A 57,671-nucleotide genomic window follows, 5' to 3' on the forward strand; every position below is an offset into this window, starting at 1 on the left:
GGATAAAGGCCGCCTGAATTCGAAGCTCTGCGGGAGGAGGTGCATCACTTCGATGATTTGAAGATAACCCAAATCCCCGCAGAATAAAGAGGCATTGCTGCACTGCAGCTATGCAAAAAACGCATTGCCCATTTTCGAAAAATCAAATTCGGGACGCGTGTCGAGCCAGAAGCATGCAGGCGCCTCATGCGATGGGAGTATACCTCTCCGTCCAGACCACACGGAAGCAGAGATCAGCCGCGAAAGCGATCAAAGGCCGTCAGGCGCCTGATCGGCGGATCGGCATCCTGAGAGCGGTAGATTTCGGCCCTGAGGTAGCGCAGTTCTTCGTCAAGGGCTTCCTCCCCCACTTCGATCCACCAGGATTTCGGACGGCCGTCGCTGCCGTCAGACCAGCGATAGCCGCGCGCCTTCAGGTGATCCTTCATGTCAAAGGGGCTGCTCTCCGCGAAGATCCGGACCCGCGATCGCTGGCTTGCCTGGTAAAGCTCGGCAAAGGCGGTGGACGCTGCTCCGTCGTCGTTTCGGGCGAGCACCTCCAACAGGGCAAAACAGTCATCCACGGCGCGGTGACCATCGTGAAAGTACCCGGCCTGGCCGATCAGATAAGCCAGCTTGGTGCCTTCATAGCCACGCGAAACCCAGGCGATCTCGGAATTGGAACACGCCCAGGCCTTGTCCGAGAACAGCGGAGAAAAGGCTTCGCAAAAGGGTCGGTCGAAACCCGCATTATGGGCGATCAGCAGGTCCGCCGGTTCGATCAGCGCCTGCAAGGCTGCAAGGTCAATCGACTGGCCGGACACCATATCATCCGTGATGCCGGTGATGCGCGTGATCTCGGCCGGTATCGCGACGCTCGGCTGCCGAAGGCCGCCGTAAATCCCAGTTATGTCGCCGATGGCACCATGCGCATCGAAGGTGAAGGCAATAGCGCCAATCTCGATAATCTCATCCTTGCGAGCGATCAGTCCCGTGGTTTCAGTGTCGAGGATAACCCCCTTGAGGGGATATTCCGGGCGCGGAACCGATGCGATTGCGCGTGGCTCAAGCTTGCGCAGGATGCGGTATCGACCGGTCCCGGACAGATGGTCGACCATTTCGGCTTCGCTCAAGGGGATAACTTGCGCTTCAGGTTGAGCAACCTTCGGCGCGACAGACCCGACACCCCGCCGACGGGGCGCCTGTTCTGAAAACATGTCAAACTGTTCTGCCATCGAAGCTGCTATCTTCCTGCCATCGCCAGGGCGCGTTCAAAACACGACCGGATCAGCAGATCAACCCTCTTGATCGTCGAGAAACTCCTGCAAGTCCTTGAAATACAACCATAACGCGCACGAATAGTCCCCACGTCGACAGGACGGCGTTTGCAGCAGCGGAGCGGTATCGGCCGGGTCTGCGCTCGACCAGACCAGATCTAGCCCGACCTCCTGCGGCTGCGCAAAGCGGCGGCTCAGGGCATGGTTGAAGGCGTAATCAGCGGTGACGTGATCAAGCCGTGACTGCCCATACCGATCTAAGGCGGATTTCTGTTTACACCGCTGCGGCCCATCAAGCAGCCCTCACAGCAGAGGGACCGAAGGCCAAAACCAGGAAGAAAAACCGAACCAATTCGGTCGAACCGATACCCAAGGCTGAACAAGTTAAAGGCGAATGATATGGGAAACCAGTCTGGAAAGACTGTAGATGGCGGACAGGGTGGGATTCGAACCCACGGTACGCTTTCACGCACACACGCGTTCCAGGCGTGCGCCTTAAACCACTCGGCCACCTGTCCAGGGGGGTCACGGTGCGAAAATGTCACCGTGTTGGTCGGGGCGGATATATACCGAGGAATTCTGAGGGATCAACCCAATTCTATCACAATTTTGACATTCAAGAACAATTCTTAATCGAGCAGTGATAATGCGGAAGCGGGTGCGGCGGCCCTTCTCTCTCTCAGCCGGAGTGTTTCATGGTGCGACTCTTGTTCAGGGTCTTGAGTTTTTCGGCGCTCTGCGTCGGTGTCGTCGCAGCGACCGTCGATTCGATCGCTTCTGTTTCCGCCTCTCGCGTGCTGCTGACACCGCTGGAGGCGGCATGGAGCGATGTTGCGCCCCAGTCCCTTCCAGCCCTGCAGGCGCTGGTGGAGATGCGCATCGGGCCGGCGGCCTGGACCGCATTCCAGAACAGCATCCTGCCGCAGCCGGCCTTTGTGATTTTTCTCGGCCTGTCCCTTGCACTGTGGATGATCGGCTACAAGCGGCCACAGCCGGCCGGGCGCTTTGCGGCCTGAACGGTCTTTTTATATCAGCCGCCTACTTCCGGCATGTCGCCTGGCGCCAAATTCCTGGGGCCGGCGAGGCCGCCACTTGCCGTTCCGGTTCCCGTTGACCACATTAGGGACAAGGAAAACGGGGCTGGCCGCCCCACAAAGAGGAGATTGCCAATGTTCCTCATCGACATGTTCAACAAGAAGACCGTCATGCCGACCGTCGAGAGCGCGCTGCCCGGACGCCCCGAACCGCTGGCTACGGCCGACATCCATTTCGTTTCCGGCCTGCCGCTCAAGGGCCCCTATCCTCCTGGGTTCAGGACCATCTATCTCGGCATGGGCTGCTTCTGGGGTGCCGAACGCCTGCTCTGGCAGACGCCTGGCGTCTATGTAACGGCTGCAGGCTATCAGGGCGGGATCACCCCCAATCCAACCTATCAGGAGACCGTAACGGGCCTGACCGGCCACACCGAAGTCGTCAAGGTGATCTACGATCCTTCAAAGATCACGCTTGAAGCCCTCCTGAAGATCTTTTTCGAGGCGCATGACCCGACACAGGGCATGCGACAGGGCAACGATATCGGCACGACCTATCGCTCGGCGATTTATGTGGAGAACGAGGAGGACATGGCACTTGCCCTGTCTGTCCGGGACCGCTTCCAGGCGGCTCTCGAAAAGGCCGGGCGAAGCAGCAGGATCACGACAGAAATCGCTCAGGCGGGGCCCTTCTACTTTGCCGAGGACTATCACCAGCAGTATCTGGCGAAAAATCCGAACGGTTATTGCGGTCTGCGCGGAACGGGGGTCTCCTGCCCGATCGAACCCGCAGCCTGAGAGCATCTGCTCAAACCGACGGCATAAATCCTATTGATCTGACTAGATTTTCGGCGTTTGGCACCGAAGATTTGGCCAGCTTGTGAATCTTTACCAGATGAAAAAAATCTGGTGAATTTTCGTACGAGCCATGCAAGGATGCAACCAGCCTGGACCTCCGGATAAGGAGGCGGCGGTTCCGCAGACATGCTCTTCGTCAGGGAGGGCTTGCGGGAGGACCCAACAAGATCAATAGCAACAACAGGGCTGCACCATGAAGAAAACCCTCCTCAGTCTCTTTGCCTTGGCTGCGATGTCGGCAACCGCGCTTGCGGCCGACGTCAAGCCGGCTCTGGTCTATGGCACTGGCGGCAAGTTCGACAAGTCGTTCAACGAAGCAGCCTATGCCGGCGCCGAGAAGTTCAAGACCGAAACCGGCATCGACTATCGCGATTTCGAGCCGACCAGCGACACCCAGGGCGAACAGGCGATCCGCAACTTCGCCTCGCGCGGCTTTAACCCGGTCGTCGCCGTCTCCTTCGCCTGGACATCGGCCGTTGAAAAGGTCGCCGGCGAATTCCCGGACACACAGTTCGTGATCGTTGACTCGGTTGTCGACAAGCCGAATGTCCGTTCGGTCGTCTACAAGGAGCATGAGGGTTCCTACCTCGTTGGCCTGCTCGCCGGTCTCGCATCGAAGAGCGGCAAGGTCGGCTTCGTCGGCGGCATGGACATCCCGCTCATTCGCAAGTTCGCCTGCGGCTACGAGCAGGGCGCACGGGCAGCCAATGCCAAGATCGAAGTGTTCCAGAACATGACCGGCACCACGGGTGCTGCCTGGAACGACCCGGTTCGCGGCGGTGAACTGACCAAGAACCAGATCGACCAGGGTGCCGACGTAATTTACGCGGCAGCTGGCGCCACCGGTCTCGGCGTTCTCCAGACCGCAACCGACAACGGCAAGCTCTCGATCGGCGTCGACTCCAACCAGAACCATCTGCATCCGGGTTCTATCCTCACCTCGATGGTCAAGCGCGTCGACCTCGCCGTGTATAACGCCTATGCCGATTCCAAGGCTGACAAGTTCACCCCTGGTCTGCAGGCTCTCGGCGTTGCGGAAGACGGCGTCTCCTACGCACTCGACGACAATAACGCCAAGCTGGTGACCGAAGACATGAAGGCCGCCGTCGAAAAGGCAAAGGCCGACATCATCTCCGGCACCGTGAAGGTGCATGATTACATGTCGGACAATTCCTGCCCGAAGTGATCTGAATTCCGGGCGCAGGGCGGCAAGTCTGCCGTCCTGCGCCTTTTTTATGTCCGGGGAAATGGAATGAACGCTCAGAGCCAGGCGCCGGCGATCGAACTGATCGGCATCGATAAGAAGTTCGGTGCGGTGCACGCCAACAAGAATATCAACCTGACGGTTGCCAAGGGCTCGATCCACGGCATCATCGGCGAAAACGGTGCGGGAAAATCGACGCTGATGTCGATCCTCTACGGCTTTTATCAGGCCGACAGCGGATCCATCCAGATTGCCGGCCGACCGATTACCATCAAGGACAGCCAGACCGCCATTCATGCCGGCATTGGCATGGTCCATCAGCACTTCATGCTGGTCGAGAATTTTACCGTGCTGGAGAACCTGATGCTCGGCGCCGAAGGTGGCGCTTTGCTCGGCAAAGGCACGGATGCCGTCCGCAACGGGCTGAAGAAGCTTGAAGAGGACTATGAACTCGAGGTCGATCCCGACGCGGTGGTCGAAGAGCTTCCGGTCGGTCTACAGCAGCGCGTGGAAATCCTCAAAGCTCTCTATCGTGGCGCCGAGATCCTGATCCTCGACGAGCCGACAGGCGTGCTGACACCAGCCGAGGCCGATCATCTTTTCAAGATCCTTGGCGTGCTGCGCGACCAGGGCAAGACTGTCATCCTGATCACCCACAAGCTCCGCGAAATCATGGCGATCACCGATACGGTCTCCGTCATGCGTCGTGGCGAGATCGTTGCGACACGCAAAACGACCGAAACAACCGTCGAGGAACTGGCTGAGCTGATGGTCGGCCGCCGGGTTCTCCTGCATGTCGAGAAGAAGCCGGCCAATCCGGGCGAGGTTTTCCTCTCCGTGCGCAACCTCACGGTCAAAGACAGTCGTGGCGTCGTGATGGTCGACAATGTCTCCTTTGACGTAAAGGCAGGCGAGATCGTCGGCATCGCGGGCGTCGCCGGCAACGGCCAGAGCGAGTTGCTGGAAGCCATTACCGGGATCCGCAAACCGACATCGGGCGAGATCTGGATCAACGGGCAGAATGTGGCAGGTCTGGACCCTGCGGAACTGCGCGGTATCGGCGTCGCACACATTCCCGAAGACCGTCATCACATGGGCCTCGTGCTGCCATTTGAAGAGAGCCAGAACGCCATTCTCGGCTATCACCGCGACGAGCGCTATGGACGTGGCCCGTTCCTCGATCCCGATCTTATTCGCAAGGCGGCCGAAGACGAGATTGCGAAATACGATATCCGCCCGCCGAACCCACGGCTGAAAACGGCCAATTTCTCGGGTGGCAACCAGCAGAAGATCGTCGTTGCGCGCGAGATCGAGCGTGATCCGAAACTTCTGGTCGTCGGTCAGCCGACGCGCGGCGTCGATATCGGCGCCATCGAATTCATTCACAAGCGGATCGTGGAGACGCGGGATGCCGGCAAGGCCGTGCTGCTCGTGTCGGTCGAACTCGACGAGATCCGCTCGCTCTCAGACCGAATCCTGGTGATGTTCGCCGGCAAGGTCGTCGGCGAGAAGACGCCGGACACTGGCGAACAGACACTCGGCCTGATGATGGCCGGCATTGCCGCTTGAGGTTTTGATGAGCACTGCATCCGTACCCCTTCCGAACTGGATCAACTACGCACTGCTGCCGCTGATCAACCTGACGCTTGCCTTTCTTGTGTCGGGCCTCGTGGTCTGGATCATCGGAGAAAATCCCTGGGAAGCCCTGAAGCTGATGCTGGAGGGCGCGCTTGGGAGCGGTGAAGGCATAGGCTTCACGCTGTTTTACGCCACCAGCTTCATTTTCACCGGCCTTTCGGTGGCCGTTGCCTATCATGCCGGCCTGTTCAACATCGGCTCGGAAGGTCAGGCCTATCTCGGCGGCCTCGGGGCCGCACTTGCTGCCCTGTCGCTCGATCAGTATGTGCCGTGGTATGTGACCATGCCATTCGCGATCATCGCGGCGGCTTTCTTCGGGGCCGCCTGGGCCCTCATCCCGGCCTGGCTGCAGGCCAAGCGCGGCAGCCATATCGTCATCACGACGATCATGTTCAATTTCATCGGCGCGGCGCTGATGGTGTATCTCCTGGTTAACGTTCTCATTGTTCCTGGCAAGATGGCGCCGGAAACCCGGACATTCCTCGAGGGCGGTCAGCTGCCGAAGCTTGATTGGCTGATTGCGATGTTTGGCGGCAAGCTGGGACCTGCGCCATTCAACGTGTCCTTCATCATTGCGCTCGTGATGTGTGTGGTCGTGTGGGTCCTGATCTGGCGCACCAAACTCGGTTTTGAGATGCGCACATTGGGTATCAGCCGGTCGGCGGCGGCCTATGCCGGGATTCCCTATGTCAAGATCGTTCTGATCACGATGCTGATTTCCGGCGGCCTTGCCGGGATGATGGCGCTGAACCCCGTTCTCGGTGCCTCAGCGCGCCTGCAGGTGGAATTTGTCGGCGGCGCCGGTTTTGTCGGGATCGCTGTGTCGCTGATGGGTCGAAATCATCCGCTAGGCATCCTGCTCGCGGCCATCCTGTTCGGCGTACTCTATCAGGGTGGAGCCTGGCTCTCCTTCGACATGCCAAACATTACCCGCGAGATGATCGTGGTCATCCAGGGCCTCGTCATCCTGTTCGCCGGGGGACTGGAATTCATGTTCCGCCCGATGATCGTGCGTGTTTACCAGAAACTGACGAAAGCCTGAGGACGCGACCATGGATTCTTTCGACATGCTCATCAGCATCCTCGGCTCGACGATCCGCCTGTCGATCCCGTTGATCCTCGCGGCACTGGCTGGGCTTTACTCAGAGCGCGCCGGCGTCTTCGACATCGGCCTTGAAGGCAAGATGCTGGCCGCCGCTTTCGCTGCGGCCTGTGTTGCCTATTTGACCGGCTCCGCATGGCTCGGGCTGTTCGCCGGTATCGCCGTGTCGCTGGCGTTCTCGCTGATCCACGGCTTCGCCTCGATCACCACCCGAGGCAACCAGATCATTTCCGGGGTTGCCCTCAACTTCGTGGCGGCAGGCTTGACCGTTGTTCTTGGTCAAGCCTGGTTCGGCCAAGGGGGACGGACGCCGCAAGTGTCGGGTGAGGCCCGCTTCTCGCCGATCATTCTGCCGGGTGCAGAGACGATGCGCGACGTGCCGTTTATCGGCCCGCTCTATGCGAACGTGATTTCCGGCAACAATATTCTCACCTACATCGCCTTCCTGGCGGTGCCGATTTCCTGGTGGATCCTCTATCGCACCCGTTTCGGTCTGCGGTTGCGAGCCGTTGGCGAGAACCCGGGTGCCGTGGACACGGCTGGAATTTCGGTGGCCTTCCTGCGGTACCGGGCGGTCCTCATGGCTGGCCTGCTCTGCGGCATTGCCGGAACCTATCTCGCGATCGCGCAATCGGCCGCCTTCATCAAGGACATGTCGGCCGGCAAGGGCTTCATCGCGCTTGCAGCACTGATCTTCGCCAAATGGAAGCCGGTGCCTGTCATGTTCGCCTGCCTGCTGTTCGGCTTCCTCGACGCGCTGGCCAACTTCATGCAGGGCAAGTCGATCCCAGGGATCGGCGAAGTGCCGGTGCAGATTTTTCAGGCACTGCCCTATATCCTCACCTGCATCCTGCTCGCAGGCTTCATCGGTGCTGCCAATCCGCCGAAGGCCGGCGGCGTGGCCTATTCCAAGGAGCGTTAATCCATGGCTCATGATCTCTTTGAAGCCGCTCGTGATGCCATGAGTTTTGCGCATGCGCCCTACTCCAAATTTCCGGTCGGCGCTGCGATCCGCGCCGACGACGGCCGAATCTATACCGGGGCGAACATCGAGAACCTCTCGTTTCCGCAAGGATGGTGTGCGGAGCCGACCGCGATCGGCTGCATGATCATGGGCGGTGGTCGACGAATTGTCGAAATGGCCGTCATTGCCGAAAAGCTGGCGCTCTGCCCGCCCTGTGGCGGCTGCCGGCAGAAGATTTCGGAATTTGCTTCGGCCGATACGAAGATCTACCTGTGCGATGAAGTCGGCGTACAAAAGACAATGACGATGGACGAACTTCTGCCGCTTAGCTTCAAGACGGATGTCATCGGATGAAGGCGGCTGTCGATCTCCTTGTCGAGCGCCTCAACGGCTTGATGCCGCGCTACGGTATCGTTCTGGGATCGGGCCTTGGTTCTTTGGTAGAGGAAGTCCGCGATCCAATTCGCATTTCCTATTCGGACCTGCCGGGCTTCCCGCTCAGTGGTGTGTCCGGTCATGCGGGGGAGCTGGTTGCCGGCTATCTCGGACGCACGGCGGTGATCATGCTCGCAGGGCGCATGCATTACTACGAGCACGGCGACCCCAATGCCATGCGCAAGCCTCTTGAGGTTCTGGTAGGGCTCGGGGTCAAATCCCTGATCCTGACCAACGCGGCGGGCTCGCTACGCGAGGATATGCCACCCGGCAGCGTCATGCAGATTACCGACCATATCAATTTCTCCGGCAAGAACCCGCTGATCGGCGAAAGCAGCGACGGCCGCTTCGTCGGCATGACATCAGCCTATGACGCGACCCTCTCCGCTGCCATGCAGCGCGCTGCGATCGCCGAGGGCGTTCCCCTCGCCCAAGGCGTTTACATGTGGTTCTCCGGACCAAGTTTCGAAACGCCAGCGGAAATCCGTATGGCGCGCATTCTGGGGGCCGATGCCGTGGGCATGTCGACTGTGCCGGAGGTTATTCTGGCCCGCTTCTTCGGCCTGAGGGTTGCAGCAGCCTCCGTGATCACCAATTATGGAGCCGGCATGACCGGTGGCGAACTGAGCCACGAGGAAACCAAGGATATGGCCCCGATCGGTGGCAAACGTCTTGCGAGCATCCTCAAACGGATGATCGGCGGAGGAGAAGACATTGGATAATCAGGAACTGCGTGCGGTGGCCACGAAGGCGCTGTCGCTTCTCGATCTCACCAACCTCAAGGACGACTGCACGCCCGAGCAGATCGTGACCCTCTGTGGAAAGGCACAGACCGCATTCGGCCCGACGGCTGCGATCTGCATCTGGCCACGCTTCGTCATGCAGGCTCGCACGCTCCTCGGTCCATCGAGCCCCATTCGCATAGCTACGGTGGTGAATTTCCCATCCGGCGAAATGAAGATCGAAGACGTCCTGGCCGAAACGCGCGATGCCGTTGCCGATGGCGCGGATGACGTGGATCTCGTCATACCCTACCGCGCCCTGATGGCCGGCGACGAGATGGCTGTGAGCGCCATGGTTTCAGCCGTGAAGGCGGCCTCCGGACCGGCCGTCCTGAAGACCATCCTCGAAACCGGCGAGTTGAAGGACAAGAACCTGATCCGGAAGGCGTCCGACCTTGCGATCGCAGCTGGCGCAGATTTCGTCAAGACATCCACGGGCAAGGTGAGCGTCAATGCCACTCTGGAGGCTGCGGACATCATGTTGCAGTCCATTCGGGACAGCCGCAAGAAAGTCGGTTTCAAGCCTGCCGGTGGCATCTCCACGGTTGCCGATGCCGCTCTCTACCTGAGACTTGCGGACACTATCATGGGCGAAGACTGGGTCATGCCGTCGACCTTCCGCTTCGGCGCATCCGGACTGCTGGACGATATTCTTGCCGTTCTTTCCGGTGAGCGCTCCGTCACTGCAGCTTCGGGATACTGAAACATGCTGCCCCAGGAAATCATCCGTCGCAAACGTGACGGCGGTGTGCTCACCGCCGAGGAGATCTCCGGGTTTATTGAGGGCCTGTCGAACGAGACGATCTCGGAAGGCCAGGTGGCGGCCTTCGCCATGGCCGTCTTCTTCCAGGGCATGACACCCGACGAAATCGTAGCGCTGACGCTTGCCATGCGCGATTCCGGCGATGTCCTCTCTTGGGCAGGCGTTGGCAAGCCCGTCGCCGACAAGCACTCCACCGGCGGCGTGGGCGACAATGTCTCGCTGATGCTCGCGCCCATTGTCGCTGCCTGCGGGCTTGCCGTTCCGATGATTTCGGGACGCGGTCTTGGCCATACCGGCGGCACGCTGGACAAGCTGCAATCGATCCCCGGCTATGATGTGATGCCGGACAATGCGACCTTCCGTCGGACCGTCGACCGGGCCGGTTGCGCCATCATTGGCCAGACGGGCGATCTGGCACCCGCCGACAAACGTCTCTATGCGATCCGCGACGTGACGGCGACAGTCGAATCCATTCCCCTGATCACAGCCTCGATCCTGTCGAAGAAATTGGCCGCCGGGCTTGAAAGCTTGGTGCTGGACGTCAAGTTTGGCAATGGTGCCTTCATGGCCAAAACCGAGGATGCTGAGGCGCTGGCGCGCTCGCTGGTGCGGGTGGCGAATGGCGCCGGCGTCAGAACCACGGCGCTACTGACCGACATGAACGAGCCGCTGGCAGATTGTGCGGGCAATGCGATCGAAGTGCAGAACGCCGTGGATTTCCTCAAGGGCATGAAAACCGGCACACGGCTTGAAGAGGTCACCCTGGCCTTTGCAGCCGAAATGCTGGTCAATGCCGGCGTGGAATCAGACAGTGTAAAGGCCCTTGAGCGCTCTGCTGCCGTGCTCGCCTCCGGAGAGGCTGCCGATATCTTCGGCCGCATGGTGCATGAACTGGGCGGACCGGTCGATTTCATGGAGCGGGCGGAGCACTACCTGCCACGCACCAAGATTGACATCCCGGTGCCTGCAGCGGCCGATGGCTATCTCGCCGCATGCGACACCCGCAGTCTGGGACTTGCAGTCGTCACGCTCGGCGGCGGTCGGCAACGTCCGAGCGACGCGATCGATCACGGCGTGGGGCTATCCGGTTTCAAGCCACTGGGGACACGGGTTATGAAGGGCGAGCCGATCGCATTCGTTCAGGCGAATGACGAGGCAAGCGCGGCGCAGGCTGCAACGACAGTGCGCGCATGCTATCAGATTTCCGATGAAAGACCGGCGACAACGCCGGCGATAGGCCTCAGGATCGGCGCGGTTTAAGCGTCTTATTCACTGGATGAGACGCAAGGCACGCTTGTCAGCCGTGTAGGATGTCAGCTTCTTGAGAAAGCTCATCCCGATCAGCGTTGATGACAGCGCATTGTCCGGCAGGACGAAGGCGTCGACATCGCGGACCCGGACATTGCCGATTTCGACTTTGTCCAGCACCACGTGCGCCGCTTCAATCTGGCCATTGGCGGTGTCCACGGCGTGTTCGAAGTCCAGGGTCGAGGGCGGGAAACCGAGACGACGGGCCGTCGACACGTTGATCGCGACCAAGGATGCGCCGGTATCGATCATGGCATCGACGGCCTTCCCGTTCATTCGGAACGTGCCGGAGTAGTGGCCATTCTTACTCATGGTCAGCAATGTCTGGCCCGAGGTTGATGTCGATGCGGGCTCCACGGTTTGTTCCCTGCTCTCGCGCCGATCGAGATAGGCGTGGACATGCGTCGCAATTGTTGGCCATTGCGTGGCCGACATGGCGAGGAGCAGAACAGTGAACAGGGTCCGCGCGAACATCGGCACTCCGCTAGAAACGTTTCGCTGACGTTTGCACCGCTTGATCACCAAGTGGCTAACGCAGGCATGAAAACGGCCCGGAACTCGCGTACCGGGCCGTCAATCCTTGCGATCTGGTTAAGAAATCACTTCGTGCCGTACATCCGGTCACCAGCATCACCGAGACCGGGCATGATGTAACCCTTCTCATTCAGGTGGCTGTCGATCGAGGCGGTGAAGATCGGAACATCCGGGTGCACTTCATGGAAGTTCCGGATGCCTTCCGGGGCAGCAAGCAGGCAGAGGAAGCGGATGTTTTTCGCGCCGCGTTCCTTCAGCTTGTCGATCGCGGCAATCGAGGAATTGCCGGTGGCCAGCATCGGATCGACGACGATGATGAGGCGCTCGGCCAGGGCTTCAGGCGCCTTGAAATAGTATTCAACGGCTTGCAGCGTTTCGTGATCGCGGTAGACACCGACATGGGCGACACGCGCGGCCGGAACCAGTTCCAACATGCCCTCAAGCAAGCCGTTTCCGGCGCGCAGGATAGAGGCGAAAACCAGCTTCTTGCCTTCGAGGATCGGCGACTGCATCTCCGTCAGCGGGGTCTCGATGGTTTCCATCGTCAACTCGAGATCGCGGGTCACCTCATAGCAGAGCAGCGTCGAGATCTCGCGCAGAAGACGCCGGAAACTCGATGTCGAAGTCTCCTTGCGGCGCATGATCGTCAGCTTGTGCTGCACGAGGGGATGATCGATGACTGTCACGCCGTCCATGGTGAAACCTTCTTTTCTTCTTGTCTTCGGGTTACCCCTATTTTCACTTTCTCGCAGGCGGCTGCAAGGGCAGACGAGGAATTTAGCGCGTCGTCAACAGGGCTGCCGTCAAAGTCTCGCCAGGAGTTGCGCGCGAGTGCCCTCATCGACGAAAGCCGCTTCAATGGCCGTTCTGGTCATGGCGTCGATCTCAGCGTCGGAAAAGCCGAACACAGTCGATGCAAGATCATATTCGCGGGCCAGCGATGTATCAAAGAAGGGCGGATCGTCGGAGTTGATACAGACACGCACGCCGGCTTCAACGAAGCGGCGCAGCGGATGGCTTTCGAAGTCCGGATAGACCGAAAGCGCGATGTTCGATCCGGGGCAGACCTCAAGCACGGTTCCCAGATCGACCAGCCGCCGGACGAGATCAGCATCTTCGATTGCGCGGACGCCGTGACCAATGCGGGCCGGACGAACGAGATCCAATGCGTCCGCGACCGAGAACGCGCCGCAGACCTCACCCGCATGAATCGTCAGGCCTAGACCTGCCTCGCGGGCGATGTCGAAGGCGCGCGCATAGTCCGCCACCCGGCCCATGCGCTCCTCGCCCGCCATGTTGAAACCCGTGACAAGCGGATTGTCAGTACGGGCTGCATACTCCGCCGCGGCAATGACGCTTTCCGGGCCGAAATGGCGTTCTCCTGTGACAATGATGCGGGCTTCGATACCGGTCTTCGCCTTTGCAGCATGGATGCCGGCGGTGATGCCAGCGAGATAGGTGTCGGCGCCGAGACCGATGCGATCACCATGATCCGGCGAGACGATCAGTTCGCTGTAGATCGTGCCGACACCGGCGAGTTCCAGAAGATAGCTCTCGGTCAGGAGGGCATAGTCCTCCTCGGTGCGGAAAAGTGCAGCGACCTTGTCATAGGCTGCAATGAACTCGGCAAAATCCGTCCAGGCATAGCGTCCGTCCGTCATGAAGGTGGCGGGGTCGATGCCATATCGCTCGGCTTGCGCCAAAGCGAGTGCCGGTGGCGCTGCACCCTCGATATGGCAGTGCAGTTCGACCTTCTTCAGATGCAAGCTCACAGAAAACTCCGTCCATGGTGACCCGGCGCAATGCCGAGATGGGCAGCAATGGTTTCGCCGATATCGGCATAGGTGGTGCGCACCCCGATATTGCGCGAGCGGATTCCGGGGCCAAAACACATGATCGGCACCCGCTCCCGCGTATGATCGGTACCACGCCAGGTCGGATCGCAACCGTGATCGGCGGTCATCAGCACCATATCACCCGGCCGCATCTTGCGATGGACTTCGGGCAGACGGCGATCAAAGGCCTCCAGAGCAGCGGCGTAGCCGGGCACATCGCGGCGATGGCCAAAAAGCATGTCGAAATCCACGAAGTTGGTGAAAACGAGATCGCCGTCCTCGGCCTCCTCCATGGTCTTCAAGGTAGCGTCCATCAGCGCCATGTTGCCATTGGCCTTGATCATGCGCGACACGCCCTGATGAGCGAAGATATCGGCGATCTTGCCGACGGCATGGACCTTGCGCCCCGCTGCAACCAGGCGGTCCAGCAGCGTCGCCTCCGGCGGCAGGACCGAATAGTCGCGACGGTTGCCGGTCCGTTCGAAGGTCTGTGCTGTCTCGCCGACAAAGGGACGCGCGATAACGCGGCCGATATTCAAGGGATCGACAAGCTTGCGCACGATTTCGCAGAGTTTCAGCAGGCGCTCCAACCCGAAATGCCGCTCGTGGGCCGCAATCTGGAAGACGGAGTCGGTCGACGTGTAGCAGATCGGCTTGCCCGTCCGGATGTGCTCTTCACCAAAGCGGATGAGAACGTCGGTGCCGGATGCATGGCAGTTGCCAAGAATGCCCGGAAGCTCTGCCTCCCGGCAAATCGCCTCGACAAGCTCTGCAGGAAAGGCTTCCTCGCCGTGGGGAAAATACCCCCAGTCGAACATGACCGGCGTGCCGGCGATCTCCCAATGGCCGGAGGGCGTGTCCTTGCCCTTCGACACTTCGCTCGCCGCACCGTGAAGGCCAAATACCCTTTCGGGGATGGGCATACCCTCTGGCGGACGGCCCGTCGCCAAGCGAGCAGCTTCGATCAGGCCGAGCGCCGACATGTTGGGGAGCATCAGTGGGCCGCGCCGCAGCCCCTTCCTGTCACCGGCACCAGCGGCGCAGAATTCCGCGATATGACCAAGCGTGTTGGAACCGTCATCGCTATAGGCGGGGGCATCCGGCGCACCGCCAATGCCGAAGGAATCGAGAACGAAAAGAAACGCGCGTGCCATGCCATTTGACCTCAAGCCGGTGCCTTTATCGGCGCCGGCGGAAGGCATGATCAATAACGTCTGGACGATGTCTTGGCAAATGCCCGAGCGTCAGCAGTCACTGCACTCGATATCCTTGCTCAGACGCTGGCGGAAGAAGAATTCGCGCCCCAGAGTTAGTGTCTTGGTTGACGACCCGGTCAAGCCCGGAAGCCACATGAGCAGTTCGTGCGAGACGCTGAGCTCGGTGCGAACGAGGAAAATGCTGGGCTCGACGAGATCAGAAGGGATCGTCGGTGTGGAACCGACCACATAAGGGGCGACACCCGTCGAAGACCATGACCATGCAACCTTCGCGGCTTCCTTATCGTCGATCTTGATGCCGGTAATCTTGATCAGCAGGTCCTTCGAAGGATACGGGACAAACATCGCCTTGGCGACATCAGAACTGGTTGCAAGGGAAACCTTGGTGACCTTGTCTTCCCGAGAGATCAGATCGCCGATGGTGCTGGCGGCCATCGATGTCTTTTTCGAAATGCTGAGCCCAATCGTCAGTTCGAAGGCCATCAAATAGACAACTAGCAGCATAGGAGCGATCAGGGCAAATTCGACCGCGCCGACACCCTGGCGATCACGCCACAGATCCGTGAGCCGGTCGCAACACGCGCGCCACGAAGAGCTTTTGAATGGGGACATCGCGTTCTTGTATCCTGAAACCTTGGTCACGGATAATTCTCGTTCTTGAACGTGGTGGTGGCGACGATCAGAAAGTCGCTCGGCATCGACCCGTCGTCCGGGCGGATATTGGTGATGTAGGGACGGACCAGGTCCGTGATCACCTGCCAGCGGTAATAGGCGCGCAGCATGTTGATCGTATCGGGACCACCAGGGGTGAATTTGAAGCTGGTTGGATCAATGTCGGCAAATGCCGCTGTCGATTTACGTGGAATCGTCGTCGGGATCGCAGCGAAAGACGTAAACGTGCGGGCGTCGATGTAGAGCTTGCTCGGTGTTGAGACCTCGCCCGCTGAACATTTGATGATGATGCTGACTTCGTCGCAGAAGGCCTGACGGAACTGCGTGGCCGTCATATCGGTCGTACGACCCAGATTATAAGTGATCTCGCCTGTCCGCAGTTGCCGACCGAGATTGTTCACGGCATTCGTGATCAGCTGCTCCGCTGTGAAAGCCACGAAGGTTTCGACGATTGCGAAGATGATAATGAAATACGGTACGGAGAGTATCGCGAATTCGATTGCTGCGGAACCGTCCTGGGAGCGAGCAAGCCGCCTCAAGATTCGAGACCACCGCTGCTTCACACTGCGCCGTGAATCCTTATCGCTCGTGGAACACATCATTACATTTGCCCATATCGTCAGTCACATTGACGATATGGGTCAAGTATTGATTTTCCGTTGCGCGAATATTTAGATTCTTCCATGTGTCCGAAAGTGGACGCTTGGAACAGATCAAGGCGTGCCGCTGCCCTGGGCGTGCTGTTCGCAATTCGGGGTGCAGGACAATACTGTGCGCGCTGTCGACTTGAACACTCTCACAGTGTTCGATTCGTCGATAGACACTACAATACGCTCATCCAGAAGGGCGTTTCCATCGGAGTCCAAGAGAACAATGTTGGTGGAGCCGTAGGAACGACCGGTCACCACAATGGTGCGTGCATCGGCAACCGTTGCATCTGCCACATCGGAATTGCCGATGATGACCTTGCTCACCGGGCGATCCAGCTTCAGGATCCGGGCACTGTTCATATAGACGCGCAGAATATCTCCATCGTCGGCCAGAACGGCCGAACTCGCGAAGACAGAAGCGGCCGCACATACAAGCGTACCGATGACTGCGAGTGTTCGACGATGCATTGCAAACATACCTGTAGGTTCCGCGCGTATGAGAGGATCCCCAACAAGATGCCGCCTTTTGGTGAACGAAGGCTTAATCTCCCAATTGAGCAAACACGATGCAGAAAATGCCCATGGTTAAGCGTGCTCGCAGAGGTGCTCTGAGCAAGGCTCCATCCCCGCTTGGGGTCGATATGTCATGTTCCAGGACAAACCGGCGATGATAGACCCTATTCCGGGTGGATCCTAAACACTGAAGATACAAGGGTTTTTCAGGAGTGATTTTGACTGCCTTGAGAGGAGCCGCGAAACAAATCCAATCAAATCAAAGGCAGCGTCTCGAATTCGAGCGATCTTCCAAAGGCTTCATTTACCACACACAGGTGTTGTAGCTTTTCACGATCCGCTAACCGTCTTTCTTAAGTCGATAGCAATAGGCTGGCGATTAGGTTTTGGTCATCCGAGCAACGGGAACAGTTGCCGGCAGTGCTGATCAACCACGCGAGTAGGAGAATACCATGACCAAGATTTTCGCACGTTTCGTCAAGGACGAGTCCGGTGCAACCGCTATCGAATACGGCCTGATCGCCGCCCTCATCTCCGTTGCCCTGATTGCTGGCGCAACGACCCTCGGCGGCGCTCTGAACAACCAGTTCCAGGAACTGTCCACCAAGATGGGCGACGCGACTGGCAAGTACTAATTGCCGTCACAAACTTAACGGAAAGGCCGCCCTTTGGGCGGCCTTTTTGTTTGGAAGCAAACGCAGTCATATTTCCTGTTTGGAAACGAGTGTTCGGTAGACTGACCAAATTGGAGGTATGCGGATGCTCTCAGCCGTTGTTTTTCTCGTTTTGCCAATTTGTCTGGTGCTTGCAGCACTCACAGACTTTCTCGAGATGAAGATCCCCAATCGCATACCTTTGCTTTTGCTGGGAAGCTTCCTGCTGGTTGCGCCGTTCACTGGGCTTACGCTGACCGAATTCGGCTGGCACCTAGCGGCAGCGGCCATCGTTTTTTCGGTTTGCTTCACCTTGTTCGCAATCAACGTCATGGGCGGCGGAGACGCCAAGCTTCTGACTGCTGCGGCAATATGGTTCGGCCTCAACCATGCCCTCTTAGAATTCCTGATCGTAACCGCATTTTTTGGTGGCGTGCTCACCGTACTCATCATCATGCTGCGCGCGAATTGGGAGAAGTTTGCAGTTATCGGCGTTCCTCTTCCACAAACACTAATGGTGGCGAACAAGATTCCCTACGCCATCGCCATCGGTGCTGCAGGACTGATCAGCTATCCGCAGGCGCCGCTGGTGATTTCCACCATCAAGGGACTTGGACTCTGAGCGACCAAGAAACCGGTCATTAACCACAATTGTAAGCACTGCATTAACCATAAGTACACCAATTCCTGATCAATCTTGAGGGCAGAATTCACTGCGTCGCCCGAGGATCGTTCATGAAACCCGCCCGTCTCATCATACTTGCAGTCGCCGTCGTGGCCGCCGGGACGGCCGGGCTCCTTGCAATGCGTCTCAGCGGGGGCGGTTCCGTGGTGGTGCAGGAGGCCGTCGTCGAAAAAGAACCGACGGTCGACGTGCTCGTGATCGCGAAGAACCTGCCGGTCGGCTCGCGTCTCGATGATAGCTCCATGCGCTGGATGGCATGGCCCCAATCCGGCGTCGTCGATGGCTTCATCACATCGTCAACACGCCCTGAAGCCATGAGCGAGCTCACGGGTGCCGTAGTCCGGCTGCCGCTCTTCGAGGGCGAGCCTCTCCGCCGCGAGAAAGTCGCGGACTCCTCTTCCCGTATTCTGTCCGCACTGCTCCCCTCCGGAAAACGTGCCGTCTCGACCGAGATTTCCGTTGCAACCGGGGCCGGTGGCTTCATTCTGCCGAATGACCGAGTTGACGTGATCATGGTGCGCAAGGGAGAGCAGGAAGGCTTCCTGACAGAGACCGTCTTGTCCAACGTCCGGGTGCTTGCCATCGACCAGCAGATTGAAGAAGCGCCTGATGGTTCGCGCTCCGTTGTCGGCACGACCGCAACGCTGGAGCTGACACCCGACCAGACGAAGGTGATCACCGTTGCGCAGCAGATGGCGGATCGTCTGTCGCTTGCCCTGCGGTCCGTCGCCGATGCCCAGGAAGAAGATACCTCCGCCGCAGATCACCTGCTCAGCGGCGGCGATGGCCAGCCGACGATCCAAGTCATCAAATCCGGCACCGTGGTCAATGCCACTGCCACCGATACCATGCAGTGAGTGGGGACGCATCGTGAGCAAGTTGATCACCAATTTTCGCAGGTCCCTCACCGGAGGCTTGGCCTTTGCGGTTGCATTCTCGGGTGCCGCAAACCCGCTCAAGCAGACATTCCTCGATGTACCGGCCGTTCAGGCCGCACAGGAGAGCGTGCTTCGCATCAACAATTCCGGCCCCGGTACGCGGCGCACCGTCAAGCTCGGTCTGAACAAGGCGCTCGTTGTTGATCTCCCCCAGGATGCGCATGACATTCTCGTTGCCGATCCCGTCATGGCAGACGCGGTGACGCGTTCGTCGCGCCGCATCTATCTTTTCGGCAAGATGGTCGGCCAGACCAACATCTTCATCTTTGGCGCCAATGGCGAGGAGATTGTCAGCCTCGACATCGAGATCGAACGCGATATTGCCGGTCTTGAGACCAATCTGCGGCGCTTCATCCCGCAGTCGGACATCACCGTCGAAATCGTTTCCGACAACATCATCTTGACGGGAACCGTGCGCACGCCGCAAGACGCGGCTCGGGCGGCAAGCCTTGCCGAAGCCTTCCTCAAGGGCGGTGAAGCGACGACCCGCAACACGACCGCGACAAGCGAGAGCAGCGGCGATGGCGCGGTTGCGATCTATGCCGAAGACCGCCAGGAATCGCAGATCGTCAACCTCTTGACGATCGAAGGCGAAGACCAGGTGACGCTGAAGGTCACTGTGGCCGAAGTCAGCCGACAAGTCCTGAAGCAACTCGGCTTCTCCGGCAGCGTGTCTGACGGGTCCACCGGTATCAGCTATGCTAACCCCTCCAATCTCGGCAATGCGATCGACCCCACGGGCACGGCCACCATCAGCGCCGGCCTGGGCGGCGTCGGCGTTAATGCCTATATCAACGCCATGGAACAGGCTGGCGTCATGCGGACGCTCGCAGAGCCGAGCCTGACCGCGATTTCCGGTGAAGCCGCGAAGTTCTATGTCGGTGGTGAATTCCGCCTTGCGGCGCAGCAGGAAGTGACTGACGAAGGCGTCGAACGCACGATCAACAGTGTCGACTACGGAATCGAGCTGAACTTCCGACCCGTGGTTCTGGCTCCTGGCCGCATCAGTCTGAAAATCGAGACGAATGTTTCCGAGCCGACCTGGGAGGGATCGCAGGTCACCGGCAACACCTTCCTTGGAACACAGACAACAAACTTCAGCATTCCAGGCTCGACCTTCATGTCGATCCGTCGCCGTGAAGCGTCCACAACGGTGGAACTGCCATCGGGTGGCTCGATCGTGATCGCCGGTCTCGTGCAGGACAATATCCGCCAGGCCATGTCCGGCCTGCCGGGTCTTTCCAAGGTGCCGGTGCTTGGCACCCTCTTCCGCAGCAAAGACTTCCAGCGCAACGAAACCGAGTTGGTGATCATTGCGACACCTTATCTGGTTCGCCCTGTAGCCCGTGGCTCGCTTGCGCGGCCGGACGACAACTTCAACCCGGAAAACGATGGCGCGACCTTCTTCCTGAACAAGGTGAACAAGGTTTACGGCCGACGCGAAGCCGAAGCTCCGACCGGCCAATATCATGGCGCCGTCGGGTTCATCTACAAATGAGCGGGGTTCTGAAGAGCATGAGACAGACCAGCCCCAACAGCAGAGAAAGCCGCCAGACCATGGCATTCGCACGTCGTCCGATCCACACGCTACTCCTCGCCGCCATCGTTGTCGGCTGCCCGCTGGTGGTGACCGGCTGTGGTACGAACAAAGACAAGATGTCGACCTCAGGCATCCCCGATGATTATCGCACGCGTCATCCGATCATGCTGAGCGAAGTCGAGCATACACTGGACGTGCCCGTTGCCTCCGGCGACCGCGCCTTTACTGTCGGGGTACAGGATTCCATTGCCGGGTTCGCGGCCGACTATCTCGCAGCGTCGACGGGCACAATCCAGATCCAGCTCCCGCATGGCTCCCCGAATGCCGGGGCCGCAGCCGGTATGCGCAAGCAGATCCGCAACGTGCTTACGACCCGTGGGGTCCAGGCCAACCGCATCATCGAAACGTCGTACCCGGCTGGCGCATCCGGAGATGCTGCTCCGGTACGCCTCAGCTACGTGGCGATCACGGCTGTTACCAATCCTTGTGGCGAATGGCCAGAGGACCTTCAGAACAACACCTACAGCAATCGCAACTATCACAATTTCGGCTGCGCGACGCAGAGCAACCTGGCCGCCCAGATTGCCAATCCGATGGATCTCGTTACGCCGCGCGACGCAGCCCCGATCGATGCGGCACGCCGCTCTACGGTGATCGGACTTTATCGAAGCGGCGAAGACACATCGAGCGATTGAGGCAACCGGTGCTGAAGACAGGAACAGAAGCATGAGCGCGATCGACTACGAATTCGACACCGGAACATCCCCTGGCCGCGGTTATTCCGAAACCGTGGCCTCGGGCGATGTTGAGGCCTTGCGCCCCCTCCCCCGTATTTCCGTCCACGCATTCTGCGTATCCGACGCGTTCCACCGCGTGATGGACCAGTGCGCGGTCGATCGCCGGCTCGCACGTGTCAGCCTCCGCATCACGCATGGCAACATTGCCGCTGCTGCCAGCATGTTCGGCTCCACGCCAACACCCAACCTGATCATCCTGGAAACCGAATCCGCGCCGCGTGACCTTTTGAACGAGCTTGCGCCGCTGGCGGAGGTCTGTGACCCGAGCACCCGTGTCATCATTGTTGGACGGCACAACGATATTGCTCTCTACCGCGAACTTATTCGCAACGGGATCTCGGAATACATTGTCGCGCCTTTTTCCATGGCCGATGTCATGGGCGCGATTGCTTCGATCTTCGTCGACCCGGACGCAGAACCTCTTGGGCGGACCATCGCCTTCATCGGGGCAAAGGGGGGCGTCGGCTCTTCCACCATCGCTCACAACTGCGCTTTCGGCATCGCGTCATTGTTTTCCACCGAGACCGTCCTTGCGGATCTCGACCTGCCGTTCGGCACGGCCAATATTGATTTCGACCAGGATCCGACCCAAGGCATGGCAGAGGCCGTGTTTGCGCCTGAGCGGCTAGACGAAGTCTTTCTTGACCGCCTGTTGACCAATTGCGGACAAAATCTCTCCCTGCTCGCCGCACCGTCAATGCTCGATCGGGGTTATGACTACGAGCGCGGCGCCTTCCAGCCGATCCTTGATCTCCTCCAGCGCAGCACACCCATGACCGTGCTCGACCTGCCGCATACATGGGCCGAGTGGACCCGGGCTGTCCTCGGTGACGCGGACGAAATCGTGATTACCTGCGCACCGGATCTCGCCAATCTGCGCAACATGAAGAACATGCTCGACGCGTTGAAGAAACTGCGTCCCAACGACAAGCCGCCGCATCTGATCCTCAATCAGGTTGGCATGCCGAAGCGGCCCGAGATTGCCCCGAACGACTTTTTCGAGCCGCTCGAGATGGAGCCGGTTGCGATCATCCCCTTCGATGCGCAGCTTTTCGGCACTGCGGCAAACAGTGGACGCATGATCTCGGAGCTCGACGGAAAGGCACCGACCGCGGAGACGTTCTCACAGCTCGCGCATCTGGTGACCGGCCGCGCAACGATCAAAAAGCCGAAAAAGGCGGGCCTGGGCTCGCTGATTGAAAAGCTTCGCAAGAAATAACACGTGTAAGAACGGGTAGAGCTCATGTTTGGCAAACGCGGAAACGAGGGTTTCGGCAAGGGTGGATCGGGCGTTGGCACGATACCTCCGCAGGCTGCGCCTGCGGCGCCCGCAGCGCGACCTAGCAGCGCACCGCTTGAGCCCGGCAGTCCGGAGGCGAGCGCACGCCAGCAGGTTACGCCGCCACCGATGCAGACCCCGCAACGGAAAAAACCGCAGCGCACGGACGAGTATTACGACACGAAGAGCCAGGTTTTTTCGGCGCTAATCGATACGATCGACCTCTCGCAGCTCGCCAAGCTGGACGGCGAGAGTGCGCGCGAAGAAATCCGCGATATCGTCAACGACATCATCACGATCAAGAACTTCGCGATGTCGATCTCCGAGCAGGAAGAACTGCTCGAAGATATCTGCAACGACGTGCTGGGCTATGGTCCGCTCGAACCACTGCTGGCGCGCGACGACATCGCCGACATCATGGTCAACGGCTCGGGACAGACCTTCATCGAAGTGGCCGGCAAGACAATCGAATCGGACGTCCGCTTCCGCGACAATGCGCAGCTTTTGTCGATCTGCCAGCGCATCGTCAGCCAGGTTGGCCGTCGCGTCGATGAATCCAGCCCGATTTGCGACGCCCGTCTGCCCGACGGCTCCCGTGTCAACGTCATTGCTCCCCCGCTTGCAATCGATGGGCCGGCGCTGACCATTCGTAAGTTCAAGAAAGACAAGCTGAAGCTTGATCAGCTGGTCAAGTTCGGCGCAATCACGCCCGAGGGCGCCGAGGTCCTGCAGATCATCGGACGTGTTCGCTGCAATGTGGTCATCTCAGGTGGTACGGGCTCGGGCAAGACCACGCTTCTCAACTGCCTCACAGGTTACATCGACCTCGACGAGCGCGTCATCACCTGCGAAGATACGGCCGAACTACAGCTGCAGCAGCCGCATGTCGTGCGCCTCGAAACCCGCCCGCCGAACATCGAAGGCGAAGGCGAGATCACGATGCGTGATCTCGTCAAGAACTGCCTGCGTATGCGCCCTGAACGCATCATCGTCGGTGAAGTGCGCGGACCGGAGGTTTTCGACCTTCTCCAGGCAATGAACACCGGTCATGACGGCTCAATGGGCACCATCCACGCCAACACGCCGCGCGAGTGCCTGAACCGTATGGAATCGATGATCGCCATGGGCGGTTTCTCGCTCCCGGCAAAGACTGTCCGCGAGATTATCTCCGGATCAATCGACGTCATCATCCAGGCCGCCCGTCTGCGCGACGGTTCCCGCCGCATTACGCACATCACGGAAGTGCTCGGCATGGAAGGCGACGTGATCATCACGCAGGACCTCGTTCGCTACGAGATGGAGGGCGAAGATGCCAGCGGCCGCATTATTGGCCGGCATGTCTCGACTGGCATCGGCAAGCCGCATTTCTGGGACCGGGCCCGCTACTACAACGAAGAACGACGCCTCGCAGCGGCACTCGACGCGATGGAACAGAAATCCAAGGGAGTGTGAGGCGATGTTCGGTGTAGATCCGACAATCCTGGCAATCGTCCTGCTCGTTGCATTGTCAACGGGCGCCATTGCCTATGGCGCGCTCTATACCCGGATCGAGACCGATCGCAAGACGACGAACAGGATCAGCCGGGTCAAATCTGCCGAGACCGACACCATCAAGGTGAAGGCGGCGCGGGACCGTGTGCAGGAGATCTCCAAGCGGCGTAAATCCGTGCAGGACTCGCTGAAGGAGCTGGAGAAGAAGCAGGCTGAACGGACCAAGAAGCAGAATGAGCTGAGCCTCAAGGCTCGGCTCGGACAGGCAAATCTCTCCATTACACCCGTTCAATTCTATCTCTTCAGTGCTGCCTTCGGGCTTTTCGCGCTGATTTTCAGCTTCCTCGGCGGATTTTCGCCTCTCGTCATGCTCGGGGTCGTGGTCATTGCCTCGCTGGGTATTCCGCGCTGGTTCATCGGCTTTCTCATTAAACGCCGTCAGAAGCAGTTTCTTGAGGAGTTTCCGAATGCGCTCGACGTCATGGTCCGCTCTATCCGATCTGGCCTGCCGCTCAACGACGCAATCCGGATGATCTCGGCGGACGGCCAGGAGCCGGTGAAGACGGAGTTCCGCCGCGTGGTGGAATCGCAGCAATTGGGCCTTGGCGTGCCGGATGCGGTGGCGCGCATGCATCAATCGATGCCGCTGCCGGAAGTCAGCTTCTTCGCGATCGTTGTTGCCATCCAGGGTCAGGCAGGGGGCAATCTTTCGGAAGCCTTGAGCAACCTGTCACGGGTCCTGCGTGACCGAAAGAAGATGAAGGCCAAGGTTCAGGCCTTGTCCATGGAGGCCAAGGCTTCCGCTGCGATCATCGGGGCTCTGCCATTTATAGTGGCGCTGCTCGTTTACCTGACCTCGCCTGAATACATCATGGTCCTGTTCACGGATCCTCGTGGCCATCTCATCCTCGGCGGCTCAGCCGTCTGGATGAGCATCGGTCTGCTCGTCATGCGCAACATGATCAATTTCGATATCTAGGGAACGGCAGATATGAGCGACCAATGGGCTAAACAGGTCACGGACCCGACCCTGATCATCGCGGTCCTCGTGTCTCTCGCGGTCTTTGCGACATTCTACACGCTGGTCATGCCGCTTTTCGAGAAGGGCGACCTGAACAAGCGCATGCGTGCTGTTTCATCCGAGCGCGACCTGATCCGGTCACGCGAGCGCGCGAAAATGAATTCCGATGCATCACAGGGTCGTGCGTCGCTGCGCGCCACGAACAACCAGTCGGTCCGTCAGATCGTCGAGCGTTTCAATCTGCGCAAAGCGCTTGTCGACGACAAGACCGTCGACAAACTGAAAGCCGCCGGCCTTCGTTCGCAGAATGCGCTCAACATCTTTCTCGTTGCACGCTTTCTCTTGCCATTCGCCACGTTGACCCTGACAGGCATCTGGGTCTTCCTGCTGGGAAACCTCGCCGACAAGGGTATGCCAATGCGGCTGCTCGCCGTCATCGTCGGTGGCTATGTGGGCTTTTATCTGCCCAACATCTATGTCTCGAACAAGATTTCAAAGCGTCAGCAATCGATCAAACGCGCCTGGCCGGATGCTCTCGACCTCATGCTCATCTGCGTTGAATCCGGTATTTCGCTCGAATCTGCCATGCGACGCGTCGCTGATGAAATTGCGGAGCAATCAGCGGAACTCGCAGAGGAGATGGTTCTGACCACGGCCGAACTCTCCTTCTTGCCAGATCGCCGGCAGGCGCTGGAAAATCTCGGTACTCGCACACAGCTTGATAGCGTCAAGAACGTCGTCCAAGCCCTGATCCAGGCCGACCGCTACGGAACACCGGTCGCTCAGGCCCTTCGTGTCCTGGCGCAGGAAGGCCGTGACGAACGCATGAACGAGGCGGAGAAGAAAGCTGCAGCTCTACCACCCAAACTAACGGTTCCGATGATCCTCTTCTTCCTGCCCGTGCTTATCGCAGTTATTCTCGGCCCGGCCGGCATTTCTGTTTCAGATCGGTTCTGACAGAAAAGCTGACCAGGTATTCGGCCGTCAATGAACGGTCGCGAGTTCGTCACGCAGCAACTCAAGTGCGTCCTGCAGAGCTTCCACCAGGATATCGGTCAATTCGTCGGACTTGTTTTCCAGAAGCATGAGCTGGATCGCCATGTCCTGTTGTTCAAAGTACTGGTCCGGTCCTTCGGTCATCATCATGTCCCCTTACCCACCGAATCATTTCGGGTAAGGTCGAGCATCTGATGGTTGCCTTGTGCAAGGCTTTCTGCATTCAACCGGTGACATCGGCATGTCCTTCCACCACTGTGCGAAAACTGGCGAAGAACTCCCCTGCCAGCTTCTTTGAGGTCGATTCGATCAGACGGCTACCGAGCTGAGCGATCTTGCCTCCGACCTCCGCGCGAACGACATAGGTGAGGATGGTGGCATTCTCTCCATCTTCGGCCAGCGACACGTCAGCTCCACCCTTGGCGAAGCCGGCGAGGCCGCCCTTGCCTTCACCGGAAATGGTGTAGGCATGCGGCGGATCAAGGTTCTGCAGTTCAACCAATCCTTCGAACTTTGCCTTGATTGGTCCGATCTTCAGGACAACAAGCGCGGTCATGCTGGTTTCGCTCGTCTTCTCAAGCATTTCACAGCCGGGGATAGCCTGTCGGAGTATGTCCGGATCGTTCAACGCCTGCCACACCGTCTCAATCGGCGCTTCAATCCGTTCGCTTCCCTGCATGTCCATGCGTCTTCCTCCCTGGCAGACGGGCTCCCTCCCGTCCAGCGACAAAAGTGCATGCCTTCAGAGCGAGATGCAAGCGCTGCGGCCGTTAGACGAGGACAGCCTGCTCCACGCGATCTTCTGAACCAAAGAAGCGCAGATAGCGCTCCACCTCGCGCGGATCACCTGTAGCCTTGCGCGGGTTGTCGGAAAGCTTGACGGCGGGGCGCCCATTGGCCTCTGAAACCTTGCAGACGATCGAAATAGGCTTGAGGCCTGCGATCTCGCTCGGCGCGCAGCCAGCAAAGTCATTGGTCAGGTTAGTACCCCAGCCGAAGCTCATCCGCACACGCCCTGCGAAGTGTCGGTAGGTGTCGATGATGGCGTCGACATCGAGCCCATCGGAAAAGATAAGCAATTTCTTGCGGGGGTCGCGTCCCATCTTCTGCCACCACTCGATGATCTTCTCTCCGCCCTCGATCGGCGGGGCGCTGTCGGGTCGAAAGCCTGTCCAGTCTGCAACCCATTCCGGAGCATTGCGGAGAAAGGAGGTCGTTCCATAAGCGTCAGGCAGAACGATCAGGAGGTTGCCGCCGTAGAGCGTGTTCCAGTCCTTCAGCACCCGATAAGGCGCGGTGGCCAATTCCTCGTCTGTCTGCGCGAGGGCCGCGATCACCATGGGCAACTCATGGGCATTGGTGCCCACGGCCTCAAGATCCGAATCCATGGCGAGCAGCACGTTGCTGGTCCCGGTAAAAGCCGGGCCGATACCTTCCTTCAGCGCCTCGACGCACCAGCGTTGCCAAAGGAAACTATGTCGACGACGGGTACCGAAATCGGAAATGCGCAGACCCGGCAGCTCGCGCAGGCGCTCCACCTTGGACCACATCTTGGCCTTGGCCCGGGCATACAGCACGTCGAGAGTGAAATATCCGAGCGACTTCATGGCTGCGCGCGAACGCAGCTCATTGATGATGGCGAGTGCAGGAATTTCCCACAGCGTCGTTTCCATCCAGGATCCGTGAAAGGTGAGCTCGTATTGACCGTCTCGGGTCGTCAGTTCGTATTCCGGGAGCTGCAGGTTGGAGAGCCAGGTCAGAAATTCCGGCTCGAAGATCTGCGAGCGGCCGTAGAAGCTGTTACCGGCGAGCCAAATCAGTTCTTTCTTGGTCAGGCGCAGCGAGCGGACATGGTCCAGTTGGTCTCGCAGTTCCTGCTCGTTGATCTCGTCTGCAAGACGCACCGTCTTTGTGCGATTGATCAGGGTGAAGGTGGCGTTGACGTCCGGATAAAGCTTCCAGATCATCTGCAACATCAGAAGCTTGTAGAAATCGGTGTCGATCAGACTGCGGATGATCGGATCGAGCTTCCAGGCATGATTGTAAACCCTGGTTGCGATATCAGTCTTCGTCATTGGCAGATGCCTTCCCTCCGCGGGCGAACCGCGGCAAACGGCCGAAACGGTTCGGCCGCCTTCCTTGCGAGTTATCGGTAATCAATTGCCGATTGTCCAGCCGGGGATATCAGCTTACTCGCTCGGCGTCGGATTGGATTGTGGTGTGGCGCCAGACTGGTTTTCCGCAGGGGAAGGCGCGGTCTCGACCGAGGGCTGGTTTGCCGGCGTGTCGGGCGCAATCGAATTGCCCCACCACTCGGCAGGGATCCAGACCAGCATGGCAAGGATTAGGCCTGCCAGCAGAACGATCAGAACTGGCTTACCGCGAAAGCCCTGACGTGCGTCCGTTGCGGTCATGGGTTCGGGCTTGAGACCTCTGGTGTTGCGATCCGTCGTATTGGGCAGGTCGATGCGGCTGCTCATGGCTTGCTCCCTTGTTTGTCAGTGCGCGACCTCCGCAGAGGTGGGCTCCATGGACAAACGGGAGCAGCATGGGTTTGTTCCGCCTGGTTTCAGTAACCCACGCTTCTGTCGACGACATGCTGAAGCGGCTGCCCTGCTTCGACCCTCTGAATTTGCTCTTCGACATGTCGAAACAAGGCGCGAACGTCTGACGCGGCAGCCGCATGGGGCGTAATCACGAGATTATCCATCTGCCAGAGAGGGCTTTCGGTGGACAGAGGCTCGCGCTCGAAGATATCCAGAGACGCCGCTTTCAATGTGCCATCGCGAAGGCAGTCGATAATGTCGACCTCCACCTGGCTCCCGCCACGGCCGGCATTGAGAAAGATCGGGCCACCGAGGACGCCATCGCGGCGAAGTTTCGAGAAGAGCGCGCGATCAAACAGTCCATGCGTCTCAGCCGTCAGCGGCAACAGGCCGACCAGTATGTCGGTGCGAGCGAGGAAATCATCGAGTGTCGCGACATCGAAGGTCTCGACCCCCGCAATCTCCTTCTTGCGGCGGGACCAACCGATGACATTAAAGCCCATGGTCTTCAGCTTTTGTGCGGCATCGGACCCCAGAACACCCAACCCCATGACACCGACGGTCACGTCTCTCGCTTCCGGCTGGCCGCCGATCTCGTTCCAGGTTTTCGCCCTCTGCTGCCGGGCATAGGCAAACCCATGGCGCAGATGATGCAGGCACTGCCAGACCACCCATTCGCTCATCCGGTCCGTCAGGCTGCGGTCGACGAAACGCACGACAGGCAGGTTGGGCAGTCCCGGGACGGACAGCACATGGTCGACGCCTGCCCCCCCGGAAAAGATCGCCTTTAAACTTGCCGCCCGGCTGAACAGGGACGGATCGGGCTTCCACACGACGGCATAAGACGCCTGTGAGAGGTCGATGTCTTTCTGGGTCGGATCGCCAAGATCGATCACAGAGCGTCCGGGGAAGGCTGTCTTCAATGCTTTAGCCACGTCGTCGCGGCCGAACTTAAGATCGACGATGATGGAGTTCTGGTCGGACATTAGATCGCTTTCACTACTGGCGCATGCCGCCGGTCTCAACGGCTTCGAGGCTGAAGGCAGCGGCCATCAGCGCTTTGGTATAGTCTGCTTTCGGGGCAGCGAAGACATCTGCCGCCGGCCCCTGCTCGACAACCTTTCCGGCCCGCATCACAATCAGGTCGTTGGCGAGCGCCTTCACCACCTTGAGATCGTGGCTGATGAACAGATATGCGAGATCGTGCCTCGCCTGCAGGTCACGCAGGAGGTCAACGACCTGAGCTTGAACGGTCATATCGAGTGCAGACGTCGGCTCGTCAAGCATCACGAAGCGAGGCTTCAGAACCATGGCCCTGGCAATCGCGATGCGCTGTCTCTGGCCACCGGAGAATTCATGCGGATATCGCCAGCGCGTTGCGGGATCGAGCCCGACTTCCTCAAGCGCCCAGCAGACTCGTGCATCTCGCTCTTCAGCCGACAGGCGTTTCTCGTGCACCTTCAATCCTTCAGCGATGATTTCACCAATCGACATTCGGGGGCTGAGCGAACCGAAGGGATCCTGAAAGACGATCTGCAGCTTGTCTCGCAGAGGCCGCATGTCGCTGTAGGAGAAGGAACCGATATCTTTGCCGATGAAGCTGATGCGCCCACGCGACGAAATTAGACGCGCAAGGGCAAGGCCGAGCGTGGTTTTGCCGGAACCGGATTCGCCGACGACACCCAGGGTCTGCCCGGCGCGGAGCACGAGATCGACACCGTCGACAGCCTTTACATGATCCACGGTCCTGCGGAGAAAGCCTGCCTTGATCGGAAACCAGACGCGAATGTCTTCGCCCTGCATGACAACAGGCTTCGTCGTGTCCGCCACGGGCGGTTCGCCACGGGGCTCAGAGCCGAGGAGCTTCTTGGTATAGTCGTGTTGCGGATTTTCGAAGATGTCCTCAACCCTGCCCGCTTCGACGATCCGCCCCTTGGTCATGACGCAGACCCGATCGGCGAATTTTCGCACAATGCCGAGATCGTGGGTGATGAACAGCATGGACATGCCGTGCTCGGTCTTCAGCCTGCCCAAAAGCTCGAGGATCTGGGCCTGAACAGTAACATCCAGCGCCGTGGTCGGCTCGTCGGCGACCAGCAATTTTGGCCGGTTGGCAAGGGCCATCGCGATCATGACGCGTTGCCGTTGACCGCCTGACAGTTCGTGCGGAAAGGCATTCAGGCGTTTCTCCGGTTCCCGAATACCGACCTGATGGAGCAGTTCGAGAATTCTGGCGCGCGCCGCTGCCCCTGTCATCCCCTGATGCAGGCCCAGGATTTCCCCAATCTGTCGCTCGATCGTGTGGAGCGGATTGAGCGAGGTCATCGGCTCCTGGAAGATCATGGTGATGTCGTTGCCGCGCACATGCCGCAACTCCGGCTCGCTCGCCGTCATCAGGTTCTGCCCGTCGAACAGGATCTCGCCGGACGGGTGGCTGGCGGACGGATAGGGAAGGAGCTTGAGGATCGATGCCGCTGAGACGGATTTTCCAGAGCCGGATTCTCCGACCAAGGCGACGATCTCTCCCCTGCCGATGTCGAAGGAAATGCGATCGACGGCCAGGCTCTCGCGGCCGCCCTGATGGAAGGCGACAGAAAGATTGCGGACGGAGAGGAGCGGATTGCTTGTCATCGAAAGGTCTTTCGCGGGTCAAACGCGTCGCGGACCGCTTCGCCAACGAAGATCAGCAGTGAGAGCATGATCGACATGGTGAAGAAGGCGGTGAGGCCCAACCAGGGCGCCTGGAGGTTACGCTTGCCCTGGGCGATCAGTTCGCCGAGCGAGGGGGAGCCAGGCGGCATCCCGAAGCCGAGGAAGTCGAGAGAGGTCAGTGTTGTGATCGAGCCCGACAGGATGAACGGCAGAAAGGTCAAGGTTGCCACCATGGCATTGGGCAGGAGATGGCGGAACATGATGGTCCAGTTCCCCACGCCAAGCGCGCGTGCGGCATTGACGTATTCGAAATTGCGGGCTCGGAGGAATTCCGCCCGCACGATGCCGACGAAACCGACCCAGGAGAAGAGCAGCATGATGCCAAGCAACACGAAGAAGCCAGGCGGCAGGATCGAGGCGATGATCAGGAGAATGTAGAGAACGGGCAAGGACGACCAGATCTCGATAAAGCGCTGCATGAGCAGGTCCGTCCAGCCGCCGAAATAACCCTGCACGGCTCCGGCCGTGACGCCGATCAGAGCTGAAGTTAGGGTCAGCGCCAATCCGAAGAGAATGGAGATACGAAAGCCGTAGATCATGCGGGCCGTGACATCGCGCGCCTGATCGTCGGTGCCCAGCCAGTTCATGTTGCCGAGCACGCAATTGGGGTCTTCCGCCTTCAGCGGATAGGCCGCGCAGCGGGTGTCCTTGTCCATCAGCCAGAAGGGTGCCGTGGGTGCCGAATGCGGGATTTCGGAGTTCACCGTGCGATAGGAATAGCGGATCGGCGGCCAGACCATCCAGCCATTGGCATTGATTTCGTCGGAGATGAAGGACGAGCGGTAGTCGGTGAGCGCGAGAAAGCCACCGAACTTCTCCTCTGGATAGTCTACCAGGACCGGGAACAGGACTTCGCCCTTGTAGACCGCAATGATCGGCTTGTCGTTGGCAATGAATTCCGCCCCAAGACTGAGCACGAAGAGCAGCATGAAGATCCAGAAGGACCAGAAGCCGCGTCGATTGGCCTTGAAGTTTTCCAACCGCCGCCTGTTCGTGGGCGTAAGGAAGGGGCGCTTGACGGGGGCGGATGCGGTCGAGACTTCGATTGCGGACATTAGACGTCCCTCCGTTCGAAGTCGATGCGGGGATCGATCCAGGTGTAGATGAGGTCTGAAACCAGGCTAATCACGAGGCCCATCAGCGAGAAGATGTAGAGCGTGGCAAAGACGATCGGATAGTCGCGATTGACAATGGCGAGGTAACCGAGGCGGCCGAGACCATCGAGCGAGAAGATGTTCTCGATCAGAAGCGAACCGGTGAAGAAGGCCGAGATGAAAGCGCCCGGCATGCCGGCGATCACGATCAGCATCGCATTGCGGAAGACGTGGCCATAGAGAACCTGGCGCTCGGCCAACCCCTTCGCCCGCGCCGTCACGACGTACTGCTTCTTGATCTCGTCAATGAAGGAATTCTTGGTGAGAAGCGTGGTGGTGGCGAAGGCGGACAGGATCAGGGCGGTCAGCGGCAAGGCCAGATGCCAGAAGTAATCCAGGATCTTCTCCCACCAGGAGAGTGCCGCGAAATTGTCTGAGGTCAGCCCGCGCAGAGGGAACCAGTCGAAGAAGGAGCCACCGGCGAACAGCACGATCAGAAGGATGCCGAACAGGAAGCTTGGCACTGCGTAGCCGATAACGATGATACCCGACGTCCACACATCGAAAGTGGAGCCATCCTTCACGGCTTTGCGGATACCGAGCGGGATGGAGATCGCATAGGATATCAAGAGGACCCAGACCCCGAGCGAGATCGAGACTGGCATTTTTTCAATGATCAGGTCGATGACCGAGGTGTTGCGGAAGAAGCTCTCGCCGAAATCGAAACGGATATAGTTCCACATCATTTCGAGGAAGCGCTCCGCCGGCGGCTTGTCGAAACCGAATTGCTTCTCAAGCTTGGCAATCAGGTCAGGGTCCAACCCCTGAGCGCCGCGATAACGGGAACCGCCCTCGTCCATGCCATTGGGTTGACCGAGCATGTCGCCGCCGCCAGACAGGCGGGCATCGGCGCTGTCGCCCTGGCCACTCAGCTGCGCGATGACCTGTTCGACCGGGCCACCCGGGGCAAACTGCACGACGACGAAGGAGATGCCCATGATGCCGATGATCGTCGGGATCATCAGAAGCAGGCGGCGCAGAATATAGGCGGTCATGCCGGATGCTCCGTCGCGACCCGTGATCTGCGTTGCGGGCACACACCCATTGCGTCAGCCAAGCCGTTCGCCTCCATGCTCGAGCGATTCGTCAATCATCATTCCTAGACCGTCAGCCTCTCGGCGCAAACCCCGGAGCACGCCTCACGGGGTTTTCGCCCACCATATGGCCGGAAAGCCGGTACTGTAGGCCGGCAGCTCCGAGGGGTGCTCGAACTTATCCCAGAAGGCGTATCGAGCCGTTTGGCCATAGTAGAGCGGAATGACATAATCGTTGGCAAGCAGCACACGGTCCATCGCTTTCGTTGCGGCAACTTGCTGATCACGGTCCCGTGGGAAAATGATCTTCTCGATCAGCGCATCGACGGCAGGATCGGCAATGCCCGCATAGTTCTTCGACCCCTCCCGCGCAACGGCAGCCGAACTCCAATAGTCCCTCTGCTCGTTGCCGGGATTCAACGTCTGCGCCCAGACGTTCCAAGTCATGTCGTAGTCAAACGACCGCAGCCTGTTGGTATACTGGGCATCATCGACAGTGCGGATCTGCATGTCGATGCCGATCTTGCGCAGCTGCTGCTGGTAGGGCACCGCGACCACTTCCAACTGGGGGCTCGATAGCAGCAGCTCGAAACGGAATGGCTGCCCCGTTGCAGCATTCACCATGGCATTGCCACGCAACTCGAAGCCGGCCTCCTTGAGCAATCCGACAGCCTTGCGAAGGTTGTCGCGGGAGGCCTGAGGCGAACCGCCGACGGGATTTGCATAGGGCGTATCGAAGACCCCCGCCGGAACCTTGTCCTTCAGTCCGTTCAGAAGTTCGAGTTCCTCGCCCTGCGCGAGCCCTCTTGAGGCCAGTTCAGTACCGAAAAAGAAGCTGTCGACACGTTGATAGGCGCCATAAAACACCGTGCGGTTCAACTCCTCGAAGTCGAGAGCATAGTTCAGGGCGCGGCGAACGCGCTGGTCCTTGAACAGGTCACGGCGCATGTTCGGGACCAGTGCCTGCATGACGCCGGTTGCCCGGAACGGGTTCTCGTATTCTTCCTTGCGGACACGTCCGTCCTTGACTGCGGGGAAGTCGAAGCCGGTCGCCCATCGAGCGGCACGCGTCTCAGTCCAGAAATCAGTATTGCCGGACCGGAAGGCCTCGAACTCGACATCTCGATCTCCGAACATCGTATAGCTGATCGTCTGGAAATTGTTTTGGCCGATGTTGACGTTGATGTCCTTGCCCCAATAGTTATCGCGGAGTTCGTATCGGATCGTTGCCCCCGCACGGAAATCGGCGATCCTGTAGGGACCTGATCCAACAGGCGGCTCGAGCATGGTGCGGGACACATCGCGTCCCTCTTCCCACCAGTGCTTCGGGACGACCGGGAACTGTCCGAGGATCATGGGCAGTTCGCGATTGTTCTTCTGATCGAAGCGGAACGTGACGTCCCGGTCGCCGGTCTTTTCCGCCGACGTCACATGGCCGTAATAGCTCGTATAAAGCGGATTGTGCTCCTTCAACTTCTCGAAGCTGAAGATCACATCCTCCGGCGTGACCGGCTTTCCGTCGGAGAATTTCGCTTCAGCACGCAGTCTGAAGGTCGCAGAAGAGTAATCCGACGGGAAGGAGACGCCTTCGGCGAGAAGACCATATCCCGTCGAAATCTCGTCATCGACATCCTTCAGGAGCGTGTCATAGACCAGAGCCAGCGCAGGCGCCACCTCACCACGGTCGAGGATGATGTTGAAGCTATCGAAGGTGCCGGTCGAAGACATGCGCAGCTCGCCGCCTTTCGGCGCCTGAGGGTTAACGTAGTCAAGATGCGAAAAATCTGCCGGATATTTGGGGTCTCCAATGATCGCCACGGCGTGGCGGAACGGTTCTGTCGGTTCCTGCGCGGATACATCTGCGCCATACAGCGCGAGCCCGCCGACGAGTGCCCAGCAAGTCAAACGTTCTGCGATCGCGGAAAAACCAGCTCTCATGCACCATACCCCTCGTTTTCATAGGGTCAGGATAGGGCAAATGACGGCAAAATACAGACGGCTGACACAGATGTGAGTGTGTCGGCATTCGAAGATTCACCAAATTTTGGTTTCAAGATAAGATCTTCAGATGATTCCTGCGGCTCAGAGGGCCGGGCTATCGAGGACAAACATAACGATGACAGCGGCAAATTGGGCTCGCGGCTTTACCCGGGCCGTCATGCTGACGGCGGCATTTTCGATCGCGACGGGCGATCTGGCGATGGCAGAATCGCCCCCAGCCAAGGAACTCTTCGGGGGCATGCGATTGCCGAGCAAGGCGGCGCCGTCTCCTTACGGATCCTATGCCAAGGGCTGCATCTCCGGTGCTGTTGCCATCCCGACCGATGGCCCGACCTGGCAGGCCATGCGCCTTTCTCGCAACCGGCGCTGGGGCCATCCGGCCATGATCTCCCTGCTCGAAAGGTTCTCAACCGATGCGGCAGCGCTCGGCTGGGGTTCGGGCATCCTGATCGGTGACATTTCGCAGCCGCGCGGCGGGCCGATGTTATCGGGGCATGCCTCGCACCAAATTGGGCTCGATGCCGATATCTGGTTTACCCCAAAGCCAGCCCAGCCGCTCAGCCCGCAACAGCGCGAGGACATGCCGTTCACCTCAATGCTGGACAAGAGCAAGTTCCTGACTGTGGACAAGAAGCGCTGGACCCCAACCCATGCACAGGTCGTCGTTCGGGCCGCGAGTTATCCGCAGGTGGAGCGCGTCTTCGTCAATCCGGCGATCAAGAAGAAGCTCTGCGACACCTGGACAGGCGATCGCGCCGTGCTTGGCAAGATCCGCCCTATCTATGGCCATGACGAGCATTTCCACATCCGGATCAAATGCCCGGAGGGGGCGACCGGCTGCAAGCCGCAGGCTGCCGTTGCCGCCGGTGACGGGTGTGACAAGTCGCTTGCCTGGTGGTTCACACAGGAGCCTTGGGCGGCGCCGAAGAAAGATCCGAAGGCAAAGCCTGCGCCGCCGCCACGCGCCATGGGCCTTTCCGATCTGCCGCGCGCCTGCTCCACCGTGCTGAACCAGCCGGCACCCAGCGATGAAATGGAGGCGACCTACCGCCCGAGCGGCGGTGCGCTTGCAGCACAGGCCTCGGCCTTCGCACCCTCTCAGCCCGTCGATGGCTCCCCTGCCTTCAACGTGCCTGCCTGGGTTCCGGTCCCGCCACCGCGGCCGGCTGGCTTCTAAGCGAGAGGCGCAAACGGATGACCTTTTCAAGCGGCATCGGCTGCGATAAACGGTTGATCAAATCGATTTAAAGAGGCCATCGAACCGCCATGACCCGCGTCCCCTGCATTGCCCTGATCGCTCACGACCAGATGAAGGACGAGATGGCCAGCTTCGCGACGCGGCACATGACGAAGCTTCTTCCCTGGCGGATTGTCGCCACCGGCACAACCGGCGGACGGATCAAGGATGCCTGCCCGGAACTTGATGTAACGCGACTGAAAAGCGGGCCTCTCGGCGGCGATCAACAGATTGGCGCCTTGATATCAACCGGGGAAGTCGACATGCTCGTCTTCTTCGTCGATCCCTTGACGCCCATGCCGCATGATGTGGACGTCAAGGCGTTGATGCGCCTCGCGACTGTTTACGACATCCCGATGGCACTCAACCTCGCAACCGCCGAAATCCTGATCCAGACCCTGACTGCCTGAGGCAGCGGCGCCAAGACCGGACACACCATGGCCCAGACACTCCGCGACCAGCAACTCCCCTTCCCGATTCTCATCGGCGATATCGGCGGCACCAATGCCCGGTTCTCGATCATTGTCGACGAGAGTGGCGAGACCGTCAGCTTTCCCAATGTGGTCAACAAGGACTTTGCAACGATTGACGAGGCTATCCGCGTCAGCGTGCTTCAAGCCGCATCCCATAAACCTCGGTCGCTGATCCTGGCGCTCGCCGGACCGATCAAGGGAGATGAAGTTCCTCTCACCAACTTCCCCTGGATAGTTCGCCCCAAGGTGCTGATGGCGGAGCTTGGCTTCGCCGAGGTGCTGCTGCTGAATGACTTCGAGGCACAGGCCTTGGCGGCCGCAACGCTTGAGCCCTCCGACCGGCATCCTCTGGGCTCGCTCAGCGAGGCACCCCTCGGGTCCCGCGTTGTGCTCGGTCCTGGCACGGGTCTCGGCGTAGCGGGTCTCGTCAGGGCTCGCGACATGTGGTTTCCGGTTCCCGGTGAAGGCGGACATGTGGATGTTGGACCGCGGACGGCGCGCGACCACCAGATCTGGCCGCATCTGACGCCCGTGCGCGACACCCATGCCAAACTCGGCCGGATCTCGGCCGAAGAGCTTCTGTCAGGCCGCGGCCTCATGAATATCTATCGAGCGCTATGCAAGGCAGAAGGGAACCGGACACCGGCCTATGACGACCCGGCAGAGGTCTCTACGTCTGGCATTGCGGGCGCTGATGCACTGGCAGGAGAGGCACTCAGCCTGTTTGCCACCTATCTCGGGCGGGTTGCGGGTGACCTCGCACTGATCTTCATGGCGAAGGGCGGCGTGTTTCTCGCCGGTGGGATCTCGCCGAAGATCCTGCCAGCCCTGCAAAGCGGTGAGTTCCGGGAGGCCTTCGAGGACAAGGCGCCGCATCAGGCTGTGCTGCACGGAATACCGACTTTCGTGGTCACACATCCGCAGGCCGCGCTGCACGGATTGGCGGCCTATGCGCTCGCCCCTTCCGATTTTGGTCTGGCGACTGAGGGCCGTCACTGGCGCTGAAGCGCCCAAAGCTGCCGCTATGGCCAAACCGGCCGCGACTGGCTATAGAGCGGCGGCGCCGAAGGACGGCGCCGCGAGCGCAATCGGCAGGGACGATTTTCTTGACAGCCAAGGCCACTGATCAGCAGACACCCGACAGCGAGAAGGTGACAGACATTCTACGCCGGGTGATCGCCGAAAACGGGCGTGAACATGTACGCGGTTATGCCTTCGCGATCCTGTGTCTCCTGACGGTCGCGATGACGACCGCCTTTACCGCCTGGATCATGGAGTCCGTCGTCAACGAGGCCTTCGCCAATCGTCGCGCCGATCTCGTCTGGATCATCTGCGGCTCGATCTTCGTTGCATTCGTGGTGCGCGGGTTTGCCGGATATGGCCAGGCCGTAACGCTCGCCAAGATCGGCAACAACATCGTGGCGCGGTACCAAACCCGGCTCTTCGCCCATCTGATGACACTGTCGATCGGCTATTTCAACGAAGCCCGCTCCGGTCGGCTCGCTGCCCAGCTGAACCAGAATATCAACGGTGTCCGCGACGTCCTGAACTTGACAGTGACGTCGCTTGCCCGTGATCTGGTGACTCTGATTTCGTTGCTTGCGGTGATGATCTACCAGGACATCGTGCTCTCGCTGATCGTCTTTACCGTCGCGCCCCCGCTGCTGCTCGGCCTGCGCTATATCTCAAAGCGCCTGCGCAGCGTGACCAAAGATGCCGTCATTCTCAATGCACACGTCCTCGGCGCCATGCAGGAAACGGTTCAGGGCATTGCGATCGTCAAGGCGTTCACCATGGAGCCAGTGCTCGCCGGCAAGATCCAGAAGACGATCAATGCCGCGGAACAGCGCTCGAACCGGATTGCGCGGCTGAGCGAACGCAATGGCCCGCTGACTGAATCGCTTGCAGGCCTTTCGATTGCCGGGGTCATGGCCTATGCCGCCTATCAGGCGATCTATGGCGGTGTGTTGCCGGGTGCCTTCTTCTCCTTCGTCACGGCCTTGCTTCTGGCTTATGAGCCGGCAAAGCGTCTTGCCCGCCTTCAGGTTCAGATGGAGCGTGCCGCCGTCAATGCCCGGATGATCTACGAGATCCTGGATACGCAGCCGCATCAGCGCGACAGGGCCGGTGCCGGGCAGATCAAGGTCGGTCCGGCGAGGATCGAGTTCCGCAACGTTACCTTCTCCTATGGTGACACTGGCCCAGTTCTGCGAGACGTGAGTTTTATTGCCGAAGGCGGCAAGACGACGGCACTGGTCGGTCCCTCGGGGGCTGGCAAGTCCACCGTGATTACACTCGTGCCGCGCTTCTATGATCCGGTTGAGGGTCAGATCCTGATCGATGACCAGGATATTGCCGATGTGACAAAGACGTCGCTGCGCCAGCACATCGCTTATGTTTCGCAGCAGCCCTATCTGTTCGAGGGCACGATCCGAGACAATATCCGCTACGGTCGACCTGAAGCGACGGATGCCGAAATCGAAGAAGCCGCAAGGCTTGCCAATGCTCATGACTTTATCCTGCAGCAGCCGCTGGGCTACGAGACGCCGGTTGGTGAAAATGGCGTGACCCTGTCCGGAGGCCAGCGCCAGAGACTGTCGATTGCCCGCGCCCTGGTGCGCAATGCGCCGATTCTTCTGCTCGACGAGGCAACCTCGGCTCTTGACACGGAATCGGAAGCGCTTGTCCAGCAGGCGCTCGATGCGGCCATGGCCGGCCGAACCGTGATCGTGATCGCCCACCGGCTTTCCACCGTGGTCAATGCCGACAAGATCATCGTGATGCAGGCCGGTCAGGTGGTCGAGCAAGGCACGCATGAAAGCCTTGCGAAGCAATCGGGCGGTCTCTACGCTCGGCTCAACAATCTCCAGACCGTCTCGGGCGGCCAGGACCTGATCTAGGAACGACGCATGATGGACAGCCCGATGAAGCTCGTGGTGGTGGGGGCAGCCGGCCGGATGGGCCAGACGCTGATCCGCTTGATCAACGACACGCCTGGAGTTGTTCTGCATGCCGCTGTCGAACGTGCCGGATCGGCAGCGATCGGTCGGGACGCCGGTGATGTCGCCCTGATTGGTCCGCTCGGCGTGACTGTTACCGATGACCCGCTTCAGGCCTTCCTGCATGCTGACGGTGTGATCGACTTCACCTCTCCCGCCTCCAGCGTGGAATTTGCGGCACTCGCCGCACAGGCGCGAATCGTGCACGTCATCGGGACGACGGGCTGCCTGCCAGAGCATGAGGACAAAATCGATGCCGCTGCCCGCCACGCCCGTGTGGTCAAGTCTGGCAATATGAGCCTCGGCGTCAACGTACTCTCGGTTCTCGTCAAGCAGGCGGCTCGCGCGCTCGAAGCCTCCGGCTGGGATATCGAGGTGCTCGAAATGCACCACAAGCACAAGGTGGATGCACCTTCCGGCACAGCCCTTCTGCTCGGTGAAGCGGCCGCTCAGGGGCGCGGAATTGATCTTGCCGACCATTCCGTGCGTGTGCGTGATGGCCATACCGGACCACGCGAGGAAGGCTCGATCGGCTTTGCCACGCTCCGCGGTGGCTCGGTCATCGGCGAGCATTCGGTGCTGTTTGCCGCTGAAGGCGAGATCGTCACCCTGTCACACAGCGCAGGCGACCGATCCCTTTTCGCTCGTGGCGCGTTGAAGGCCGCCACATGGGCCCGGGACAAGAAGCCCGGCCGTTACACCATGCTCGACGTGCTCGGGCTCAACTCCACCCCCTGATCGTCAAGAGAGGAATTGTCGATGACCGGTACACTCGTACTCGTGCGCCATGGCCAGAGCGACTGGAACCTGAAAAACCTGTTTACCGGCTGGCGTGATCCTGATCTCACCGAGCTCGGCGTTCAGGAAGCAAATGCTGGTGGTAAGGCGCTTGCCGATTATGGCATCAAGTTCGATATCGCCTTCACTTCGGTTTTGACCCGCGCGCAGAAGACCTGCAACATCATCCTCGAAAACGTCGGCCAGACCGACCTCGAGACGATCAAGGATGAGGCGCTGAATGAGCGCGACTATGGGGATCTCTCCGGCCTCAACAAGGACGATGCCCGCGCCAAATGGGGCGAGGAGCAGGTGCATATCTGGCGCCGCTCCTATGACGTCCCGCCGCCGGGCGGCGAAAGCCTGCGTGACACGGGTGCCCGCGTCTGGCCGTACTATCTGACCGAGATCCTGCCGCGCGTTCTGCGTGGCGAGAAGGTGCTGGTCGCAGCGCATGGCAATTCGCTGCGTTCGCTGGTCATGGTTCTCGACAAGCTGACCAAGGAACAGATCCTCAGCGTCAACCTCGCGACCGGCGTTCCCATGGTCTACAAGCTGAATGCGGATTCGACTGTCGCTTCGAAGGAAGTCCTCGGCGACATGTCCGGCGCGCATTAAGGCCAAGCCGAAAGCGAAAGTTAAAATGCATGAAGCCGCCTCTTGGGGCGGCTTCTTTCTTTTTTGGGTCTTCAGCGTTGCCTTTTACTGCTTGCGCATGAAGCCCTGAATGAGTTCGGCGAGCGCTTCCGGCTGCTCGACGCAGGGAAGATGGGCGCAATCTTCAATGACCTCGAAACGCGCGCCGGGGATAAGATCGGCACCGGCCTGGACGGTTTCGGGCGGGGTCGAGCCATCCTGGTCCCCAACGACGACGAGCGTGGGGACGGTAATCGTCGGCAAGACATCGGAGAAGTCGGCATCGCGCAGGGCGGCGCAGGTCGACAAATAGCCGGCTACCGACTGGCGTGTCATCATCAAGCGGTAGCCTGCGAGATCATCCGCGCGTTCTTCGTGGAAGACCGGCGTGAACCACCGCTGCATGGCATTGTCGGCAGCACTGTCCAGTCCGCCCTTCTCAATGCCGGCCATGCGCTCGGCCCAGATCTCGGCGGTGCCGATCCGTGGTGCGGTGTCACAGAGGACCAGCTTGCGGAACAGGTCGGGCCGCTCTTTCCAAAGTCCCTGGCAGACGAGGCCGCCGACAGAAAGACCGCAGAACGTGGCCTTGCGAATGCCAAGTGTATCGCAAAGCTCGGCGAGATCCGACACCAGATCGTCCATGCCGAAGGGCTTATCCGCACCGCCCGACAGACCGTGACCGCGGCTGTCGTAGAGGAGCACGGAGACATCCTCGCCCAGTTCATCGAACAAGGGCAGCCAGATGCGAAAATCGGTGCCGAGACCATTCGAGAAAACAATCAGGTTCTTGGCTTTCGCCTCCCCGATCAGTTCATAATGCATGACGTTGCCGTTGATGGTCGCGAAGGCCAAGGCGCAGATCTCCTGTGGTGGTCTGGTTTCGGAGCGCATGCGGCGATCAGCCGATCAACCGTTGCACTCCATCTCTGTTTGTTTCCGCATTCCTCGGCGCTAGGCCGCTCGAAATGCGTCAGTGCGCCTCGTCCCAATTGTGGGCAGCACGCGCATCGACCTTCAGCGGCACCCGCATGTCGACCGCTGGCATCGCGGCATTTTCCATGACGTCGACGATGACCGGCAAGGCGAGATCAACTGCTTCGTCCTCGACCTCGAAGATCAGTTCGTCATGGACCTGCAGCAGCATACGGACGCGTTCGCCCAGACCTGCTATGGACAGAGCCGGCTCGATCTTGATCATCGCCCGGCGAATGACATCGGCGGCGGAGCCCTGGATCGGCGCATTGATCGCGGCGCGCTCGTTAAAGGCACGCATGGACGGGTTTGAGGACCTAATTTCCGGATAGTGCGCGCGGCGGCCGAAAATGGTTTCGACATAGCCGTTTTCGCGGGCGAAGGCCTTGGTGGCTTCCATGTAATCCTTGATGCCGGGGAAACGTTCGAAATACTTCTTGATATAGTCGCCGGCTTCCGATCGCTCGATGCTCAGCTGATTTGCAAGTCCGAAGGCAGAAATGCCGTAGATGATGCCGAAGTTGATCGCCTTGGCACGACGGCGGACTTCCGACGGCATGCCCTCGACCGGCACGCCGAACATTTCGGATGCGGTCATGGCATGAATGTCGACGCCATCGGCAAAGGCCTGGCGCAGTTGCGGGATATCCGCGACATGGGCGAGGACTCGCAGCTCGATCTGGCTATAGTCGGCCGACAGAAGCTTGTGTCCTGGCGTAGAGATGAAGGCCGTACGGATCTTGCGACCTTCTGCCGTGCGAACCGGAATGTTCTGCAGGTTCGGCTCAGATGACGACAGGCGGCCAGTGGTCGTGGAGGCTAGCGAATAGCCCGTGTGGACCCGCTTCGTTTCCGGATGAATATAGCCGGGCAGCGCATCCGTGTAGGTGGATTTAAGTTTGGTCAGCTGACGCCAATCGACAATCTTGCGCGGCAGTGGTGCACCTTCGGCAGCCAGATCTTCGAGGACCTGAGCAGAGGTCGACCATTGACCGGTCTTGGTCTTCGATCCGCCTGGCAGGCCTAGTCTGCCGAAGAGAATGTCACCGAGCTGCTTGGGCGAGCCGATGTTGAAACGCTCGCCGGCCAATTCGTAGACCTCATCCTCGGCAGCGGCCGCCTTCTGGGCCAATTCTCCGGAAAGGCGCGAAAGGATCTGCCTGTCGACGGTGATGCCACGCTCCTCCATATGGGCAAGCACCGGCACCAGTGGGCGCTCCAAGCGCTCATAGATGCGGGTAAGACCCTCAGCCGCGAGGCGCGGCTTCAGAACCAGCCAGAGGCGCAGCGTGACGTCGGCATCTTCCGCTGCATAGGCAGTGGCGCGGTCGATATCGACGAGATCGAAGGTGACTGCAGATTTGCCGGAGCCGGCGACATCCTTGTAGGCGATCGGCGTGTGGCCGAGCCACTTTTCCGACAGGGCGTCCATGCCGTGATTGCCCTTGCCAGCATCCAGCACATAGGACAGAAGCATCGTATCCTCGAAGGACTGCATAACGATGCCGAGGCGCTTCATGACGAGGTAGTCGTATTTGAGGTTCTGCGCGACCTTGAGGACGGACGGATCTTCGAGCAGGTCCTTCAATGCTGCCAGGGCCTCTCCCATCGGGATCTGACCTTCGGCATGCCCCCCGCCAAGAAGGTCACCGACGCCGGTCTTGTGGGCAAGTGGCACATAGGCCGCCCGGATATCGCTCGATCCCGGGGAAGTAGTGTTGTCCTGAATGGCGAGCGAAACTCCAACCAGTTCGGCCTGCATCGGATCGAGGCTGGTGGTTTCTGTATCAAAAGCAACAAGACCGGTTTCACGGGCAGCAGCTATCCAGCTCTCCAGCGTTGGAAGGTCCCGGATCGCAACATAGGACGTCCGGTCGATCGGCTTGCTGGCAAAGGTTTCCGCGCGAGACCGGGAGAGATCTGCCGGGGTCCTACCCTCTGTCGAGTTTACACTCGCTGTCGTGACCGTAGATGTAGCGACCTGGGCTTTCTCTGGCGCAGGTGAGGCGCCGGCTTCGGCCTTATCGAGATCAGGCCCACGCGCGGCGTCGCCCCATTCGACCGGCACGGCCGCCGCCTCGATCGCGGCGGCATCGCAATCGCAGGCTTCCGCCACGCGACGGGTCAGCGTGGTAAACTCCATCGCCTTCAGGAAGCCGATAAGCCTTGGCCCGTCCTGGGGCTCAAGCACGAGCGCGTCGAGATCCATGTCGGTTGGCACATCGGTGCGCAACTCGACCAGTTGCCGCGATACGCGTGCGAGATCGGCGTTTGCGACGATGTTTTCCCGACGCTTGACCTGCTTGATCTCGCCGGCGCGGGCCAGCAGGGTTTCAAGGTCGCCGAATTCCTCAAGCAGTTGGGCCGCCGTTTTCGGGCCAATGCCAGGTATGCCGGGAACGTTGTCCGTCGAGTCGCCGGTCAGCGCCTGCAGATCGATCATCTTTTCCGGCGGCACGCCCCATTTCTCGACGACATCCGGAATGCCGATCTGCTTGTCCTTCATCGCGTCGTACATGTGTACATTGGCAGTGACTAGCTGCATCAGATCCTTGTCGGAAGATACAATCGTGACGTCGGCACCAACGGCTTCCGCCTGGCGGGCATAGGTCGCGATGATATCGTCGGCTTCGAAGCCCTCTGTCTCGATGCAGGGGAGATTAAAGGCGCGGGTCGCATGGCGAATGAGCCCGAATTGCGGGATCAGATCCTCCGGTGGCGCGGACCGGTTCGCCTTGTAGAGAGGATAGATTTCCTTGCGGAAGGTTGTCGACGAATAGTCGAAGATGACGGCGAGATGGGTCGGCGTCACGCCCACATCCGTGTTGCGCGCATCGCGCAGCAGCTTCCACAGCATGTTGCAGAAACCCGATACCGCATTGACGGGAAGACCGTCCGACTTGCGGTTCAGGGCCGGGATGGCGTGGAAGGCGCGGAAGATGAAACCCGAGCCGTCGACAAGGAAAAGATGATCGCCTGTTTTCATGTCGGCATGGATAGCGCGGCGTGGTCAAAACGTCCATGAGGCTTTGACCTGCATCCGGGAAAAGCTTTAGCTGACACGCAGCGAGGGCATACAGTAGTGCTTGCTCACGAAAAGCTTACCGATTTGTAATCCGGCATTCCCTTGAAAAACCGCATTGCCCGCCACAAATCCTTGTCATCGGCGACTGATCACGCCGAAGTCTGAATGAGGCTCGTCCCCCGCCGCTTCAGACTAGGGCAAAGGCCTTATCCCCCTCTCCGGGCCTTTGTCCCCACATTCCGGAGCCGTCGTGGCAGTCCCCCCGCCTATCGCCATGGCGGCTCCGTCAATAACCGACACTCCTCGGTTTGATCAGTTGAAAAGCCCTCCCAAAATAGTCAGTTTCAGGACATGAATCGCATGCGATGATATTCGCACGATTGTCAGCGCGCAGGCTCAACCATGGTTCGGCAACGTCCAGAAACAGCCATATCTCTCGCGACGCAGTTTGCCCGCGGCATGACGCGAGCCGTGCAACTGCGCGCTGCGAGGCTCGGCTTTTCGCCGGGCCAGTTTCCGATCCTGATCGAATTGTGGGCCGAAGAGGGCCTGACCCAGCGACAACTCCTCGACCGCGTCGACGTCGAGCAGGCGACGATTGCCAATACGCTCTCCCGGATGGAACGCGACGGGCTGGTTGAGCGGCGTGTTCACCCCAAGGATAAGCGTGCCCAGCAGATTTTTCTGACCGAGAAGGCGCGCGCGATGCGCGAGGAGGCACAGACAGCCGTGGCGGAGGCAGAAGACGCCGTCTTTGCTGGATTTCGCCGTTTTGAGAAGGAATTGCTGAAAGAATATATTCGCTGGGCGATCGCCAATTCCGGCAAGCCCTAGCGAGCCGGTTTGCGCCGTTCAGAAAAATTGACTGGGCCTACGCCTCGAAACAGCGTCCGGTTTGCTCTATCGTCCCGCCGATTTCAATCCTGCAGGACAATGCCATGACCGATCTCTCCCCCATCCTCGCCAAGGCCGACGAGGCCCTGCCACAGAGCCTCGAGCGGCTATTCGACCTTGTGCGCATCCCGTCGATCTCGACGGATCCGGCTTACAAGGCCGACTGCCGCAAGGCGGGCGAGTGGTTGGTAACAGCGCTGACCGAACTCGGCTTCGACGCCTCGCTGCGCGATACGCCCGGCCATCCGATGGTGGTGGCACATCATCAGGCAGATAACGCCGATGCGCCGCATGCCCTGTTTTACGGGCACTATGACGTGCAGCCGGTCGACCCGCTCGATCTCTGGGAAGACGATCCATTCGCGCCTGCGATCAAGGAGAAGGAGGGGCATAAGGTTATCACCGGCCGCGGCACGTCCGACGACAAGGGCCAGTTGTTGACCTTCGTCGAAGCTTGCCGGGCCTACAAGGCTGTCAAGGGTTCGCTGCCGGTCCGGATTACCATCCTGTTTGAAGGCGAGGAGGAATCCGGTTCGCCGTCGCTGAAACCTTTCCTCGAAGCCAATGCCGATGAACTCAAGGCTGATTTCGCCCTGGTCTGCGACACCAGCATGTGGGATCGCGAGACGCCGGCAATTGCCGCTGCGCTCCGCGGCCTGGTGGGCGAAGAAGTCACCATCACGGCTGCCGACCGCGACCTGCATTCCGGCCTTTTCGGTGGCGCTGCCGCCAACCCCGTTCACATTTTGACGAAGATCCTCGCAGACTTGCATGACGAGACCGGACGCGTGACCCTGCCCGGCTTCTATGACGGTGTCGAAGAGACCCCCTCAAACATCAAGGCCTCGTGGGATAGCCTCGGACGGACAGCTGAAAGCTTCCTCGGCGAAGTCGGTCTATCCATTCCATCCGGCGAAAAGGGCCGCTCGGTGCTGGAACTGACCTGGGCCAGGCCGACGGCCGAAGTGAATGGCATTATCGGCGGCTACACCGGCGAGGGTTTCAAGACGGTGATTGCGGCCAAGGCCTCGGCGAAGATCTCCTTCCGCCTCGTCGGCACACAGGATCCGGCAAAGATCCGCGAGAGCTTCCGCGCCTATGTCCGTGAGCGCATCCCGGCCGACTGCTCGGTTGATTTCCACGAACATGGTGGCTCGCCAGCGATTCAGCTTTCCTATGATTCGCCGGTGCTCACCAAGGCGAAGAACGCCTTGTCCGACGAATGGCCCAAGCCAGCTGTCGTCATCGGCATGGGCGGATCGATCCCGATCGTTGGCGATTTCCAGAAAATGCTCGGCATGGATTCGCTTCTGGTCGGCTTCGGGCTCACCGACGACCGAATCCATTCACCGAACGAAAAATATGACCTGAACTCCTACCACAAGGGTATCCGGTCCTGGATCCGGATCCTAGACGCGCTGGCGAGTCGCTAAGCAGTCGCCCAAAAAGCAAAAAGGCCGGTCAAAAACCGGCCTTTCCTTTACGTTTCGACGCTTTGCCTGCCAGTACATCCGTGGTCAGGGGGCGGAAACGTGCCATGCGGATCGATTGGAAGCTTGACTGCCGAAGCAGCGAGGATCCATGGCTTAAAGATCGCCCTGGATACTTAACAACCGGTTAACCGAAGCAAAGTTTCTGCTGATTTAGCGAAACAAGCGGTCTGTCGCGTGGTGACCTGTAGGTGGGGGACGGGATATCCGGTTTCAAGCCCTGTTAACAATAATGCCTTGAAGGCGCGTTACGTCCTCGTCTAGGCTCTACGCATGAGCCTCGAATCTGTCAGACAGTTTTTCCTCGACCATGCCCCCGACCTCACCGTGATTGTGACTGAGGCAAGCTCAGCGACAGTCGCACTGGCGGCGGAGGCCCATGGGGTTGAGCCGGACCAGATCGCAAAGACAATTTGCGTCAGGATCGGCGAGGAGGTGGCGCTTGTGGTGACGGCCGGCACCAAGCGGCTGGACAATCGAAAATTCAAGGATCGATTCGGCACCAAACCTCGCATGCTGGACGCGGACGCGGTCGTGGAAAGCACGAGCCATCCGGTTGGCGGTGTCTGCCCTTTCGGCCTGCCACTCCCATTGAAAGTGTATTGCGACCAGTCTTTGAGGGCCTTTGAGGAGGTCTTGCCGGCCGGTGGCGCAACGAATGCTGCCATCCGCATTTCTCCGGTTCGGCTTGCCGAGCTGGTGAAGGGCGAATGGGTCGATCTGTGCCAATGACAAGCCGCAACCAAGCATGGTTTACCCAGCTTTAACCACCCCTTAAATCGCCGCATTTATTATGCATTTGCGTTGTGTTCGCCTCGATTGCAGGTGAACTGTCCGACATTGAATGCACCACCTCAAGCGCCATTGCCGCAAGGCAAGCACGCCCATCGACGAGCATCCGGAGCAGAAGCCCCTTGGTGAGCCGAGGCAAAAACCGCGAACGTATCGAACCGACCTTCCAGGACGAATCGGAAGACGAAGACCTGCGTGCCGATCAGGACGATCGAATCGGCAGCAAACGCAAGGGCCGCACCTCGGGCAAGAAGCAAGCGGCCGGATCGCGCAAGGCCAAAGGTTCAAGGACGAGCAACAGGCAGTCCGGCGGCGGGTTCGGCCTCGGAAAGTTCATTTACTGGTGTTTTGTCCTGTCGATCTGGTGCGGGATCGGCCTTGTTGGGCTCGTCGGTTACTACGCATCCCAGATGCCGAGTGCCAGCACCTGGTCTATCCCCGAGCGCCCGCCCAACATGAAGATCGTTTCGGTCGAAGGCACCGTGATTGCCAATCGCGGCGCGACCGGGGGAGAGGCTCTGCCGCTTGAGGAAATGTCACCGTTTATTCCGCAAGCGGTGATGGCGATCGAGGATCGGCGCTTCTATTCGCATTATGGCGTGGATCCGCTCGGCCTTGGGCGGGCGATCTTCACCAACATTACCCGCGGACGGGCCGTGCAGGGTGGCTCGACACTGACACAGCAGCTCGCCAAGAACCTTTTCCTGTCGCCCGAGCGAACGGTGGAGCGAAAGGTTCAGGAAGTACTGCTCGCCTTCTGGCTTGAGCAGAAATACACCAAAGACCAGATCCTCGCGATGTATCTGAACCGCGTTTTCTTCGGCTCGAATGCCTATGGCGTGGAGGCGGCGGCGCGGCGCTACTTCAACAAGTCCGCCCGGGACGTCAATCTCGGCGAAGCGGCCCTTCTGGCCGGCCTGCTGAAAGCCCCCTCGCGGCTGTCGCCGGCGCGCGATCCGGAGGCCGCCGAAGCGCGGGCCCAGGTCGTGCTGCAGGCCATGCGCGAAGAAGGTTACGTCACCGAGGACGACATCAAAACTGCCATGACCCAATCGCCAACCAAGGCGAAGCGCTACTGGAGCGGGGCTGGTCAGTATGTGGCCGATATGGTGCGCGATGACGTCACAGCATTGATCGGCAAAGTCACAGAAGACATCGTGGTCGAGACGACGATCGACCTTAGTCTTGAGGAACAGGCCGAGGCCGTCATCACCGAGACCCTCGATGCGGAGGGCAAGAAATTCAACACCTCGCAGGCCGCACTCGTCTCGATAGATGGTACGGGCGCCATCCGCGCCCTGATCGGCGGTCGCGACTATTCGGAAAGCCAATTCAACCGGGCCGTCAAGGCAAAGCGCCAGCCAGGCTCTGCGTTCAAGCCTTTCGTTTATGCGGCGGCAATGGAAATGGGCGTGCAGCCCAATTCGCTGCGCAATGATGCCCCGATCCGGATCGGCAACTGGACGCCGCAGAACTATGACGAAAAGTATCGTGGACAGGTGACCGTTGCCGGAGCGCTCGCGGATTCGCTGAACACGATCGCAGCGCAACTCGTCATGGAAGCGGGCCCTGACCAGGTGATCAAGGTGGCGCACAGGATGGGAATTGCCTCAGAGTTGCAGAGCAATGCCTCAATCGCCCTTGGCACTTCGGAAGTCTCTCTGCTTGAACTGACGTCCGCCTATGCGCCTTTCATGAACGGCGGCTATAAGGCGACGCCCTATATCGTTCGCCGCATCCTCAAGACTGACGGCACGCTGATCTACGAGAACAATTACCTCGAGCCACCGCGCGTGCTCAATGATGCGGTCGTCGCATCCATGAACACGATGATGAAGGGTGTCATCGACAGGGGCACGGGAAAGCGCGCCAAGCTCAAGGGCTGGGAAGCGGCTGGCAAGACAGGAACGACACAGTCTTTCAGAGACGCCCTGTTTGTTGGCTATACCAGCAATCTGACGACTGGCGTCTGGTTCGGAAACGACAATGGCGACTCGATGAAGAAGGTGACGGGCGGCGGCCTTCCGGCCAAGGCCTGGCATGATTTCATGATGGCAGCACATAAGGGGTTGACGCCCGCGCCGCTTCCAGGAAGCGGTTACGTCGATCCAGCGCCGGCCGAAAACGACGCTACTATCGGCTCAATCCTGTCCGGCGTTCTGCAGGGCGACGAGCAAGAGGCTCAGCCGCCGGCTCAGGATCCAGGACAGGCGCAGTATCCGACCGCAGAGGACGACTATTACGACTCCGAATATCCGCCGGACGATGGCTACCCCGTGGACGAAGACCGCATTCTCGAGGGGCCCGTGCCTCCAGGCGAGGTGGGCGGCGGACAGGGAAGTGGGCGACGCACCACACTGCTTGATTTGCTACTTGGTCAGTAAGGAAGACCATCGAAAAGGCGCAAAGCAGCCAGACGCAAGCCTTGCGGCATAGAAGCTTCGTCCTACGTTTGAGCGGGACGGAGCGATACAGGATGGGGAAGGTCCTGCAATCTCTTCTTTTCCCGATTTCCAGCGGATTTCGAGCCTTGCAGTCAGAAATTTCGCTTCTTATATACGCCACATAACCGCAGCAGCGCTGCAATAGATCCAAGACCATCCACGTCGAGGGGCTGTCAGGGAATTGCCTGATTGGGGTTCCGACAGCCTGCTTCAAGGAGAGAATAATATGGCAAAAGTAATCGGTATCGACCTTGGCACGACCAATTCCTGCGTTGCCGTCATGGACGGCAAGGACGCGAAGGTCATTGAGAATTCCGAAGGTGCACGCACGACGCCTTCCATGGTGGCATTTTCCGACGACGGCGAACGTCTCGTCGGCCAGCCGGCCAAGCGCCAGGCCGTCACCAACCCGACCAACACCCTCTTCGCCGTGAAGCGCCTGATCGGCCGCCGGCACGAAGATCCGACCGTCGAGAAGGACAAGGGCCTCGTCCCCTTCCCGATCATCAAGGGTGACAATGGCGATGCCTGGGTCGAAGCTCAGGGCAAGGGCTATTCGCCTTCGCAGATCTCGGCCATGATCCTTCAGAAGATGAAGGAAACGGCAGAAGCTTATCTCGGCGAAAAGGTCGAAAAGGCCGTCATCACCGTTCCCGCCTACTTCAACGATGCCCAGCGCCAGGCCACCAAGGATGCTGGCCGCATCGCGGGTCTTGAAGTGCTGCGCATCATCAACGAGCCGACGGCTGCCGCTCTTGCCTATGGTCTGGACAAGAAGGACGGCAAGACGATCGCCGTCTACGACCTGGGTGGTGGTACCTTCGATATCTCGGTTCTGGAAATCGGCGACGGCGTCTTCGAAGTGAAGTCGACGAACGGCGACACCTTCCTTGGCGGTGAAGACTTCGACATGCGTCTGGTCGAATATCTCGCAGGCGAATTCAAGAAGGATCAGGGCATCGACCTGAAGGGCGACAAGCTTGCCCTGCAGCGCCTGAAGGAAGCCGCTGAAAAGGCCAAGATCGAACTGTCGTCCTCGCAGCAGACCGAAATCAACCTGCCCTTCATCACGGCAGATGCTTCGGGTCCGAAGCACCTGACGATGAAGCTGACCCGCGCCAAGTTCGAAAGCCTGGTCGACGATCTCGTCCAGCGCACGATCGCACCGTGCAAGGCAGCGCTCAAGGATGCCGGCGTTACCGCAGCCGAGATCGACGAAGTCGTTCTCGTTGGTGGCATGAGCCGCATGCCGAAGGTGCAGGAAGTCGTCAAGCAGCTGTTTGGCAAGGAGCCGCACAAGGGCGTCAACCCGGATGAAGTCGTCGCTCTCGGCGCCGCCATCCAGGCCGGCGTTCTGCAGGGTGACGTCAAGGACGTTCTCCTGCTCGACGTGACCCCGCTGTCGCTCGGCATCGAAACGCTTGGTGGCGTCTTCACCCGTCTGATCGACCGCAACACGACGATCCCGACCAAGAAGAGCCAGACCTTCTCGACTGCAGACGACAACCAGCAGGCCGTGACCATCCGCGTTTCGCAGGGTGAGCGCGAAATGGCTGCGGACAACAAACTGCTTGGCCAGTTCGACCTCGTCGGCCTTCCCCCAGCACCCCGTGGCGTTCCGCAGATCGAAGTGACCTTCGATATCGACGCCAACGGCATCGTGCAGGTTTCTGCCAAGGACAAGGGCACCGGCAAGGAACAACAGATCCGCATCCAGGCTTCTGGCGGCCTTTCGGACGCCGACATCGAGAAGATGGTCAAGGACGCCGAGGCTCACGCTGAGGAAGACAAGAAGCGTCGCGCTGTCGTCGAAGCCAAGAACAACGCCGAAAGCCTCGTTCATTCGACGGAAAAGTCGCTGAAGGACTATGGTGACAAGGTATCGGAAGGCGACCGCAAGTCGATCGAAGATGCCATCGCCGCCCTGAAGTCGGCACTGGAAGCCTCCGATCCGTCGCCGGAAGACATTCAGGCGAAGACCCAGACGCTGATGGAAGTCTCCATGAAGCTTGGTCAGGCGATCTACGAAGCCCAGCAGGCGGATGCCGGTGCAAGCGACTCTGACGGCGGCAAGGACGACAACATCGTCGATGCCGACTATGAAGAAGTAAAGGACGAAGACGCGAAGAAGTCGGCCTGATGCAGGTCAGCTTCGGACGTCGTTTCCACACGTGGCTGGCGCTTGCGCCAGCCACGGTTTCATTGGTGCTTACGACCGGCGCCATGGCGCAGGACAAAGGACAGGCCAGCGCAGTTCATCGTCAGGTGAGCGCCGCCGAAGCCCAAGTGACCAAGGCGATTTCCGCCAAGGACAGCAAGTCCCTTTCCCGCATCGGCAGCGAACTCGGACGGATCATCGAAGCGGCGCTTGCGCGTCGTGAAACCGGTGGAGAGGTGTCGTCTTGCGACATGGCCGCGCACTCGCTGGCATTCGTCGCAGTTTCCGCCGCAGATGGCCTGATCAGCAAGGGAGAGGCGCGCAAGCTTCTTCTTGCGGACGCGTCGACTGCGGCATCAGACTTTCAGAAGGACATGCAGACCTGTGAAAAGCAGGCAGGCAAATCATCTGGCAGCCACACGAGCATCGGGAAAGCTTTGAGAGCTTTATAAGACCATGGCAAAGGCAGATTTTTACGAGACCCTCGGGGTCAGCCGGACCGCAGACGAGAAGGAGCTGAAAGGCGCCTTCCGCAAACTCGCCATGAAATACCATCCGGACAAAAATCCGGATGACAGCGAAGCCGAAAAGAAATTCAAGGAGATCAACGAGGCTTACGAGACCTTGAAGGATCCCCAGAAGCGCGCAGCCTATGACCGCTTCGGCCACGCAGCCTTCGAACAAGGTGGCATGGGCGGCGGCGGCGGTGGTGGCGGCTTTGCCGGCGGCGGCTTCTCAGACATTTTCGAAGACATCTTCGGCGAGATGATGGGCGGCGGTCGCGGTGGCCGCGCACGCTCAAACGGTGGCCGGGAACGTGGCGCAGATCTGCGCTACAATATGGAAATCTCGCTTGAGGAAGCCTTTGCCGGCAAGACGGCGCAGATCAGGGTTCCCACTTCGATCACTTGCGAAGTCTGCACAGGGACCGGTGCAAAACCCGGCACCAAGCCTTCGACATGCGCGACCTGTCAGGGCTCCGGTCGCATCCGAGCGGCCCAGGGCTTTTTCTCGATCGAACGCACCTGCCCCACCTGCCACGGCAGGGGCCAAACGATTTCCGACCCCTGTGGCAAGTGCCATGGCCAGGGTCGCGTGACCGAAGAGCGTTCGCTCTCGGTCAATATCCCATCGGGTATCGAAGATGGCACACGCATTCGCTTGCAGGGTGAAGGCGAAGCTGGCCTTCGGGGTGGGCCGTCGGGCGATCTCTACATATTCCTGTCGGTCAAACCGCATGAGTTCTTCCAGCGGGACGGCGCAGATCTCTATTGCTCGGTTCCGATCTCCATGACGACGGCAGCCCTCGGCGGTACGTTTGACGTGGTCACGATGGACGGTAGCAAGTCGCGTGTGACCGTTCCTGAAGGCACTCAAGCTGGCAAGCAGTTCCGTCTCAAGGGTAAGGGAATGCCGGTTCTTCGGTCATCCCAGACTGGCGATCTCTACATTCAGATCGGCATCGAGACACCACAGAAGCTATCCAAGCGTCAGCGAGAGCTGCTGCAGGAGTTCGACCAGCTGTCCTCCAAGGAGAACAATCCTGAATCAACGGGCTTCTTTGCCCGGATGAAGGACTTCTTCGACACGCTTAGCGACTGACATCAGACAGTTGCCGGCTCGATAAATGGCGGACCTTGGGTCCGCCTTTTTTGTTTCTGTCGTATGAGCTTTGGGCGCATCATTGGGAAACGATGAACTGTATAGAGCCCCAGTGTATGCCAATCCGCTGATCGAGATCCTTCACGCGCCAAGGCGCGCCTGTGGCCTCAAAATCCCTCAATAATGCGGTGGCCGGGTAATAGCGGGCGCCTCAAGCGCCTGCTCTTCAAGGCTCAGGAACCGTTCAACCAGGCGATCGAGCTTCGTCCTTGTCTGCTCGGTCACCTTCCACTGCTCCGCCAACTGGTCCGAGAGTTCCTCGATGACACGAGCCTGATGCGCGACCGTTTCCTCAAGCGTTGTCAGCCTTTCGCGATCCGTATCCATGTCGCCGTCCCTTTTTCGTATTGACGTGCTTGATGCCGCAAGTCTGGCCGAAGGTCAAACCAAACACTTTGACCAAGATGGCAGGTTCAGCGCTGCTTCTTCTTCCTGTACGGCATGAGCATGACGGCCGATGCTGTGACAGCTGCTGCGAAGGTAAGCGCCATGGGAATGACCAGCATCATGGCAGGTAGAACAGGATGGCTGGATCGCGCCAGCGAGGCCCCGACACCCCCGATATCCAGCCAAAAAATGGCGGCTGCAACGAGAAGGCCAAGCAGGGCGCCGAAGGAGGCGTTGACCGCAAGGAACCGGAGCATCTGCCAATGATCCAAACGCTGCTCTTCAGGCGTGAGATCGTCTGATGGGTGCATGAACTCTCTCCTCGTACGAGGCTCCAGAATACCATATCCCCGCCCGCGTTCCATAAGGCCAGAGACGCAGGGAAAGCGGTGCCGATCTGCGCATCTGCCTTGCCATGCCGTCACAGAAGCCCTAGCTCAGGGAAATAGCGAATCCGACCGATGACCGACAAGATCCAGATCCACAGGCTTAAGCTCACCGACTTCCGGAACTATGCCCAGGCCAGCCTCACGCTTGCCGGGCGTCACGTCGTACTTGTTGGGAACAATGGTGCCGGCAAGACCAATTTCATGGAAGCGATCTCTCTTCTATCGCCGGGCCGCGGACTGAGGCGCGCGGCGCTGGCCGATATTCCACGCATTGGCGCGCCCGCCGGTTTTTCTGTTTTTGCTTCAATCGAAGGAATGGCTGGCGAGGTCGATATCGGCACGGGGACAGAAACAACCGAGGACGATAATCTGGTCCGGCGGCTGCGGATCAACGGGGCACCGGCGAAATCAGTCGATGAACTCACCGACCACCTGCGGGTGATTTGGCTGACACCATCCATGGACGGCCTGTTTACTGGCCCATCCGCGGATCGGCGGCGGTTTCTCGATCGACTGGTCCTCTCCCTCGATCCGGCCCATGGACGCCGCGCGAACGATTTCGAACGTGCCATGCGCAGTCGCAACAAGCTTCTGTCCGAAGGTCGGTTCGATCCAGCCTGGCTGACCGGGATCGAACAGCAAATGGCGGCGCTCGGCATTGCGATGGCTGCAGCCCGGCGGGAAATGCTCGGCCTTCTCTCTGGCCTGATCGAGGCCGACCGGCACACATCTGCCTTCCCCTCGGCTGAGCTCGCACTCACCGGCTTCCTTGATGATATGCCTGATGCGCCAGCCTTTGCGCTTGAAGAGCGCTATCTGGACCTGTTGCAGCAATCCCGCTACCGCGACGCGGCGGCGGGGCGCACGCTGGATGGGCCGCACCGGGTTGATCTCCTCGTGCGCCATATCGAAAAGGACATGGATGCAGGCCGCTGTTCCACCGGCGAGCAGAAGGCCTTGCTGATCGGCCTCATATTGGCGCATGCGCGGCTAGTTTCGACCATGACAGGCTTTGCGCCCGTTCTTTTGCTGGACGAAATTGCCGCTCATCTGGATGAGAACCGTCGTGCAGCCCTGTTCGAGCGGATCGATGCTCTTGGTGGCCAGGCGTTCATGACCGGAACAGATCACAACATGTTCTCCGCGCTGGGCGATCGCGCACAGATTGTCGTCGTGCAGGATGGCAATCTCGATGGGTGAAACGGCTTTTCGACTGCTCGGCGCAGTGGCATAAAGGACGCCATGGAACCCTTGCTACCCGAAGAACTTGCCCGCTATCATCGTCATATCCTGCTACCGGAGATCGGCGGCCACGGGCAGCAACGCCTGAAGGCCTCCCGTGTACTGGTCATCGGTGCTGGGGGTCTCGGCTCGCCCGTGCTGCAATATCTGGCGGCGGCGGGCGTTGGGACGCTCGGCATCATTGATGACGATGGTGTTTCGCTTTCCAACCTGCAGCGCCAGGTTATCCATGATACGGGCACGCTCGGCGAGCAGAAGACCGAGAGTGCAGCCCAGGCCATTGCCCGTCTCAACCCGCATTGCCGTGTAATTCGGCACGAACAGCGCTTCGACCTGACATTCGCCGCCGATCATTTAGCGCGCTATACCCTGCTGATCGACGGATCCGATAACTTCACGACGCGCTATGCGGCTGCGGACGCGGCAGAGCAGACGCGAATACCGCTTGTCACCGGTGCCGTCGGGCGGTTTGACGGGACCGT

At 59.6% G+C, this 57,671-nt stretch carries 55 protein-coding genes and 1 tRNA gene (1 of these 56 running past the window's edge); 34 read left to right on the plus strand and 22 right to left on the minus strand.

The features are described 5' to 3' along the window. Positions 1-233 precede the first annotated feature (233 nt). Both IP76_RS10585 and IP76_RS10590 read right to left on the minus strand, forming a co-directional pair. Positions 234-1,214: a 3'-5' exonuclease gene (locus IP76_RS10585; RefSeq protein WP_054158188.1), complete on the minus strand. Its 981-nt coding sequence runs from the start codon at positions 1,212-1,214 to the stop codon at positions 234-236. Positions 1,215-1,684: 470 nt separating this feature from the next. Continuing rightward, positions 1,685-1,774: transfer RNA gene (locus tag IP76_RS10590), tRNA-Ser, on the minus strand. Between the two features lie 177 nt (positions 1,775-1,951). Here IP76_RS10590 and IP76_RS10595 point away from each other — a divergent pair. The 10 genes from IP76_RS10595 (at position 1,952) to deoA (ending at position 11,293) form a co-directional block, all read left to right on the plus strand. After that, the gene (locus tag IP76_RS10595; protein WP_245281438.1) at positions 1,952-2,272 is read left to right on the plus strand and encodes a hypothetical protein; all 321 of its coding nucleotides are present in this window, start codon (positions 1,952-1,954) and stop codon (positions 2,270-2,272) included. A 153-nt stretch (positions 2,273-2,425) separates the two neighbouring features. Beyond that, positions 2,426-3,085, plus strand: coding sequence for a peptide-methionine (S)-S-oxide reductase MsrA (msrA, locus tag IP76_RS10600; RefSeq protein ID WP_054158189.1), 660 nt, complete (start codon positions 2,426-2,428; stop codon positions 3,083-3,085). 253 nt (positions 3,086-3,338) lie between these two features. Continuing rightward, complete coding sequence (locus tag IP76_RS10605; RefSeq protein ID WP_054158190.1) at positions 3,339-4,331, plus strand: BMP family protein; 993 nt, start codon at positions 3,339-3,341, stop codon at positions 4,329-4,331. Between the two features lie 66 nt (positions 4,332-4,397). Next, positions 4,398-5,918: an ABC transporter ATP-binding protein gene (locus IP76_RS10610; RefSeq protein WP_054158191.1), complete on the plus strand. Its 1,521-nt coding sequence runs from the start codon at positions 4,398-4,400 to the stop codon at positions 5,916-5,918. Between the two features lie 7 nt (positions 5,919-5,925). Continuing rightward, on the plus strand, positions 5,926-7,029 hold the full coding sequence (locus tag IP76_RS10615; RefSeq protein ID WP_054158192.1) for an ABC transporter permease: 1,104 nt from the start codon (positions 5,926-5,928) through the stop codon (positions 7,027-7,029). Between the two features lie 10 nt (positions 7,030-7,039). Next, positions 7,040-8,011: an ABC transporter permease gene (locus tag IP76_RS10620; protein ID WP_054158193.1), complete on the plus strand. Its 972-nt coding sequence runs from the start codon at positions 7,040-7,042 to the stop codon at positions 8,009-8,011. Positions 8,012-8,014: 3 nt separating this feature from the next. Continuing rightward, positions 8,015-8,407 (plus strand): cytidine deaminase, encoded by a 393-nt coding sequence (locus IP76_RS10625; protein ID WP_054158194.1) that lies wholly within the window; start codon positions 8,015-8,017, stop codon positions 8,405-8,407. Continuing rightward, positions 8,404-9,210 carry a purine-nucleoside phosphorylase gene (locus IP76_RS10630; protein WP_054158195.1) on the plus strand — a complete coding sequence of 269 codons (807 nt, stop codon included), beginning with the start codon at positions 8,404-8,406 and terminating at the stop codon, positions 9,208-9,210. The genes IP76_RS10625 and IP76_RS10630 overlap by 4 nt, the downstream gene beginning before the upstream one ends. Next, on the plus strand, positions 9,203-9,973 hold the full coding sequence (gene deoC, locus IP76_RS10635) for a deoxyribose-phosphate aldolase (RefSeq protein ID WP_054158196.1): 771 nt from the start codon (positions 9,203-9,205) through the stop codon (positions 9,971-9,973). The genes IP76_RS10630 and deoC overlap by 8 nt, the downstream gene beginning before the upstream one ends. A gap of 3 nt (positions 9,974-9,976) precedes the next feature. Further along, on the plus strand, positions 9,977-11,293 hold the full coding sequence (gene deoA / locus IP76_RS10640) for a thymidine phosphorylase (RefSeq protein ID WP_054158197.1): 1,317 nt from the start codon (positions 9,977-9,979) through the stop codon (positions 11,291-11,293). 9 nt (positions 11,294-11,302) lie between these two features. Here the strand turns inward: deoA and IP76_RS10645 are convergent, their stop codons facing one another. The 7 genes from IP76_RS10645 to IP76_RS10675 all read right to left on the minus strand — a co-directional run bounded on the left by IP76_RS10645 (position 11,303) and on the right by IP76_RS10675 (position 16,717). Then, positions 11,303-11,815 carry a TIGR02281 family clan AA aspartic protease gene (locus IP76_RS10645; RefSeq protein WP_054158198.1) on the minus strand — a complete coding sequence of 171 codons (513 nt, stop codon included), beginning with the start codon at positions 11,813-11,815 and terminating at the stop codon, positions 11,303-11,305. A gap of 125 nt (positions 11,816-11,940) precedes the next feature. Next, positions 11,941-12,570: a uracil phosphoribosyltransferase gene (gene upp / locus IP76_RS10650; RefSeq protein ID WP_054158199.1), complete on the minus strand. Its 630-nt coding sequence runs from the start codon at positions 12,568-12,570 to the stop codon at positions 11,941-11,943. 108 nt (positions 12,571-12,678) lie between these two features. Next, complete coding sequence (locus tag IP76_RS10655; protein ID WP_054158200.1) at positions 12,679-13,647, minus strand: adenosine deaminase; 969 nt, start codon at positions 13,645-13,647, stop codon at positions 12,679-12,681. After that, entirely contained in the window at positions 13,644-14,864 is a 1,221-nt protein-coding gene (locus IP76_RS10660) for a phosphopentomutase (RefSeq protein ID WP_054158201.1), read from the minus strand. The genes IP76_RS10655 and IP76_RS10660 overlap by 4 nt, the downstream gene beginning before the upstream one ends. Positions 14,865-14,954: 90 nt before the next feature. Further along, on the minus strand, positions 14,955-15,539 hold the full coding sequence (locus IP76_RS10665; RefSeq protein ID WP_082352501.1) for a TadE/TadG family type IV pilus assembly protein: 585 nt from the start codon (positions 15,537-15,539) through the stop codon (positions 14,955-14,957). 26 nt (positions 15,540-15,565) lie between these two features. Next, the gene (locus tag IP76_RS10670) at positions 15,566-16,198 is read right to left on the minus strand and encodes a TadE/TadG family type IV pilus assembly protein (protein WP_245281443.1); all 633 of its coding nucleotides are present in this window, start codon (positions 16,196-16,198) and stop codon (positions 15,566-15,568) included. A 114-nt stretch (positions 16,199-16,312) separates the two neighbouring features. Then, the gene (locus tag IP76_RS10675) at positions 16,313-16,717 is read right to left on the minus strand and encodes a pilus assembly protein N-terminal domain-containing protein (RefSeq protein WP_054158322.1); all 405 of its coding nucleotides are present in this window, start codon (positions 16,715-16,717) and stop codon (positions 16,313-16,315) included. Positions 16,718-17,214: 497 nt separating this feature from the next. Between IP76_RS10675 and IP76_RS10680 the strand changes: the two genes are divergently transcribed. The 9 genes from IP76_RS10680 (at position 17,215) to IP76_RS10720 (ending at position 26,123) form a co-directional block, all read left to right on the plus strand. Continuing rightward, the gene (locus IP76_RS10680) at positions 17,215-17,397 is read left to right on the plus strand and encodes a Flp family type IVb pilin (RefSeq protein ID WP_054158203.1); all 183 of its coding nucleotides are present in this window, start codon (positions 17,215-17,217) and stop codon (positions 17,395-17,397) included. 124 nt (positions 17,398-17,521) lie between these two features. After that, positions 17,522-18,037, plus strand: a complete 516-nt coding sequence (locus IP76_RS10685) for a prepilin peptidase (RefSeq protein ID WP_054158323.1) — start codon at positions 17,522-17,524, stop codon at positions 18,035-18,037. Between the two features lie 113 nt (positions 18,038-18,150). Beyond that, positions 18,151-18,957, plus strand: a complete 807-nt coding sequence (gene cpaB / locus IP76_RS10690) for a Flp pilus assembly protein CpaB (RefSeq protein WP_054158204.1) — start codon at positions 18,151-18,153, stop codon at positions 18,955-18,957. After that, entirely contained in the window at positions 18,929-20,536 is a 1,608-nt protein-coding gene (locus IP76_RS10695) for a type II and III secretion system protein family protein (RefSeq protein WP_082352494.1), read from the plus strand. The genes cpaB and IP76_RS10695 overlap by 29 nt, the downstream gene beginning before the upstream one ends. A 59-nt stretch (positions 20,537-20,595) precedes the next feature. Continuing rightward, on the plus strand, positions 20,596-21,273 hold the full coding sequence (locus IP76_RS10700) for a CpaD family pilus assembly protein (protein WP_054158324.1): 678 nt from the start codon (positions 20,596-20,598) through the stop codon (positions 21,271-21,273). Between the two features lie 31 nt (positions 21,274-21,304). Beyond that, positions 21,305-22,594, plus strand: coding sequence for a CtpF protein (locus IP76_RS10705; protein WP_054158206.1), 1,290 nt, complete (start codon positions 21,305-21,307; stop codon positions 22,592-22,594). Positions 22,595-22,618: 24 nt separating this feature from the next. Beyond that, positions 22,619-24,106, plus strand: coding sequence for a CpaF family protein (locus tag IP76_RS10710; protein ID WP_054158207.1), 1,488 nt, complete (start codon positions 22,619-22,621; stop codon positions 24,104-24,106). A 4-nt stretch (positions 24,107-24,110) separates the two neighbouring features. Next, entirely contained in the window at positions 24,111-25,124 is a 1,014-nt protein-coding gene (locus IP76_RS10715) for a type II secretion system F family protein (protein ID WP_054158208.1), read from the plus strand. A gap of 12 nt (positions 25,125-25,136) precedes the next feature. After that, positions 25,137-26,123, plus strand: coding sequence for a type II secretion system F family protein (locus IP76_RS10720; RefSeq protein ID WP_054158209.1), 987 nt, complete (start codon positions 25,137-25,139; stop codon positions 26,121-26,123). Between the two features lie 27 nt (positions 26,124-26,150). Here the strand turns inward: IP76_RS10720 and IP76_RS23100 are convergent, their stop codons facing one another. The 9 genes from IP76_RS23100 to IP76_RS10760 all read right to left on the minus strand — a co-directional run bounded on the left by IP76_RS23100 (position 26,151) and on the right by IP76_RS10760 (position 35,546). After that, a complete protein-coding gene (locus IP76_RS23100) occupies positions 26,151-26,312 on the minus strand; it encodes a hypothetical protein (RefSeq protein ID WP_156318542.1) in 162 nt (53 codons plus the stop codon). Between the two features lie 73 nt (positions 26,313-26,385). Continuing rightward, on the minus strand, positions 26,386-26,847 hold the full coding sequence (locus IP76_RS10725) for a CoxG family protein (protein WP_054158210.1): 462 nt from the start codon (positions 26,845-26,847) through the stop codon (positions 26,386-26,388). Between the two features lie 85 nt (positions 26,848-26,932). Continuing rightward, complete coding sequence (gene pncB, locus IP76_RS10730; RefSeq protein ID WP_054158211.1) at positions 26,933-28,237, minus strand: nicotinate phosphoribosyltransferase; 1,305 nt, start codon at positions 28,235-28,237, stop codon at positions 26,933-26,935. 114 nt (positions 28,238-28,351) lie between these two features. Then, entirely contained in the window at positions 28,352-28,642 is a 291-nt protein-coding gene (locus tag IP76_RS10735; RefSeq protein ID WP_054158212.1) for a hypothetical protein, read from the minus strand. A gap of 89 nt (positions 28,643-28,731) precedes the next feature. After that, positions 28,732-29,694 (minus strand): glyoxylate/hydroxypyruvate reductase A, encoded by a 963-nt coding sequence (locus IP76_RS10740; protein WP_054158213.1) that lies wholly within the window; start codon positions 29,692-29,694, stop codon positions 28,732-28,734. A gap of 13 nt (positions 29,695-29,707) precedes the next feature. Continuing rightward, a complete protein-coding gene (locus IP76_RS10745; RefSeq protein WP_054158214.1) occupies positions 29,708-31,339 on the minus strand; it encodes an ABC transporter ATP-binding protein in 1,632 nt (543 codons plus the stop codon). Further along, entirely contained in the window at positions 31,336-32,475 is a 1,140-nt protein-coding gene (locus IP76_RS10750; protein WP_054158215.1) for an ABC transporter permease, read from the minus strand. The genes IP76_RS10745 and IP76_RS10750 overlap by 4 nt, the downstream gene beginning before the upstream one ends. Further along, positions 32,475-33,569: a microcin C ABC transporter permease YejB gene (locus IP76_RS10755; RefSeq protein WP_054158216.1), complete on the minus strand. Its 1,095-nt coding sequence runs from the start codon at positions 33,567-33,569 to the stop codon at positions 32,475-32,477. The genes IP76_RS10750 and IP76_RS10755 overlap by 1 nt, the downstream gene beginning before the upstream one ends. Positions 33,570-33,713: 144 nt before the next feature. Further along, positions 33,714-35,546, minus strand: coding sequence for an extracellular solute-binding protein (locus tag IP76_RS10760; RefSeq protein WP_054158217.1), 1,833 nt, complete (start codon positions 35,544-35,546; stop codon positions 33,714-33,716). 178 nt (positions 35,547-35,724) lie between these two features. Between IP76_RS10760 and mepA the strand changes: the two genes are divergently transcribed. From mepA to IP76_RS10790, 6 genes are all read left to right on the plus strand, one after another. After that, positions 35,725-36,786, plus strand: coding sequence for a penicillin-insensitive murein endopeptidase (gene mepA, locus IP76_RS10765; RefSeq protein WP_054158218.1), 1,062 nt, complete (start codon positions 35,725-35,727; stop codon positions 36,784-36,786). Positions 36,787-36,875: 89 nt separating this feature from the next. Beyond that, positions 36,876-37,256 carry a methylglyoxal synthase gene (locus IP76_RS10770; RefSeq protein WP_054158219.1) on the plus strand — a complete coding sequence of 127 codons (381 nt, stop codon included), beginning with the start codon at positions 36,876-36,878 and terminating at the stop codon, positions 37,254-37,256. A gap of 27 nt (positions 37,257-37,283) precedes the next feature. Next, positions 37,284-38,324, plus strand: coding sequence for a glucokinase (locus IP76_RS10775; RefSeq protein ID WP_054158220.1), 1,041 nt, complete (start codon positions 37,284-37,286; stop codon positions 38,322-38,324). A 101-nt stretch (positions 38,325-38,425) separates the two neighbouring features. Next, positions 38,426-40,219: an ABC transporter ATP-binding protein gene (locus tag IP76_RS10780; RefSeq protein WP_054158221.1), complete on the plus strand. Its 1,794-nt coding sequence runs from the start codon at positions 38,426-38,428 to the stop codon at positions 40,217-40,219. A 9-nt stretch (positions 40,220-40,228) separates the two neighbouring features. Next, a complete protein-coding gene (gene dapB / locus IP76_RS10785) occupies positions 40,229-41,056 on the plus strand; it encodes a 4-hydroxy-tetrahydrodipicolinate reductase (RefSeq protein ID WP_054158222.1) in 828 nt (275 codons plus the stop codon). 21 nt (positions 41,057-41,077) lie between these two features. After that, the gene (locus IP76_RS10790; protein WP_054158223.1) at positions 41,078-41,713 is read left to right on the plus strand and encodes a 2,3-bisphosphoglycerate-dependent phosphoglycerate mutase; all 636 of its coding nucleotides are present in this window, start codon (positions 41,078-41,080) and stop codon (positions 41,711-41,713) included. Between the two features lie 84 nt (positions 41,714-41,797). Here IP76_RS10790 and pcaD read toward each other — a convergent pair whose 3' ends face one another. Together pcaD and polA are read right to left on the minus strand one after the other, a co-directional pair. Then, positions 41,798-42,586, minus strand: coding sequence for a 3-oxoadipate enol-lactonase (gene pcaD, locus IP76_RS10795; RefSeq protein ID WP_054158224.1), 789 nt, complete (start codon positions 42,584-42,586; stop codon positions 41,798-41,800). 118 nt (positions 42,587-42,704) lie between these two features. Next, positions 42,705-45,692 carry a DNA polymerase I gene (gene polA / locus IP76_RS10800; protein ID WP_054158225.1) on the minus strand — a complete coding sequence of 996 codons (2,988 nt, stop codon included), beginning with the start codon at positions 45,690-45,692 and terminating at the stop codon, positions 42,705-42,707. A gap of 441 nt (positions 45,693-46,133) precedes the next feature. On the opposite strand from polA, the gene IP76_RS10805 reads away from it, so the two are divergent. The 7 genes from IP76_RS10805 to dnaJ all read left to right on the plus strand — a co-directional run bounded on the left by IP76_RS10805 (position 46,134) and on the right by dnaJ (position 55,111). Continuing rightward, a complete protein-coding gene (locus IP76_RS10805; protein WP_054158226.1) occupies positions 46,134-46,565 on the plus strand; it encodes a MarR family winged helix-turn-helix transcriptional regulator in 432 nt (143 codons plus the stop codon). Between the two features lie 104 nt (positions 46,566-46,669). Then, positions 46,670-48,058, plus strand: coding sequence for a dipeptidase (locus IP76_RS10810; protein WP_054158227.1), 1,389 nt, complete (start codon positions 46,670-46,672; stop codon positions 48,056-48,058). A gap of 330 nt (positions 48,059-48,388) precedes the next feature. Continuing rightward, entirely contained in the window at positions 48,389-48,847 is a 459-nt protein-coding gene (locus IP76_RS10815; RefSeq protein ID WP_054158228.1) for a YbaK/EbsC family protein, read from the plus strand. 182 nt (positions 48,848-49,029) lie between these two features. Further along, on the plus strand, positions 49,030-51,291 hold the full coding sequence (locus IP76_RS10820; protein WP_054158229.1) for a transglycosylase domain-containing protein: 2,262 nt from the start codon (positions 49,030-49,032) through the stop codon (positions 51,289-51,291). A 286-nt stretch (positions 51,292-51,577) separates the two neighbouring features. Next, entirely contained in the window at positions 51,578-53,491 is a 1,914-nt protein-coding gene (gene dnaK, locus IP76_RS10825) for a molecular chaperone DnaK (RefSeq protein ID WP_054158230.1), read from the plus strand. An 83-nt stretch (positions 53,492-53,574) separates the two neighbouring features. Continuing rightward, a complete protein-coding gene (locus IP76_RS10830; RefSeq protein ID WP_245281439.1) occupies positions 53,575-53,961 on the plus strand; it encodes a hypothetical protein in 387 nt (128 codons plus the stop codon). A gap of 4 nt (positions 53,962-53,965) precedes the next feature. After that, a complete protein-coding gene (gene dnaJ, locus IP76_RS10835) occupies positions 53,966-55,111 on the plus strand; it encodes a molecular chaperone DnaJ (RefSeq protein WP_054158232.1) in 1,146 nt (381 codons plus the stop codon). A 177-nt stretch (positions 55,112-55,288) separates the two neighbouring features. On the opposite strand, the gene IP76_RS10840 is transcribed toward dnaJ, so the two are convergent. Then, complete coding sequence (locus tag IP76_RS10840) at positions 55,289-55,498, minus strand: SlyX family protein (protein WP_054158233.1); 210 nt, start codon at positions 55,496-55,498, stop codon at positions 55,289-55,291. 86 nt (positions 55,499-55,584) lie between these two features. After that, entirely contained in the window at positions 55,585-55,869 is a 285-nt protein-coding gene (locus IP76_RS10845; protein ID WP_054158234.1) for a hypothetical protein, read from the minus strand. Between the two features lie 150 nt (positions 55,870-56,019). Between IP76_RS10845 and recF the strand changes: the two genes are divergently transcribed. Further along, the gene (recF, locus tag IP76_RS10850; RefSeq protein ID WP_054158235.1) at positions 56,020-57,147 is read left to right on the plus strand and encodes a DNA replication/repair protein RecF; all 1,128 of its coding nucleotides are present in this window, start codon (positions 56,020-56,022) and stop codon (positions 57,145-57,147) included. A 42-nt stretch (positions 57,148-57,189) separates the two neighbouring features. Beyond that, positions 57,190-57,671, plus strand: partial view of a molybdopterin-synthase adenylyltransferase MoeB gene (locus IP76_RS10855; protein ID WP_054158236.1) — the 5' portion only. It continues 280 nt past the right edge of the window; the window shows 482 of its 762 coding nt (coding positions 1-482); the start codon lies at positions 57,190-57,192; the stop codon falls past the right edge of the window.

Source organism: Rhizobium sp. AAP43 (assembly GCF_001296045.1).
Lineage (GTDB): Bacteria > Pseudomonadota > Alphaproteobacteria > Rhizobiales > Rhizobiaceae > Allorhizobium.

Coding starts and splice junctions, on each gene's coding strand:
- IP76_RS10585 (WP_054158188.1), bottom strand. CDS start 1,214: ATGGCAGAACAGTTTGACATGTTTTCAGAACAGGCGCCCCGTCGGCGG.
- IP76_RS10595 (WP_245281438.1), top strand. CDS start 1,952: ATGGTGCGACTCTTGTTCAGGGTCTTGAGTTTTTCGGCGCTCTGCGTC.
- msrA (WP_054158189.1), top strand. CDS start 2,426: ATGTTCCTCATCGACATGTTCAACAAGAAGACCGTCATGCCGACCGTC.
- IP76_RS10605 (WP_054158190.1), top strand. CDS start 3,339: ATGAAGAAAACCCTCCTCAGTCTCTTTGCCTTGGCTGCGATGTCGGCA.
- IP76_RS10610 (WP_054158191.1), top strand. CDS start 4,398: ATGAACGCTCAGAGCCAGGCGCCGGCGATCGAACTGATCGGCATCGAT.
- IP76_RS10615 (WP_054158192.1), top strand. CDS start 5,926: ATGAGCACTGCATCCGTACCCCTTCCGAACTGGATCAACTACGCACTG.
- IP76_RS10620 (WP_054158193.1), top strand. CDS start 7,040: ATGGATTCTTTCGACATGCTCATCAGCATCCTCGGCTCGACGATCCGC.
- IP76_RS10625 (WP_054158194.1), top strand. CDS start 8,015: ATGGCTCATGATCTCTTTGAAGCCGCTCGTGATGCCATGAGTTTTGCG.
- IP76_RS10630 (WP_054158195.1), top strand. CDS start 8,404: ATGAAGGCGGCTGTCGATCTCCTTGTCGAGCGCCTCAACGGCTTGATG.
- deoA (WP_054158197.1), top strand. CDS start 9,977: ATGCTGCCCCAGGAAATCATCCGTCGCAAACGTGACGGCGGTGTGCTC.
- IP76_RS10645 (WP_054158198.1), bottom strand. CDS start 11,815: ATGTTCGCGCGGACCCTGTTCACTGTTCTGCTCCTCGCCATGTCGGCC.
- upp (WP_054158199.1), bottom strand. CDS start 12,570: ATGGACGGCGTGACAGTCATCGATCATCCCCTCGTGCAGCACAAGCTG.
- IP76_RS10660 (WP_054158201.1), bottom strand. CDS start 14,864: ATGGCACGCGCGTTTCTTTTCGTTCTCGATTCCTTCGGCATTGGCGGT.
- IP76_RS10665 (WP_082352501.1), bottom strand. CDS start 15,539: ATGTCCCCATTCAAAAGCTCTTCGTGGCGCGCGTGTTGCGACCGGCTC.
- IP76_RS10670 (WP_245281443.1), bottom strand. CDS start 16,198: ATGTGTTCCACGAGCGATAAGGATTCACGGCGCAGTGTGAAGCAGCGG.
- IP76_RS10675 (WP_054158322.1), bottom strand. CDS start 16,717: ATGCATCGTCGAACACTCGCAGTCATCGGTACGCTTGTATGTGCGGCC.
- IP76_RS10680 (WP_054158203.1), top strand. CDS start 17,215: ATGACCAAGATTTTCGCACGTTTCGTCAAGGACGAGTCCGGTGCAACC.
- IP76_RS10685 (WP_054158323.1), top strand. CDS start 17,522: ATGCTCTCAGCCGTTGTTTTTCTCGTTTTGCCAATTTGTCTGGTGCTT.
- cpaB (WP_054158204.1), top strand. CDS start 18,151: ATGAAACCCGCCCGTCTCATCATACTTGCAGTCGCCGTCGTGGCCGCC.
- IP76_RS10695 (WP_082352494.1), top strand. CDS start 18,929: ATGCCACTGCCACCGATACCATGCAGTGAGTGGGGACGCATCGTGAGC.
- IP76_RS10700 (WP_054158324.1), top strand. CDS start 20,596: ATGGCATTCGCACGTCGTCCGATCCACACGCTACTCCTCGCCGCCATC.
- IP76_RS10705 (WP_054158206.1), top strand. CDS start 21,305: ATGAGCGCGATCGACTACGAATTCGACACCGGAACATCCCCTGGCCGC.
- IP76_RS10710 (WP_054158207.1), top strand. CDS start 22,619: ATGTTTGGCAAACGCGGAAACGAGGGTTTCGGCAAGGGTGGATCGGGC.
- IP76_RS10715 (WP_054158208.1), top strand. CDS start 24,111: ATGTTCGGTGTAGATCCGACAATCCTGGCAATCGTCCTGCTCGTTGCA.
- IP76_RS10720 (WP_054158209.1), top strand. CDS start 25,137: ATGAGCGACCAATGGGCTAAACAGGTCACGGACCCGACCCTGATCATC.
- IP76_RS23100 (WP_156318542.1), bottom strand. CDS start 26,312: ATGATGATGACCGAAGGACCGGACCAGTACTTTGAACAACAGGACATG.
- IP76_RS10725 (WP_054158210.1), bottom strand. CDS start 26,847: ATGGACATGCAGGGAAGCGAACGGATTGAAGCGCCGATTGAGACGGTG.
- pncB (WP_054158211.1), bottom strand. CDS start 28,237: ATGACGAAGACTGATATCGCAACCAGGGTTTACAATCATGCCTGGAAG.
- IP76_RS10735 (WP_054158212.1), bottom strand. CDS start 28,642: ATGAGCAGCCGCATCGACCTGCCCAATACGACGGATCGCAACACCAGA.
- IP76_RS10740 (WP_054158213.1), bottom strand. CDS start 29,694: ATGTCCGACCAGAACTCCATCATCGTCGATCTTAAGTTCGGCCGCGAC.
- IP76_RS10745 (WP_054158214.1), bottom strand. CDS start 31,339: ATGACAAGCAATCCGCTCCTCTCCGTCCGCAATCTTTCTGTCGCCTTC.
- IP76_RS10750 (WP_054158215.1), bottom strand. CDS start 32,475: ATGTCCGCAATCGAAGTCTCGACCGCATCCGCCCCCGTCAAGCGCCCC.
- IP76_RS10755 (WP_054158216.1), bottom strand. CDS start 33,569: ATGACCGCCTATATTCTGCGCCGCCTGCTTCTGATGATCCCGACGATC.
- IP76_RS10760 (WP_054158217.1), bottom strand. CDS start 35,546: ATGAGAGCTGGTTTTTCCGCGATCGCAGAACGTTTGACTTGCTGGGCA.
- mepA (WP_054158218.1), top strand. CDS start 35,725: ATGACAGCGGCAAATTGGGCTCGCGGCTTTACCCGGGCCGTCATGCTG.
- IP76_RS10770 (WP_054158219.1), top strand. CDS start 36,876: ATGACCCGCGTCCCCTGCATTGCCCTGATCGCTCACGACCAGATGAAG.
- IP76_RS10775 (WP_054158220.1), top strand. CDS start 37,284: ATGGCCCAGACACTCCGCGACCAGCAACTCCCCTTCCCGATTCTCATC.
- dapB (WP_054158222.1), top strand. CDS start 40,229: ATGATGGACAGCCCGATGAAGCTCGTGGTGGTGGGGGCAGCCGGCCGG.
- IP76_RS10790 (WP_054158223.1), top strand. CDS start 41,078: ATGACCGGTACACTCGTACTCGTGCGCCATGGCCAGAGCGACTGGAAC.
- polA (WP_054158225.1), bottom strand. CDS start 45,692: ATGAAAACAGGCGATCATCTTTTCCTTGTCGACGGCTCGGGTTTCATC.
- IP76_RS10805 (WP_054158226.1), top strand. CDS start 46,134: ATGGTTCGGCAACGTCCAGAAACAGCCATATCTCTCGCGACGCAGTTT.
- IP76_RS10810 (WP_054158227.1), top strand. CDS start 46,670: ATGACCGATCTCTCCCCCATCCTCGCCAAGGCCGACGAGGCCCTGCCA.
- IP76_RS10815 (WP_054158228.1), top strand. CDS start 48,389: ATGAGCCTCGAATCTGTCAGACAGTTTTTCCTCGACCATGCCCCCGAC.
- dnaK (WP_054158230.1), top strand. CDS start 51,578: ATGGCAAAAGTAATCGGTATCGACCTTGGCACGACCAATTCCTGCGTT.
- IP76_RS10830 (WP_245281439.1), top strand. CDS start 53,575: ATGGCGCAGGACAAAGGACAGGCCAGCGCAGTTCATCGTCAGGTGAGC.
- dnaJ (WP_054158232.1), top strand. CDS start 53,966: ATGGCAAAGGCAGATTTTTACGAGACCCTCGGGGTCAGCCGGACCGCA.
- IP76_RS10840 (WP_054158233.1), bottom strand. CDS start 55,498: ATGGATACGGATCGCGAAAGGCTGACAACGCTTGAGGAAACGGTCGCG.
- IP76_RS10845 (WP_054158234.1), bottom strand. CDS start 55,869: ATGCACCCATCAGACGATCTCACGCCTGAAGAGCAGCGTTTGGATCAT.
- recF (WP_054158235.1), top strand. CDS start 56,020: ATGACCGACAAGATCCAGATCCACAGGCTTAAGCTCACCGACTTCCGG.